The organism is Streptomyces sp. NPDC005925, from assembly GCF_040638805.1.
In the GTDB taxonomy this organism is placed as follows: Bacteria; Actinomycetota; Actinomycetes; order Streptomycetales; family Streptomycetaceae; genus Streptomyces.
This window is the reverse complement of sequence record NZ_JBEXVL010000002.1, coordinates 230687-287022: the sequence shown is the minus strand read 5'-3', so window position 1 is coordinate 287022 and position 56336 is coordinate 230687. Positions and strand designations below refer to the sequence as shown.

Annotated in this window: 54 protein-coding genes, 1 tRNA gene and 1 riboswitch (2 of these 56 running past the window's edge); of the genes, 31 read left to right on the top strand and 24 right to left on the bottom strand. The window is 73.0% G+C overall.

Going from position 1 to position 56336, the window contains the following annotated elements:
- Nucleotides 1–788, bottom strand: partial view of a glycosyltransferase family 4 protein gene (locus tag ABZ354_RS04010; protein ID WP_358652664.1) — the 5' portion only. The gene continues 688 nt to the left of window position 1, outside the view; the window shows 788 of its 1476 coding nt (coding positions 1–788); its start codon is at nt 786–788; its stop codon lies beyond the left edge, outside the window.
- 265 nt (nt 789–1053) lie between these two features.
- On the opposite strand from ABZ354_RS04010, the gene ABZ354_RS04005 reads away from it, so the two are divergent.
- The 8 genes from ABZ354_RS04005 (at nt 1054) to ABZ354_RS03970 (ending at nt 9831) form a co-directional block, all read left to right on the top strand.
- Nucleotides 1054–1758 (top strand): TetR family transcriptional regulator, encoded by a 705-nt coding sequence (locus ABZ354_RS04005; protein ID WP_358652662.1) that lies wholly within the window; start codon nt 1054–1056, stop codon nt 1756–1758.
- A gap of 78 nt (nt 1759–1836) precedes the next feature.
- A riboswitch (cobalamin riboswitch) is annotated at nt 1837–1963 on the top strand.
- Nucleotides 1964–2077: 114 nt separating this feature from the next.
- Nucleotides 2078–3289 carry a prenyltransferase/squalene oxidase repeat-containing protein gene (locus ABZ354_RS04000; protein WP_358652660.1) on the top strand — a complete coding sequence of 404 codons (1212 nt, stop codon included), beginning with the start codon at nt 2078–2080 and terminating at the stop codon, nt 3287–3289.
- Entirely contained in the window at nt 3286–3954 is a 669-nt protein-coding gene (locus tag ABZ354_RS03995) for an SCO2322 family protein (protein ID WP_358652658.1), read from the top strand. Before ABZ354_RS04000 ends, ABZ354_RS03995 begins: the two co-directional genes overlap by 4 nt.
- A complete protein-coding gene (locus ABZ354_RS03990) occupies nt 3947–5110 on the top strand; it encodes an energy-coupling factor transporter transmembrane component T (protein WP_358652656.1) in 1164 nt (387 codons plus the stop codon). The genes ABZ354_RS03995 and ABZ354_RS03990 overlap by 8 nt, the downstream gene beginning before the upstream one ends.
- Nucleotides 5107–6876, top strand: a complete 1770-nt coding sequence (locus tag ABZ354_RS03985) for an ATP-binding cassette domain-containing protein (protein ID WP_358652654.1) — start codon at nt 5107–5109, stop codon at nt 6874–6876. The genes ABZ354_RS03990 and ABZ354_RS03985 overlap by 4 nt, the downstream gene beginning before the upstream one ends.
- The gene (locus ABZ354_RS03980; protein ID WP_358652652.1) at nt 6873–7715 is read left to right on the top strand and encodes an ECF transporter S component; all 843 of its coding nucleotides are present in this window, start codon (nt 6873–6875) and stop codon (nt 7713–7715) included. Before ABZ354_RS03985 ends, ABZ354_RS03980 begins: the two co-directional genes overlap by 4 nt.
- Before the next feature lie 113 nt (nt 7716–7828).
- Nucleotides 7829–9031 (top strand): DUF2330 domain-containing protein, encoded by a 1203-nt coding sequence (locus ABZ354_RS03975; RefSeq protein ID WP_358652650.1) that lies wholly within the window; start codon nt 7829–7831, stop codon nt 9029–9031.
- A gap of 128 nt (nt 9032–9159) precedes the next feature.
- Entirely contained in the window at nt 9160–9831 is a 672-nt protein-coding gene (locus ABZ354_RS03970; protein WP_358652648.1) for an O-methyltransferase, read from the top strand.
- A 257-nt stretch (nt 9832–10088) separates the two neighbouring features.
- Here ABZ354_RS03970 and ABZ354_RS03965 read toward each other — a convergent pair whose 3' ends face one another.
- The 3 genes from ABZ354_RS03965 to ABZ354_RS03955 all read right to left on the bottom strand — a co-directional run bounded on the left by ABZ354_RS03965 (nt 10089) and on the right by ABZ354_RS03955 (nt 12006).
- Nucleotides 10089–10481 carry a hypothetical protein gene (locus ABZ354_RS03965; RefSeq protein WP_358652646.1) on the bottom strand — a complete coding sequence of 131 codons (393 nt, stop codon included), beginning with the start codon at nt 10479–10481 and terminating at the stop codon, nt 10089–10091.
- Nucleotides 10482–10828: 347 nt separating this feature from the next.
- The gene (locus tag ABZ354_RS03960; RefSeq protein ID WP_358652644.1) at nt 10829–11266 is read right to left on the bottom strand and encodes a hypothetical protein; all 438 of its coding nucleotides are present in this window, start codon (nt 11264–11266) and stop codon (nt 10829–10831) included.
- Between the two features lie 5 nt (nt 11267–11271).
- Complete coding sequence (locus ABZ354_RS03955) at nt 11272–12006, bottom strand: hypothetical protein (RefSeq protein WP_358652642.1); 735 nt, start codon at nt 12004–12006, stop codon at nt 11272–11274.
- Nucleotides 12007–12171: 165 nt separating this feature from the next.
- On the opposite strand from ABZ354_RS03955, the gene ABZ354_RS03950 reads away from it, so the two are divergent.
- On the top strand, nt 12172–12666 hold the full coding sequence (locus tag ABZ354_RS03950) for a GNAT family N-acetyltransferase (RefSeq protein ID WP_358652640.1): 495 nt from the start codon (nt 12172–12174) through the stop codon (nt 12664–12666).
- A gap of 60 nt (nt 12667–12726) precedes the next feature.
- Here ABZ354_RS03950 and ABZ354_RS03945 read toward each other — a convergent pair whose 3' ends face one another.
- The gene (locus ABZ354_RS03945) at nt 12727–14850 is read right to left on the bottom strand and encodes an MDR family MFS transporter (protein ID WP_358652638.1); all 2124 of its coding nucleotides are present in this window, start codon (nt 14848–14850) and stop codon (nt 12727–12729) included.
- 170 nt (nt 14851–15020) lie between these two features.
- Here ABZ354_RS03945 and ABZ354_RS03940 point away from each other — a divergent pair, with 170 nt between their 5' ends.
- Entirely contained in the window at nt 15021–16061 is a 1041-nt protein-coding gene (locus ABZ354_RS03940) for a peptidoglycan-binding protein (protein ID WP_358652636.1), read from the top strand.
- 24 nt (nt 16062–16085) lie between these two features.
- On the opposite strand, the gene ABZ354_RS03935 is transcribed toward ABZ354_RS03940, so the two are convergent.
- The gene (locus tag ABZ354_RS03935; protein ID WP_358652634.1) at nt 16086–16787 is read right to left on the bottom strand and encodes an HAD family hydrolase; all 702 of its coding nucleotides are present in this window, start codon (nt 16785–16787) and stop codon (nt 16086–16088) included.
- A 216-nt stretch (nt 16788–17003) separates the two neighbouring features.
- On the bottom strand, nt 17004–17585 hold the full coding sequence (locus tag ABZ354_RS03930) for a TMEM165/GDT1 family protein (RefSeq protein WP_358652632.1): 582 nt from the start codon (nt 17583–17585) through the stop codon (nt 17004–17006).
- A gap of 422 nt (nt 17586–18007) precedes the next feature.
- Here ABZ354_RS03930 and ABZ354_RS03925 point away from each other — a divergent pair, with 422 nt between their 5' ends.
- The 3 genes from ABZ354_RS03925 to ABZ354_RS03915 all read left to right on the top strand — a co-directional run bounded on the left by ABZ354_RS03925 (nt 18008) and on the right by ABZ354_RS03915 (nt 21135).
- On the top strand, nt 18008–18652 hold the full coding sequence (locus ABZ354_RS03925; protein WP_358652630.1) for an HNH endonuclease family protein: 645 nt from the start codon (nt 18008–18010) through the stop codon (nt 18650–18652).
- 98 nt (nt 18653–18750) lie between these two features.
- Complete coding sequence (locus tag ABZ354_RS03920) at nt 18751–20403, top strand: alkaline phosphatase D family protein (RefSeq protein WP_358652628.1); 1653 nt, start codon at nt 18751–18753, stop codon at nt 20401–20403.
- A 279-nt stretch (nt 20404–20682) separates the two neighbouring features.
- A complete protein-coding gene (locus ABZ354_RS03915) occupies nt 20683–21135 on the top strand; it encodes a DoxX family protein (protein WP_358652626.1) in 453 nt (150 codons plus the stop codon).
- An 87-nt stretch (nt 21136–21222) separates the two neighbouring features.
- Here ABZ354_RS03915 and ABZ354_RS03910 read toward each other — a convergent pair whose 3' ends face one another.
- Nucleotides 21223–21858 carry a superoxide dismutase family protein gene (locus ABZ354_RS03910; RefSeq protein ID WP_358652624.1) on the bottom strand — a complete coding sequence of 212 codons (636 nt, stop codon included), beginning with the start codon at nt 21856–21858 and terminating at the stop codon, nt 21223–21225.
- Nucleotides 21859–22126: 268 nt separating this feature from the next.
- On the opposite strand from ABZ354_RS03910, the gene ABZ354_RS03905 reads away from it, so the two are divergent.
- Nucleotides 22127–22738 carry a VTT domain-containing protein gene (locus ABZ354_RS03905; protein WP_358652622.1) on the top strand — a complete coding sequence of 204 codons (612 nt, stop codon included), beginning with the start codon at nt 22127–22129 and terminating at the stop codon, nt 22736–22738.
- 96 nt (nt 22739–22834) lie between these two features.
- On the opposite strand, the gene ABZ354_RS03900 is transcribed toward ABZ354_RS03905, so the two are convergent.
- Complete coding sequence (locus tag ABZ354_RS03900; protein WP_358652620.1) at nt 22835–23065, bottom strand: DUF2277 domain-containing protein; 231 nt, start codon at nt 23063–23065, stop codon at nt 22835–22837.
- A 109-nt stretch (nt 23066–23174) separates the two neighbouring features.
- Here ABZ354_RS03900 and ABZ354_RS03895 point away from each other — a divergent pair, with 109 nt between their 5' ends.
- Complete coding sequence (locus ABZ354_RS03895) at nt 23175–24077, top strand: 2-dehydropantoate 2-reductase (RefSeq protein ID WP_358652618.1); 903 nt, start codon at nt 23175–23177, stop codon at nt 24075–24077.
- 17 nt (nt 24078–24094) lie between these two features.
- Here ABZ354_RS03895 and ABZ354_RS03890 read toward each other — a convergent pair whose 3' ends face one another.
- Entirely contained in the window at nt 24095–24673 is a 579-nt protein-coding gene (locus tag ABZ354_RS03890; protein WP_358652616.1) for a GNAT family N-acetyltransferase, read from the bottom strand.
- 134 nt (nt 24674–24807) lie between these two features.
- Between ABZ354_RS03890 and ABZ354_RS03885 the strand changes: the two genes are divergently transcribed.
- Entirely contained in the window at nt 24808–25161 is a 354-nt protein-coding gene (locus tag ABZ354_RS03885; RefSeq protein WP_358652614.1) for a hypothetical protein, read from the top strand.
- Nucleotides 25162–25294: 133 nt separating this feature from the next.
- Here ABZ354_RS03885 and ABZ354_RS03880 read toward each other — a convergent pair.
- Nucleotides 25295–25366: transfer RNA gene (locus tag ABZ354_RS03880), tRNA-Val, on the bottom strand.
- A 249-nt stretch (nt 25367–25615) separates the two neighbouring features.
- Between ABZ354_RS03880 and ABZ354_RS03875 the strand changes: the two genes are divergently transcribed.
- The 3 genes from ABZ354_RS03875 (at nt 25616) to ABZ354_RS03865 (ending at nt 28275) form a co-directional block, all read left to right on the top strand.
- Nucleotides 25616–26461, top strand: a complete 846-nt coding sequence (locus tag ABZ354_RS03875) for a DUF4097 family beta strand repeat-containing protein (RefSeq protein ID WP_358652613.1) — start codon at nt 25616–25618, stop codon at nt 26459–26461.
- 79 nt (nt 26462–26540) lie between these two features.
- Nucleotides 26541–27998, top strand: coding sequence for a hypothetical protein (locus ABZ354_RS03870; protein ID WP_358652611.1), 1458 nt, complete (start codon nt 26541–26543; stop codon nt 27996–27998).
- Nucleotides 27999–28056: 58 nt separating this feature from the next.
- Nucleotides 28057–28275, top strand: a complete 219-nt coding sequence (locus ABZ354_RS03865) for a zinc ribbon domain-containing protein (RefSeq protein WP_358652609.1) — start codon at nt 28057–28059, stop codon at nt 28273–28275.
- Between the two features lie 62 nt (nt 28276–28337).
- On the opposite strand, the gene ABZ354_RS03860 is transcribed toward ABZ354_RS03865, so the two are convergent.
- The 3 genes from ABZ354_RS03860 to ABZ354_RS03850 form a co-directional block, all read right to left on the bottom strand.
- Nucleotides 28338–29150, bottom strand: coding sequence for an HAD family hydrolase (locus ABZ354_RS03860; RefSeq protein WP_358652607.1), 813 nt, complete (start codon nt 29148–29150; stop codon nt 28338–28340).
- Nucleotides 29150–31567 (bottom strand): phosphoribosyltransferase, encoded by a 2418-nt coding sequence (locus tag ABZ354_RS03855; RefSeq protein ID WP_358653139.1) that lies wholly within the window; start codon nt 31565–31567, stop codon nt 29150–29152. The genes ABZ354_RS03860 and ABZ354_RS03855 overlap by 1 nt, the downstream gene beginning before the upstream one ends.
- A gap of 382 nt (nt 31568–31949) precedes the next feature.
- Nucleotides 31950–33122: an HpcH/HpaI aldolase/citrate lyase family protein gene (locus tag ABZ354_RS03850; protein ID WP_358652605.1), complete on the bottom strand. Its 1173-nt coding sequence runs from the start codon at nt 33120–33122 to the stop codon at nt 31950–31952.
- Between the two features lie 220 nt (nt 33123–33342).
- Between ABZ354_RS03850 and ABZ354_RS03845 the strand changes: the two genes are divergently transcribed.
- Entirely contained in the window at nt 33343–34239 is an 897-nt protein-coding gene (locus ABZ354_RS03845; RefSeq protein WP_358652603.1) for a TerD family protein, read from the top strand.
- A gap of 75 nt (nt 34240–34314) precedes the next feature.
- On the opposite strand, the gene ABZ354_RS03840 is transcribed toward ABZ354_RS03845, so the two are convergent.
- From ABZ354_RS03840 to ABZ354_RS03815, 6 genes are all read right to left on the bottom strand, one after another.
- The gene (locus tag ABZ354_RS03840; RefSeq protein WP_358652601.1) at nt 34315–35052 is read right to left on the bottom strand and encodes a Tellurium resistance; all 738 of its coding nucleotides are present in this window, start codon (nt 35050–35052) and stop codon (nt 34315–34317) included.
- Nucleotides 35053–35157: 105 nt separating this feature from the next.
- Nucleotides 35158–36303, bottom strand: a complete 1146-nt coding sequence (locus ABZ354_RS03835) for a DUF475 domain-containing protein (RefSeq protein WP_358652599.1) — start codon at nt 36301–36303, stop codon at nt 35158–35160.
- Between the two features lie 58 nt (nt 36304–36361).
- Nucleotides 36362–36937 carry a TerD family protein gene (locus ABZ354_RS03830; protein WP_358652597.1) on the bottom strand — a complete coding sequence of 192 codons (576 nt, stop codon included), beginning with the start codon at nt 36935–36937 and terminating at the stop codon, nt 36362–36364.
- Between the two features lie 120 nt (nt 36938–37057).
- Complete coding sequence (locus ABZ354_RS03825; RefSeq protein WP_358652595.1) at nt 37058–37633, bottom strand: calcium homeostasis/redox stress adaptation protein; 576 nt, start codon at nt 37631–37633, stop codon at nt 37058–37060.
- 111 nt (nt 37634–37744) lie between these two features.
- Nucleotides 37745–38203 (bottom strand): peroxiredoxin, encoded by a 459-nt coding sequence (locus ABZ354_RS03820; RefSeq protein ID WP_358652593.1) that lies wholly within the window; start codon nt 38201–38203, stop codon nt 37745–37747.
- A 159-nt stretch (nt 38204–38362) separates the two neighbouring features.
- Entirely contained in the window at nt 38363–38800 is a 438-nt protein-coding gene (locus ABZ354_RS03815; RefSeq protein WP_279549089.1) for a DUF3052 domain-containing protein, read from the bottom strand.
- Nucleotides 38801–39218: 418 nt separating this feature from the next.
- Between ABZ354_RS03815 and aceE the strand changes: the two genes are divergently transcribed.
- Nucleotides 39219–41966 carry a pyruvate dehydrogenase (acetyl-transferring), homodimeric type gene (aceE, locus tag ABZ354_RS03810; protein WP_358652591.1) on the top strand — a complete coding sequence of 916 codons (2748 nt, stop codon included), beginning with the start codon at nt 39219–39221 and terminating at the stop codon, nt 41964–41966.
- Nucleotides 41967–42508: 542 nt separating this feature from the next.
- On the opposite strand, the gene ABZ354_RS03805 is transcribed toward aceE, so the two are convergent.
- Nucleotides 42509–44128 carry a DHA2 family efflux MFS transporter permease subunit gene (locus ABZ354_RS03805; RefSeq protein ID WP_358652589.1) on the bottom strand — a complete coding sequence of 540 codons (1620 nt, stop codon included), beginning with the start codon at nt 44126–44128 and terminating at the stop codon, nt 42509–42511.
- Between the two features lie 200 nt (nt 44129–44328).
- Here ABZ354_RS03805 and ABZ354_RS03800 point away from each other — a divergent pair, with 200 nt between their 5' ends.
- The 3 genes from ABZ354_RS03800 to ABZ354_RS03790 all read left to right on the top strand — a co-directional run bounded on the left by ABZ354_RS03800 (nt 44329) and on the right by ABZ354_RS03790 (nt 47208).
- The gene (locus ABZ354_RS03800) at nt 44329–45018 is read left to right on the top strand and encodes a TetR family transcriptional regulator (protein WP_358652587.1); all 690 of its coding nucleotides are present in this window, start codon (nt 44329–44331) and stop codon (nt 45016–45018) included.
- Nucleotides 45019–45072: 54 nt separating this feature from the next.
- Entirely contained in the window at nt 45073–46290 is a 1218-nt protein-coding gene (locus ABZ354_RS03795; RefSeq protein WP_358652585.1) for an alpha/beta hydrolase, read from the top strand.
- A gap of 66 nt (nt 46291–46356) precedes the next feature.
- Nucleotides 46357–47208 carry a DUF4429 domain-containing protein gene (locus tag ABZ354_RS03790; RefSeq protein WP_358652584.1) on the top strand — a complete coding sequence of 284 codons (852 nt, stop codon included), beginning with the start codon at nt 46357–46359 and terminating at the stop codon, nt 47206–47208.
- Between the two features lie 13 nt (nt 47209–47221).
- On the opposite strand, the gene ABZ354_RS03785 is transcribed toward ABZ354_RS03790, so the two are convergent.
- Nucleotides 47222–47671 (bottom strand): MerR family transcriptional regulator, encoded by a 450-nt coding sequence (locus ABZ354_RS03785; protein WP_358652582.1) that lies wholly within the window; start codon nt 47669–47671, stop codon nt 47222–47224.
- Nucleotides 47672–47959: 288 nt separating this feature from the next.
- On the opposite strand from ABZ354_RS03785, the gene ABZ354_RS03780 reads away from it, so the two are divergent.
- Complete coding sequence (locus ABZ354_RS03780; RefSeq protein ID WP_358652580.1) at nt 47960–48778, top strand: serine hydrolase domain-containing protein; 819 nt, start codon at nt 47960–47962, stop codon at nt 48776–48778.
- Here the strand turns inward: ABZ354_RS03780 and ABZ354_RS03775 are convergent.
- Complete coding sequence (locus ABZ354_RS03775) at nt 48775–49425, bottom strand: pirin family protein (RefSeq protein ID WP_358653137.1); 651 nt, start codon at nt 49423–49425, stop codon at nt 48775–48777. The genes ABZ354_RS03780 and ABZ354_RS03775 overlap by 4 nt on opposite strands.
- 62 nt (nt 49426–49487) lie before the next feature.
- Between ABZ354_RS03775 and fasR the strand changes: the two genes are divergently transcribed.
- The 5 genes from fasR (at nt 49488) to ABZ354_RS03750 (ending at nt 54502) form a co-directional block, all read left to right on the top strand.
- Complete coding sequence (gene fasR, locus ABZ354_RS03770) at nt 49488–50693, top strand: fatty acid biosynthesis transcriptional regulator FasR (protein WP_358652578.1); 1206 nt, start codon at nt 49488–49490, stop codon at nt 50691–50693.
- A gap of 89 nt (nt 50694–50782) precedes the next feature.
- Nucleotides 50783–51721, top strand: a complete 939-nt coding sequence (locus ABZ354_RS03765; protein WP_358652576.1) for an ACP S-malonyltransferase — start codon at nt 50783–50785, stop codon at nt 51719–51721.
- A 21-nt stretch (nt 51722–51742) separates the two neighbouring features.
- Entirely contained in the window at nt 51743–52774 is a 1032-nt protein-coding gene (locus ABZ354_RS03760) for a ketoacyl-ACP synthase III (RefSeq protein WP_358652574.1), read from the top strand.
- Between the two features lie 104 nt (nt 52775–52878).
- Entirely contained in the window at nt 52879–53127 is a 249-nt protein-coding gene (locus ABZ354_RS03755) for an acyl carrier protein (RefSeq protein WP_181659766.1), read from the top strand.
- Between the two features lie 103 nt (nt 53128–53230).
- Nucleotides 53231–54502, top strand: a complete 1272-nt coding sequence (locus tag ABZ354_RS03750) for a beta-ketoacyl-[acyl-carrier-protein] synthase family protein (protein WP_358652572.1) — start codon at nt 53231–53233, stop codon at nt 54500–54502.
- A gap of 333 nt (nt 54503–54835) precedes the next feature.
- Here the strand turns inward: ABZ354_RS03750 and ABZ354_RS03745 are convergent, their stop codons facing one another.
- Nucleotides 54836–55330 (bottom strand): DUF3145 domain-containing protein, encoded by a 495-nt coding sequence (locus ABZ354_RS03745; protein WP_358652570.1) that lies wholly within the window; start codon nt 55328–55330, stop codon nt 54836–54838.
- 301 nt (nt 55331–55631) lie between these two features.
- Here ABZ354_RS03745 and ABZ354_RS03740 point away from each other — a divergent pair, with 301 nt between their 5' ends.
- Nucleotides 55632–56336: the 5' portion of an SGNH/GDSL hydrolase family protein gene (locus ABZ354_RS03740; RefSeq protein WP_358652568.1), read on the top strand. It continues 195 nt past the right edge of the window; the window shows 705 of its 900 coding nt (coding positions 1–705); its start codon is at nt 55632–55634; the stop codon falls past the right edge of the window.

Genomic DNA, 56336 nt, shown 5'->3' with positions numbered 1-56336 from the left:
AGGTCGGTGTCGGCGCCGATGTGGACGACGTGGATGCGGTCGTCGCGCACGCCGAGGTGGTCCACTATCTCCTGGCGGGAGGTGCCGGACACGGTGAGCACCGACGGCAGGCGGCGCGCGACGCGCTTCTGCATGCGGGTGAACGCGTACCAGCGGCGCAGGGAGGCCCGGCGCCGCCGGTTCTCGGCGGCGTCCAGCTCCAGCTGCCGGTCGACGGTGATGGGGTGGTGGATGGTGGTGACCAGGGGTGCGCCGAGGTCGCCGAGCAGGCCGTAGCCGAGGGTCTGGTTGTCGTGGACGACGTCGAAGTCGCCGCGCCGGGCGCGCAGATGGCGGCGGGCGCGCAGCGAGAAGGTGAGCGGCTCGGGGAAGCCGCCGGTCCACATGGTGGCCACTTCGAGCGCGTCGATCCAGTCGCGGTACTCCTCCCGCCCGGGGGTGCGGAAGGGGTCGGGCTGGCGGTAGAGGTCGAGGCTGGGCAGCTCGGTGAGGACCACCGGGCCGTCCCTGTTCTCACCGGGTGCGCCGGCCGGGCCGAACGGGTCACCGCTCCGGCCGAGCACGTCGCCGTTGTCGTCGAGGACGTCGAGGACGGGGTACGGCTGGGCGCCGATGACCTCGACGCGGTGTCCGAGCCGGGCGAGTTCGCGGGAGAGGTGCCGGACGTAGACGCCCTGGCCGCCGCAGAACGGGTTTCCCTTGTACGTGAGGAGCGCGATGCGGAGCGGTCGCCTGCCGTCGGCAGCGAGGCCCTCCGGGGGCGCCGCCTCCCTGGCCTCAGCGGTCACTCTGGGCCCCCTTCTGACTGCACGGTCCGGCGAGATTACGACGGGACGCTAATCTAGAACAAGTTTCAGACTTGATCGTCCAGGAGGGTCCGAATCTACCGGCAGGTAAGGGTGCTGCGGGCAGCGCATCGGGTGATTCGCGCCACGGCGCGCGTCCCTGGCATGCTGTGCGGCCACTCGCCCTCACCGACTGTCACGTAACGCAGGCACCGCACGTCACGCGTGCAACGCCACGGGAACGCACGGGAACGGACGGAACGGCACCATGGCTGCGGGATCCACAGCGGAGGCGGGCGCGGCACGACCGGCCGCCGCCCCGCTCACCGAACGGCAGGAGGCACGCCGCCGCCGCATCCTGCGCGCGACCGCGCAACTCGCCGCGCGCGGCGGGTTCGACGCGGTGCAGATGCGGGAGGTCGCGGAGTCCTCGCAGGTCGCCCTCGGCACCCTGTACCGCTACTTCCCGTCCAAGGTCCATCTGCTGGTCGCCACCATGCAGGACCAGCTGGCCCGGCTGCACGGCACGCTCCGCAAGCACCCGCCGGCCGGCGAGACGGCGGCCGAGCGGGTCGCCGAGACCCTCATGCGGGCCTTCCACTCGCTCCAGCGCCGGCCGCTGCTGGCCGAGGCGATGGTCCGCGCCCTGTCGTTCGCGGACCGCAGCGTGAGCACGGAGGTGGAACAGGTCTCCCGCCGCACCACGGCGATCATCCTGGAGGCGACGGGCCACCCGGCCCCGACGGCCGGTCAGCTCTCCGCGATCCGCGTCATCGAGCACACCTGGCACTCGACCCTCATCACCTGGCTGTCGGGCCGGGCCTCCATAGCGGAGGTGCGGACCGACATCGAGACGGCATGCCGCCTCATCGACCTGGCGGCCACCACCGGCCCGCCGGAAACCCACGGCGCCACGGAAACCCACGGCCGTCCGGCGGCCTCCGGCCTCCCGGCTGCGACGCACGACCGGTAGGGCTGCCGGGCCCCGCCCCCGGCTCCGGGGCCGGGACGGAGGCAAGGAGTCGCCCACCTCACCCCGGGCCCCGGCCTACGGGCGGGTAGAGTGGCGAGTCGTCATCACACCCGTACGGGGGAAAGCCGGTGCAATTCCGGCGCTGACCCGCAACCGTGAACCACCCAGGTGGTGAGCCGGATCTCCCCGCACGGTACGTGAACGGCTCACGCGCCCGGCACTCCGCCGGAGCACGGCACCGTCGAGGTATACGGAGCCGAGCCGCCCGGGGGTGCCCCGTGCTGCCCGGCTCCCCCGCAGGGAGAGGCCCCCGCCGATCATGAACGTCCGCCGCAGCGCCGCGGTCCTGGCCGCCACCGCCGTGATCGGTGCCGCCGCACCGGCCGCAGCCGATTCGTCCCCGTCCCCTTCGCCGTCCACGGCCCTGCCGTCCGGCCTGTACGGCACCGCCGACCCGACGTACGACGGTGTCTGGCGGCAGTCCCTCGCACTGCTCGCCCAGCACACGGTGGGTGTGCGGCCCGCGCCGAAGGCCGTCGACTGGCTGGTGCGGCAGCAGTGCGCGAACGGCGCCTTCGCCCCGTTCCGCGCCGACGCGGCCAAGGCCTGCGACGCCAAGACGATGGTCGACACCAACAGCACGGCCGCGGCCGTCCAGGCCCTCACCGCGCTCGGCGGCCACGACCCGGCCGCCGGCAAGGCCGTCGGCTGGCTGAAGTCCATACAGAACACGGACGGCGGCTGGGGTTACGTCCCCGGCGGCGCCAGCGACACGAACTCCACGTCCGTCGTCGTCGGCGCGCTGACCGCGGCCGGCGAGAAGCCGGCGGACGTCGTGCAGGGCGGCAAGTCCCCGTACGACGCGCTCCTCGGGCTCGTCCTGCCCTGCGAGGGCAAGGACGGGGGCGCGTTCGCCTTCCAGCCCGACAAGAAGGGCAGGCTCGCCGCCAACGCCGACGCCACCGCCGCGGGTGTCCTCGGCGCGCTCGGCAAAGGCCTGGTCGTCGAGGCCGGCAAGAAGACCGACGCCAAGGCGTCCTGCACCGGCTCCGGCCGGGCCACCCCGGAGCGTGCCGCCGCGGGCGGCGTGTCCTACCTCGTCAAGTCGCTCGCCGCGAAAGGCCACTTGACGGTCGCCGGGGCGGGCGGGCCGGACGTCGGCAACACCGCCGACGCCGTCGTCGCCCTCGCCGCGCACGGCGACACCGGCCGGGCGGCCACGTCCCTGGACTGGCTGCGGAAGAACTCCGCCGACTGGGCCGCGCAGAACGGCCCCGCCGCCTACGCCCAGCTGATCTTCGCCGCCCACGCCACGGGCACGGACCCGCGCGACTTCGGCGGCCGGGACCTGGTGAAGCAGCTCAACGCGACGGGTCCCGCCCCGCAGTCCGGGAAGGCCGGCAAGGAGCAGAAGGCCGACGAGAAGGACGACTCGCCGTTCGGTGTGTGGTGGTACGTGGGGGTGTGCGCGGTCGTCGGCATCGGCTTCGGCTTCCTGCTGAGCGGGCGCAACCGGAAGCAGCAGCCGTGACCGGCGGCCGCCGTCTGCCGGCCGTGTTCCTGGCCGCGTTCGTCCTGTGCGCGGGCACGGGCGCGGGCCAGGCGCAGGCCGCCGGTTACCGCTACTGGTCCTTCTGGGACCGCGACGGTGACCAGTGGGCGTACGCCACGCAGGGCCCGGCGACCGCCCGGCCCGCCGACGGCGATGTCCAGGGCTTCCGCTTCGCCGTGAGCGAGAACTCAGGCGCCGCCGCCCGGCCGCGCGGCGAGGCCGGCTTCGCGACGATCTGCGCGTCGACACCGGAGCGGGACGGCAGGAAACGGGTCGCGCTGGTCATCGACTTCGGCACCGGCGCGGACGCGCCCTCCTCGCAGACGCCGCCGCGCCCCCGCACGGCCTGTGCGAGCCTCTCCCGCGACGCGACGACGGCCGACGCCCTGGCGGCCGTGGCCAAACCCCTGCGCTACGACACGAACGCCCTGCTGTGCGCGATCGACGGGTACCCGGCGACGGGATGCGGCGAGCAGGTGGCGGGCGAGCGGGACAAGGGCGGCGAGGGGGCGGAGGACAGCGGCGAGCAGGCGCAGCCGGGCTCGGACGGCGGCCCGTCGCTGGGGCTGGCGGCGGGCGGTACGGCCGTGGCGCTGCTCGCGGCGGCGGCCGTCCTGCAGGCGCGACGCCGCAGGCATGACTGACCCGCGCGGCGGAAGGGCGGCGGCGGGGCCGGCGAGCGGACCCCCGCCCCCTCACCGGCACCGTGCGCGCCACGCCCCACTGCACCCCGGTGCCTGGTGGCTGTGGGCGGCGTCCCTCGGTGTCGCGGCCACCCGCACCACCAACCCGCTCCTGCTCGCGCTCCTCACGGCCGTGTCGGCGTACGTCGTCGCGGCCCGCCGCCCCGACACGCCCTGGTCCCGCTCCTACGGCGCGTTCGTCAAGCTCGCCCTCGCCGTCCTGGTGGTACGCCTCGCCTTCACGGTCGTCCTCGGCTCCCCCGTCCCCGGCACCCGCGTCCTCCTCAGCCTCCCCGAAGTCCCCCTTCCCGGCTGGGCGCAGGGCATCCGGCTCGGCGGCGACGTCGCCCTCGAACCCCTCGTGTTCGCCCTGTACGACGGGCTGAAGCTGGCCACGCTCCTGGTGTGCGTCGGCGCCGCGAACGCCCTCGCCAACCCCTCCCGCCTCCTGAAGTCCCTGCCGGGCGCCCTGTACGAGACGGGCGTCGCCGTGGTCGTCGCCCTCACCTTCGCCCCGAACCTCATCGCCGACGTGCAGCGCCTGCGGGCCGCCCGCCGGCTGCGCGGACGCCCCGACAGGGGTCTGAAGGGCCTGCTCCAGGTCGCCCTGCCGGTCCTGGAGGGCGCGCTGGAACGTTCAGTCGCGCTCGCCGCCGCGATGGACTCCCGCGGCTACGGCCGTACCGCCCGGGTCCCGGCCGGCGTACGGCGTACGACCGCCGCGCTCACCCTGGGCGGTCTGCTCGGCGTGTGCGCGGGCACGTACGGGACGCTGACCGCCGAGGGCGGCACCTACGGGATGCCGGTGCTGCTCGCCGGGGTGGCGACCGCGCTGGCCGGGCTGTGGCTCGGCGGGCGCCGCTCGCTGCGCACCCGGTACCGGCCGGACCGCTGGGACGCCCGCGCCTGGCTGGTCGCCGCGTCCGGTGCCGCGGTGGCCGCCGCGCTCGCGCTCGCCGCCGTACGCGACCCGGCCGCCCTGCACCCCGGGGTCGTCCCGCTCACCGCCCCCACCCTCCCGCTCCGGCCCGCCGCGGCCGTGCTGCTGGGCCTGCTGCCCGCCGTCGTCGCACCGGCCCCCGCCCCCTCCCCCCAACCGCCCAGGGAGCAGTCGTGATCCGCTTCGAGGATGTCTCCGTGACGTACGACGGCACGGCCGAACCGTCCGTCACCGGCATCGACTTCGAGGTGCCGGAAGGCGAACTCGTGCTGCTCGCCGGGCCGTCCGGCGTCGGCAAGTCGACCGTGCTCGGCGCGGTCAACGGCCTCGTCCCGCACTTCACCGGAGGCACCCTGCGCGGCCGGGTCACCGTCGCCGGCCGGGACACCCGCACGCACCTGCCGAGGGAACTCGCCGACCTCGTCGGCACGGTCGGCCAGGACCCGCTCGCCCACTTCGTGACCGACACGGTCGAGGAGGAACTGGCGTACGGCATGGAGTCCCTGGGGCTCGCCCCGGACGTGATGCGGCGCCGGGTCGAGGAGACGCTGGACCTGCTGGGGCTGGCTGATCTGCGCGACCGGTCGATCGCCACGCTCTCCGGCGGCCAGCGGCAGCGCGTCGCGATCGGCTCCGTCCTCACGCCGCACCCGTCCGTGCTGGTCCTGGACGAGCCGACGTCCGCGCTCGACCCGGCCGCCGCCGAGGAGGTCCTCGCCGTCCTGCTGCGCCTGGTGCACGACCTCGGTACGACCGTGCTGCTGGCCGAGCACCGCCTGGAACGAGTCGTGCAGTACGCCGACCGGGTCGTCCTGCTGCCCGGGCCGGGCGCGGCGCCGGTGGTGGGCGACCCGGCCGAGGTGATGGCCGTGTCGCCGGTGTATCCGCCGGTGGTGGGGCTGGGGCGGGTGGCGGGCTGGTCGCCGCTGCCGCTGACGGTACGGGACGCGCGGCGCCGGGCGGCGGGGCTGCGGGAGCGGCTGGGCGCCCGTGAGGAGACCGCCCGGAGCGGCGCGGCCCCGCCGGCCGGGACGGTGCCCGAGGTGCGGCCGGCCGGCCCCGTCCCCCGCGCCGCCCGGCGACTGCTGCGCCGTCGCGCCGCCGTGGACCCGGTCCGGGCCGCCCCGGCCGCCTCGTGGGTGGCGGAGGTTCGCGCGCTCGCCGTCCGCCGTGGCCGCGTCCGGGCGCTGCGGCACGTCGACCTCACCGTCTCCCCGGGCGAGACGGTCGCCCTGATGGGCCGCAACGGCGCCGGGAAGTCCACGCTGCTCGGCGCGCTGGTCGGACTCGTCGAACCGGCCGCCGGTTCGGTCCGCGTCGGGGGCGCCGTACCGCACCGGACGACCCCGCGCGACCTCGTGCGCCGCGTCGGCCTCGTACCGCAGGAACCGCGCGATCTGCTGTACGCCGACACGGTCGCCGCGGAGTGCCGGGCCGCCGACCGGGACGCGGACGCGGAACCGGGCACCTGCCGGGCGCTGCTGGCCGAGCTCCTGCCCGGCGTCGGCGACGGCACGCACCCGCGTGACCTGTCCGAGGGGCAGCGCCTCACGCTCGCGCTGGCCGTCGTCCTCACGGCGCGTCCGCCCCTGCTGCTGCTGGACGAGCCGACCCGCGGCCTGGACTACGCCGCCAAGACCCGACTGGTCGGGCTGCTGCGCACGCTGGCCGCCGAGGGACACGCCATCGTCCTGGCCACCCACGACGTGGAACTGACCGCCGAACTCGCCCACCGGGTCGTGCTGCTGGCCGACGGCGAGGTCATCGCCGACGGCCCGACGGCGGAAGTCGTCGTGTCGTCTCCGTCCTTCGCGCCCCAGGTGGCGAAGATACTGGCCCCGCAGCACTGGCTGACGGTCACGCAGGTACGGGACGCGCTGGGGCAGCGGCCGGGGGCGGCGGGGCCGACGGGCCCGGTGGAGTCGGCCGGGGCGGCGTCGTGAGGGGGGCCGTGCGGCAGCGGCCGGTGCGGCGGGTGCGTGCTGTCCGGCTCGGGCCCCGTTCGGTGGCCGCTCTGGTGCTCGTCGGCGCGGTCGGCGTGGCGGCGGTCGGCTGGCCCTTCCTCGCGCCGCCGACCTCGCAGGTCGCGGCGCACGCCCAGGACGCCCCGTGGCTGTTCGCGGGGCTGCTGGTGCTGCTGGTCGCGGTGGCGGCGGCGACGATCTCCGAGTCGGGGCTCGGCCCGAAGGCGGTGTCCATGCTGGGCGTGCTCGCGGCGACCGGCGCGGCGCTGCGGCCGATCGGCGCGGGCACGGCCGGCATCGAGCCGATGTTCTTCCTGATGGTGCTCAGCGGCCGGGTCCTCGGACCGGGCTTCGGGTTCGTGCTGGGCTCGGTGACGATGTTCGCGTCGGCGCTGCTCACGGGCGGGGTGGGGCCCTGGATGCCGTTCCAGATGCTGGCGATGGGCTGGTTCACGATGGGCGCCGGCCTGCTGCCGGGCGCGCACCGGCTGCGCGGCCGTACGGAACTGGCCCTGCTCGCCGGGTACGGGTTCTTGGCCGCCTTCGCCTACGGCACGGTGATGAACATGGCGGGCTGGCCCTTCCTCGGCGCCCTGTCCTCGAACATCGCCTTCGACCCGGAGGCGGCGGTCTCCGCGAACCTCGCCCGTTTCCTGGCCTACTGCCTGGCCACCTCGGCCGGCTGGGACCTGGGGCGCGCCGTCGTCACGGTCGTCCTGACACTGACCCTGGGCCGACCGGTCCTGCGTGCCCTGCGCCGCGCGACCCGCCGGGCGGCTTTCGAGGCGACGGTGGCGTTCGAAGGCCGGGAGGACTAGGACGGTGCCCTCGGCGGGACGGGCCGCCTGCCGGGGGCACCCCGCCGGGAACCGTTCCCGCCGGTCACACCGTCTGTTGCCCTGGCAGCGAATCGGCGGAGGGACTCCACGTCATGCCCGGCACCAGGCCCACCATCCGGCGGACGACCCGGCACGCGAACGGACACCCGGGAATCGGGCCCGGGCGGCACGGGCGCGCACCGAAGGGACACGCACCCGGCGGCCCCGCACCCCGGGCCCGCGTCCTCACCGTCGTCCTCGCCCTGCTCACCCTCCAGCTCGCCTCCCTCGTCGCCCCGGCCTACGCCTGCGGCTGCGGCGGCATGGTGACGACCGGACAGCAGCACGTGGCCGTGAACCGCGAGACCTCCGTCGTCCGCTGGGACGGCCGCGAGGAGCAGATCGTGATGAGCCTGACCGTCGGCGGCGACGCCGAGCAGGCCGCCTGGATCATGCCCGTCCCGCACCGCGCCGAGGTCCGCCTCGGCGACCCCGAGCTGTTCGGAACCCTGTCCGACGTCACCGCCCCCGTGTACCGCGACCGCTTCCACTTCTGGCCCGACGACCCCTGGCCGTTCGACAGCGGGACCGACACCGCCGGAGCCGCCCCCGGCGCCGCCGCCCCGGGAGACGTGGGCGTCGTGGACCGGCAGCGCCTCGGCCCCTTCGACGTCGCCCGGCTCACCGCCGACGACCCCGACGCCCTCGAAACCTGGCTCCACGACAACGGCTTCGCCCTCCCCGCCCGCCTGCGCAGCGCCCTGAAGCCGTACGTCGAGCAGGGCTGGGAGTACGTCGCCGTCCGCCTCGCGCCCGGCAGCGGCGGGGCCGCCCTGTCCGGCACCCTCGACCCCCTCCACCTGACGTTCGCCTCCGGCGAGCCCGTCTACCCGATGCGTCTGTCCCGGCTGGCCGCCACCCCCCAGTCGCTGCGCCTGTACGTCCTCTCCGCGCACCGCATGCGGCCCGAGACCACCATCGGCGGCGAGCCGCCGCGTGTCGCCTTCGCCGGGAACGTGGCCTCCAGGTCGTCGGACCTCGGCGGGCTGGCCGACGGCACGCCGTATCTCACCGCCATCGACCAGGAGTTCCCCCGGCCCGCCAGGATCTCCGGCGACCACACGCTGCGCCGCGCCGCGAACGACGCCCCCTACCAGGACGTGATCTACCAGGACCGGCTGATGAAGATCGGCGGGCTGCCCGTGTTCCTGCTGGCGACCGGGGCCGGGTTCGCCGTGGTCGTCGTGGGTGTCGTCCTCGGCCTGCTGCGGTGGCGCCGTCGGCGGGGCCTGCGCCGTGCGGCGGAAAGCCGCTGACACGGGAACGGTGAAAGGGAGGCCACACGGGTACAGGGTGGCCGTGACATTCGTCGGTCCGACCAGTCGGGCCGTCCGAAGACGACGCCGACGGCACCACCGGGTTCACGAAAGGCATGGGCGTGCGCATGAGCGAGCCACAGCTCTGGAACGACGTAGACGACTACTTCACCCGCCATCTCTCCTCGGACGACGACGTGCTCGCCGCCGCGCTGCGCGACAGTGAGGCGGCCGGACTGCCGCCGATCAGCGTCACCGCGACGCAGGGCAAGCTGCTCCACCTCCTCGCCCAGGTGCAGGGCGCCCGCAGGATTCTGGAGATCGGCACCCTCGGGGGCTACAGCACGATCTGGCTGGCCCGCGCCCTGCCCGCCGACGGCCGGCTGATCACCCTGGAGTACAGCCCGCGGCACGCCGAGGTCGCCGAGCGCAACATCGCCCGCGCCGGCCTGGACTCCGTCGTGGAGGTGCGGGTCGGTCCGGCTCTCGAGTCGCTGCCGAAGCTCGCCGACGAGGACCCGCCGCCGTTCGACCTCGTCTTCATCGACGCCGACAAGGCCAACAACCCGCACTACGTGGAGTGGGCCCTCCGCCTGACCGGGGCGGGCGGTCTGATCGTCCTCGACAACGTGGTGCGCGGCGGCCGGATCGCCGACCTCTCCGACACCGGGCCGGACGTCCTGGGCACGCGTGCCGCCGTCGAACTCATCGCCCGCCACCCGCGGTTGAGCGGTACGGCCGTCCAGACGGTCGGCAGCAAGGGCTACGACGGCTTCGCACTGGCACGCGTACGGGACTGAGGCCCTCCACGGGGTTCCCCGCACCCGGGCGCGACTCCGGTCCGGGTCCGGTCCGGGTCCGGTCCGGGTCTGGTCCCCGTAGCGGTCGGGCTCCGGTAGCGGTCGGGCTCCGGTAGCGACTCGGGTACCGCCGGCTCGCGGTGCCGGCTCGCATCCCGGCCCCCGCTCCGGTGGCGACTCGGATTCCGGCCCCCGGTTCCGTACCGGCTCCGCTCCCGCCCCCGGTTCCGGTGGCGGCCCGGATTCCGGCCGGGGCCTCACACCTCGTGGTAGAAGCCCACGTTGACGGTGCGCGGGGCGGCGCGGTCCTGGATCACGATCTCGCCGCTGCCTTCCCCGGGCAGCGGCACCGTCCCGCCGTAGGCCACGGGGTGGACCTGGCCGGCGACCGTCAGCCGGACCTCGGAGGACGGCTCGGGCTGCGAGCCGCGCAACCACGTCAGCTGCCAGCCGCCGTCCGCCCCGCACCGGAACTCCAGGTGCACGCGCGAGACGAACAGCCAGTCGTCCGGCGTCGTCAGCCGGCACAGGGACTTGTCGCGGCCCACCCGCAGCACCGCGCCCGGCTCGCTCGGCGCGTCGGCCATGAGCATGCCGGCCGTGGCGCCCTCGTCCGCCGCGGACACGGCGGCCATGGTGAGTTCGAGCACGAGCGCTCCTCCTGGGACTCCCCGGTACGGCCACCCGTCGCGAACGGCCGTACGCGCGCGCCGGATTGGCGCACCGCCGCCGCATGATAGATCGGCCGGGGTCACGGCGTCCGGCACAACGGCCTCACGACCTCATGGCCTCACGTCCTCATGGCCTCACGACCTCCCGGGCTCAGGCCTCAGGGCCTCACGTCCTCACGGCGCTACGACCGGTGGGCGAGCCGCCGCCCGGCCCTCCGCCACTGCCGCAGGTCCTGTGGCGCCGTGGACGTTCTGCGGCAGGGGCGGGGAGCCGGGCGGGCCGGGCGGATCAACCGGACGGCGGACGCGCGCGGGTCGTGCGGTGGTCACGTGCGCAGCAGCCGCTCCGCCAGTTCGCGGTAGTCCTTGAGCGCCAGGCGGAGTTGCTCCGTGTCGCCGCCCGCCGTGTCGCCGCCCGCCGTGTCGCCGCCCGCCCTGTCGGGACCGGCCGCGGCGCCGTCGGGCTGCCAGGAGGACCGCAGGCTGCGGCGCCGGTGCGTCATCGCCTCCGTGAGGCAGGCGACGAGGTCCTCCAGCACATGATCGGCTTCTTTCACCGCGCCCCGCGGCCCGTCCACGAAACCTGCCACCGCCTGCTGCATCCGCCGCGCCAGCCGGTCGCACTCGTCCCGCGGCAGCAGCCGGTTTCCGGTGCCGGCCGGCGTGGCGGTGGGGGCGGCGGTGTCCGTGGTGCTCGTGCGGCCGTTCTCCGCCGTGGGCTCGGGCACCCACGTGCCGCTCTCACGGCCCGTCGTGTACGTCATCGCGTTCAGCCCTCCTTCGTCCGTCGGCCGTGCAGGGCCGACGACAGCGGACGGTGACCCTGCCCTCGGGTGTGTGCGCGGGTGTGTGCGCGGGTGTGCCGGCCGCCCTCGGCTTCGGCGCGGTGGCGGTGGTGGTCGGCCGGGGACGCGGACACCAGGGCGTCGAAGAGCGCCCGCGCCTCGACCATGGCCTCCCGCATCTCCTCGGTGTCGAGGCCGGTTTCGGGATCCTTGCCGGGGACGCTCTCCCACCCGGCGCCGTCCCGCGTGTTCCCGCCCAGCGTGCCGTTGCCGTGCGCCCGTGCCGCACGGTGGACGCGCCGGTAGCCGTCGACGTGGGCGGCGTGGTGCACGGACAGCGCGGCGACCTGCTCCTCGTACTGGCCGCCGTTGGGGTAGCCGCGGGCGCCCGCCAGGTCCGCGAGCAGCCGGTCCGCCTCTGCGGCGGCCTCGCGCGGGGAGTCGACGAAGCGCTCCTGCGCGGCTGCCCAGCGTGCCTCGTACCGCTCGCGCTCGGCCGGTTCCAGGGGCCGTTCCCTCAGGTGGCCGTGGCGTTGGACGCGCTCGGCGAGTTCACGCTCGGCGGCCTTGGTGTCCCCGTCGTGCCGGGCCACGGCGCGTTCGTACTCGGACCCGAAGCGCCGCCTCAGGTCCGGTCCGCGCCGGGCGCGCAGTGTCAGGACGGCCGCGAGGACGACGACCGCCACGATTACCAGAGCAATGATCAGACCAGTGGACATGCATGCCTTCCGGATTCTCGACCGGGCCGGCTCTCCTTGCCTCGCCGGTTCACCGGACGGGTAGCCCGGCGATCCGCCGCCAAACGGCACACGTCGGCGGCACAGGGCGCCGGGACGCAACCGCCCCGGGAGACCGTCCCGTTCGGCGTGTCGCAGAATGCGGGCATGACCTGGACCTTCTCCCCCGAACCGTACGACTCTCCCGTCGCCGCCGCGCTGTGGCGCGCGTACTACACCGAGGTCAGCGACCGCTGGTACCTGCTGCACGAGGGGCGCCGAACCGAACCCGGCGAGCTGGAGCGGGAGATCGCGCGGCACACCGGCGCCGATCTCGCGCCGCCCGTCGGGCAGTTGCTGCTCGCCCGGTACGGGGGCGAGCCGGCCGGCAGCGCGGGCGTACGGCTGCTGGAGGGCGGCGGGGTCGCCGAGCTGACCCGGGTGTTCCTGTACCCGGCGGTGCGCGGGCGGGGCGGGGCGGCGCTCCTCGTAGGGGCTGCCGAGGACGCGGCACGCGCACTCGGGGCCGGGCGGATGATCCTCGACACCCGGAGCGACCTCGTCGAGGCCCGTGCCCTGTACACGCGGCTCGGCTACGCGGAGACCGAACGCCACAACACCGACCCGTACGCCGAGCACTGGTTCGCCAGGACGCTCGGCTGACGCGGCCCACCCGGCACGCAGCCGACGGCCGTCCCGGTCGCGCGGTCTGCTCCCGGTGTCTCAACCGGCGTGCGCCGCGGGCGTCGTGGTCCGGTCGTCGTGCGGCCGTTCCCGTTCCGAGCCGCACAACTCGCTGTTCAGCTCGGTCACGAGCCGGACCAGGTCGCGCGGGCGGTCCGGGCCCCACCAGTCGCCGAGCAGTTCGGCCAGGGACTCCTCGCGGGCCCGTGACAGGTCGTCGGCGATCCGGCGGCCCTGCCCGGTGAGCCGCATGCCGAGGCCCTCGCGCACGGCCAGGCGCCGTTCCTCGACCTGCCGGGCGCCCGCCAGGATGACGTTCAGCGGCACAACGGTGTGTTCGGCCAGCAGGGCCGGCTCCACCACCCCGTACCGGCGGATGCGCAACAGCAGCCAGCCCGCGGCGGGCAGCAGGTCGTACCCGGCGCGTTCGATGATCTTCCGGTAGACCTCGCGCCGCCCCTCGCGCGTGCCGAGCGCGGACAGCGCGCGGCACACCTCGTCGTACGAGGACCGCTCCACGGGGTTGCTGGCGAGGGTCTCGGTGGCGTCGGGCGCGGTGACCGAGACGCGCAGCCGGTCCTCGTGCAGGAACCAGGCGAGAACGAAGCCGAGCAGGGCGACCGGTGCCGCGTAGAGGAAGACGTCGGTGATGGACGACGCGTAGGCGTGCAGGGCGGCCGGGCGGAGGGCGGGCGGCAGGGCGCCGATGCCGCGCGGGTCGGCCTTCAGCGCATCCGCCGTGACGCCGGGCGGGAGCGGGGCACCGGCGAAGGCGTCGGTGAGTTTGCCGCCGAGGCGCCCGGCGAAGACCGTGCCGAAGACGGCGACGCCGAACGCCGCGCCGATGGACCGGAAGAAGGTCGCGCCGGAGGTGGCGACGCCGAGATCCTCGTAGGAGACGGCGTTCTGCACGATCAGGACGAGGACCTGTATGACGAGGCCGAGGCCCACGCCGAAGACGAAGAAGTAGGCGCTCATCTCGAGGGTGGAGCTGTTTTCGTCGAGCTGGTGCAGCAGGAGCAGGCCGAGCGCGGTGACGGCGGTGCCCGCGACGGGGAACACCTTCCAGCGGCCGGTGCGGCTGACGATCTGGCCGGACCCGGTGGACGCCAGCAGCAGGCCGAACACCATCGGCAGCATGTGCACACCGGACATGGTCGGCGTGATGCCGTGCACGACCTGGAGGAACGTCGGCAGGTACGTCATCGCCCCGAACATCGCGAAGCCCACGACGAAGCTGATCACGGCGGCCAGCGCGAAGGTGCGGATCCGGAACAGCTTCAGCGGCAGTACGGGTTCGGCGGCCCGGCGTTCCACGGCCACGAACGCCACCACGAGCACGGCACCGAGCACCGCGAGCCCGATGATCGGCGGCGAGCCCCAGCTCCAGGTGGTGCCGCCGAGGGAGGCGAGGAGCACCAGGCAGGTGGCGACGGACGCGATGAGGAAGGTGCCGAGGTAGTCGATGACGTGCGGGGTGGTCCGGCGCGGGATGTGCAGGACGGCGGCGATGACGGCCAGCGCGACGATGCCGACGGGCAGGTTGACGTAGAACACCCAGCGCCAGCTCAGGTGCTGGGTGAACAGCCCGCCCAGCAGCGGCCCCAGCACGCTCGTCGCGCCGAAGACGGCACCGAACAGTCCCTGGTAGCGGCCACGTTCGCGGGGCGGCACCAGGTCGCCGACGATCGCCATCGACAGCACCATCAGCCCGCCGCCGCCCAGGCCCTGCACGGCGCGGAACGCGATCAGCTCGGGCATGTTCTGCGCCGTGCCGCACAGCACCGACCCGGCCAGGAAGATCACGACGGCGGTCTGGAACAGCCGTTTGCGCCCGTACTGGTCGCCGAGCTTGCCCCACAGCGGCGTCGCGGCGGTGGCGGCGAGCAGGTACGCGGTGACCACCCACGACAGGTGCTCCATGCCGCCCAGTTCGCTGACGATGGTGGGCAGCGCGGTCGACACGATGGTCTGGTCGAGGGCGGCGAGCAGCATGCCGAGGAGCAGGGCGCCGATGGAGACGAGCACGTTCCCGGGCACGTGCTCACCGGCCGGCCCGGGGGGCACCGCCGAGGACGACGACGGCCGCGGGCGCCGCTGCTGCGGGTCTCGCGCCCGCCCCGCCGTCCGCTGCCCGGCCGTGCCGTGCGCATCCCCGGTCATGAAGGCCTCCCGAGGCTCTCGGTGACCCTTCCATCCTGAGCGGTGTGCCCGGTTATGGCCTGTCGAGTCCCACTGGAACCCGTACTTCCGCGGACTCTCGCACACACTGTGGAGAAGATCTGGATAATCTCTGGAGTTCGCGAGGGGACGCGGCGGGAGGGGACGATCACATGGCGGAGCCGAAGAGGCATCCGTGCCCGGAGTGCGGGACGCCGCGCGAGCCGGACAACACCCCGGCGTGCACCTGCGCGCGGCGCGCCGCCGACGCCCTGCGCGACACCCGTACGGCCCAGGCGGCAGCGGCGGAGGACTTCGACCCGCTGCGGATCAGGCCGTACGTCGAACTGGACAGCGCGCCCACCTCCCGGCCCGCCCCCGTGGCACCGCCCGGTGGGCTGCCGGCGACGGGCGGACACCTCCCACCCGCCGGAGCGGCGAGGAAGCCGGGCGCCTCGAGCGTGACGTCGCCGCCCCTCGCACCCCCGGCCGGCCCGCCGGGCGACACCGGCCCACGCCTGTGCGAAGCGACACCCACGACGAGGGCCCACCCGGACGGAGACGCCGGCGAAGGCGGGGACGACCCGCGCCCGCGCCGCCGGCGCCGCGTCCTGTTGCTCGCCGCCGCCGGAAGCGTCGTGGCCGTGGCCACGGCCGCCGGGTACGCGAGCGGGATGTTCTCGTACGACCCGCCGACCCGGAACTCCGCCCTGCCCCCCGAGCTGCGGGCGAGCGTCCCGGACGCCCCGGCCGACGCGGCGACGGCGGGCACCGGCGGCGCCACCCCGTCCCCGGGCCCGGCGTCGCCCGGCCCGTCGGGCGACACGAGCACGTCACCGTCACCGGGCCCCACGGCGCCGAGCGCGTCCCCGGCCCCGGCGGAGCGGTCGGCGCGGCCGTCGACGGCACCACCCGCCACGGCACCGGGCACGGGCGCCCCGCCCTCCGGCCCCGCAGGCGGACCGAACGACGCGACCGCGACCGGCATCGTCCTGCGCCGGGGCGACCGGGGCGCGGAGGTCACCGAACTCCAGCTGCGCCTGGGGCAGCTCTACCTGTACTCCGGCAGGGCGGACGGCCGTTTCTCCGACCGTGTCGAGTACGGCCTGCGCGCCTTCCAGTGGTCACGCGGCGTGGGCACGGACGCGGACGAGCTCGGCGTCTACGGTCCCGACACCCGCCGAAGCCTGGAAGCGGAGACCCGGGAGCCGTGAGCGACGGGCGAACGGCCGGTCCGCTCACCCCACCCGCAGCCGGATCCGCCCCTCCCCCGCCTCGACGGTGATCTCCGTCAGATCCGGCACCACGACGTCCGGGCGGTGGGACGCGGCACGCGGCCCGACGCCCACGACACGCATCCCGGCGGCGCGGGCCGCCTCGATACCGGCGCCGGAGTCCTCGAACGCGACGCAGTCGGCGGGGTCCACGCCCAGTGCGGCGGCGCCCTTGAGGAAGCCTTCGGGGTCGGGCTTGCCGGCGCCGACGGACTCGGCGGTGATCCGCACCTCGGGCAGCGCGAGCCCGGCGGCGGCCATCCGGGCCGTGGACAGGGCGACGTCGGCGGAGGTCACGAGGGCATGCGGCACCCCGGCCAGGGCGGCGAGGAACTCCGGGGCGCCGGGGACGGCGACGACGCCCTCCGTGTCGGCGGTCTCCTCGGCGAGCAGGCGGGCGTTGTCGGCGTGGTTGTGCTCCATGGGCCGGTCGGGCAGCAGCAGCGCCATGGAGGCGTAACCCTGCCGCCCGTGCACGACCTTCATGACCGCGTCGCCGTCCAGGCCGTGCCGCCCGGCCCAGCGCCGCCAGACCCGCTCGACGCAGGCGTCGGAGTCGACCAGTGTGCCGTCCATGTCGAGCAGGAGGGCCCGGGCGGTCAGTACGGCGACGCCGTCGGGGTCGCGGGCGTCGGCGGGATCGGTGGCGCGGGGGGTGGCCGGCATCGGCAGACTCCAGAGCACGGGGACGAGGGCAGACCTCGAGGTCCGTTCCGGGGAGGGCGACGGCCCCGGCGGAGGGACTCGCGGAAACCAAAACGGCCCCGCCCGCCGGTCAGGGAAAACGGGCGGGAGCCACTTTGTTTCTCCACGGTACAAAACGCGGCCGGATACCGCCACCCGTCCTGGTCGCCCTTCACGCTCCTTCACTCACCGTGCGGCTCAATGAGTCACGGCCTCCCACAGGCTCCACAGGCCGAGGGCGAGCATCAGCACGGCCGCGATCTGCGTGATCAGCTTCAGCGGCACCCGCGTCATCAGGGCCTTTCCGCCAATGATGCCGAGACCCGCGACGGTCCAGAGGGCCAGCACCGCGCCGAGGCCGACGGAGAGCGGGTCGTCGTAGCGGGCGGCGAGATTCGCGGTCATGATCTGCGTAAGGTCACCGAACTCGGCGACCAGGATGAGCATGAAGCCCGCCCCGGCCACCTTCCAGAAGGACTGGTTCTCCGGCTTGCGGATGTCTTCCTCGTCCTCGTCCTTCTTCAGCAGCAGGACCGCCGCCCCGGCCAGGAACAGCACGCCCGTGAGCGCGTGCACGATCTGCTGCGGCAGCAGCGTGAGCACACTGCCCGCCGCGACGGCGAGCGCGACGTGCAGCGCGAAGGCGGCGGCGACGCCGGCGAAGACGTACGAGGCGCGATAGCGGGTGCCCAGGACGAGGCCGGCGAGGGCGGTCTTGTCCGGCAGTTCGGCGAGGAAGACGACGCCGAAGACGAGCGCCGTCACGGAGAAGCTGATCAAGGGTTCCTCAATCGGTCGGGGCTGCCCCGCCGAGAGCGCTGAGCCTTTCACCACGAGACCGCGAGACCAAGGCACCTCGGCACGGCAGCACACAGGGATCGCCCGGACCGGAAGCCCGGGCGTCGTGCACTGCTTGCCGAAGGTCTCGCCGGCCGGCCCCGTGATCGGGACCCGCCTCCGGGCGCCGGCTCAGCGGACTGAGCAGTATGTCGACGGGTCCGGCGCAGGGCTACTCCCCTTCTGCGCTCCCATGCTACGCGACCGGCGCGCTGCCGCCCGATCTCAATTGCATGCCGCACGCCCATAGACGCGACATGTACGCGTCATTAGCTTCTTACCTGAAGCACATCTCACGGCAAGACGGCGTCGCGAGCATTGCCCCGTTCGCGCCCCCCAACGCCCGCACCCTCAAGGGAGTTCGCATGGCCAAGTTCTACGCGCGTCGACGCTTCGGCATCACGCTGGCGCTCGCCGGGCTCGTCGCCTCCATCGGGCTGTTCAACGCCCCTACCGCCTCCGCGGCCCTGCCCACCCCGGTCAGCGGCGCCACCGCCCGCAGCTACCTCGCCACGCTCCCCGTGCGCACCGAGAACCGCACCGGCTACAGCCGTGACCTGTTCCCGCACTGGATCACCATCAGCGGCTCCTGCGACACGCGCGAGACCGTCCTCAAGCGCGACGGTTCGGGCGTCACCACCGACTCCTCCTGCTCCGCCACCAGCGGCAGCTGGTACTCCGCCTACGACGGCGCCACCTGGCACGCCGCCTCCGACCTCGACATCGACCACATGGTCCCGCTCGCCGAGGCCTGGGACTCCGGCGCGAGCTCCTGGACGACCTCGCGCCGCCAGTCCTTCGCCAACGACCTGACCCGCCCGCAGCTCATCGCGGTCACCGACAACGTCAACCAGTCCAAGGGCGACCAGGACCCGGCCACCTGGATGCCGTCGGTCAGCGCCTACCGCTGCACCTACGTCCGCGCCTGGGTCCAGGTGAAGTATTACTACGGCCTCTCCGTCGACTCGGCCGAGAAGTCCGCGCTGACGAACTACCTCTCCGGCTGCTGACCGCCGCCGGCCCGGCCCGGCCCGTTTCACAGCCACAGGGCCTCCCCTTCCGGCCCCGTCGCCCCGTACCGTACGGGGCGACGGAGGATGGTGATCACGTGGCCGGACTACGGCTCGGACCGCTGCTGAGGCACGCGGGCGGCTCGTCGGCGACCGTGTGGGTCGAGGCGAGCCGGCCGTGCGCCGCCGAGGTGCGCTGCGCCGACGGCGCGCGGGGCGGCGCCCGGACCTTCCAGGTCGCGGGTCACCACTACGCCATGATCCCGGTGTCCGGCCTCACCCCCGGCACGGCGACGGCGTACGAGGTGTTCCTCGACGACGAGCGCGTGTGGCCGCTGCCCGGCTCGCCGTTCCCGCCGTCCGTGATCCGCACGCCGGACGAGGACGACGACGCCGAGGTCCGGGTGGCCTTCGGCTCCTGCCGCTGGGCCGCGCCGCCGGCCGGCGGGCACGACCCGGTCGGCCCGGACGCCCTGGACACGCTCGCTGCCCGCCTGGCCGCCGACCCGGAGGCCGAGCGGCCCGACGTGCTGCTGCTGATCGGTGACCAGGTGTACGCCGACGAGGTCTCCGACGCGACCCGCCAGTGGCTCGCCTCCCGCCGCGACCTCTCCGAGCCGCCGGGCGACCAGGTCGCGGACTACGAGGAGTACACCCGGCTCTACTACGAGTCCTGGCTCGACCCCGAGGTGCGCTGGCTGCTGTCCACCGTGCCCAGCCTGATGATCTTCGACGATCACGACGTCATAGACGACTGGAACACCTCCGCCGCCTGGCTCGCCGACATGCGGGCCACACCCTGGTGGCAGGAACGGCTGCTCAGCGGCCTGATGTCGTACTGGGTGCACCAGCACCTCGGCAACCTCACCGCCGCCGAACTCGCCGCCGACCCCCTCTACGCCGATGTCCTCGCCACCCCCGACGGCACGGACGCGCTGCGCGCCTTCGCCGCCGGGGCCGACGCCGAACCGTCGTCGGTGCGCTGGAGCTACCGGCGCGACATCGGGCGGGTGCGCGTGCTGATGGTGGACACCCGCGCGGCGCGCGTGCTGGACGAGGAGCACCGGGCGATGCTCAACCCGGACGAGGCGGCCTGGCTGCGCCAACAGGCCCTGGACGACCGGGAGTCGTACGACCACCTGCTGCTCGGCACCTCCCTGCCCTGGCTGCTGCCGCACCTCGTGCACGACGTGGAGAACTGGAACGCCGCCGTCTGCGGTGGTGCGAAGGGTGAGCGGTGGGCACGGACCGGTGAGCGGGTGCGGCGCGCGGCGGACCTGGAGCACTGGGCGGCGTTCCCGGCGTCCTTCGAGGCGCTGGCGGACATGATCGCGGAGGCGGGCAGCGGGCCCGGCGCCCCGGCGACGGTGTGCGTGCTGTCCGGGGACGTGCACCACGCGTACGTGGCCGAGCCGTCCTGGCCCGGCCGGGCGCCCGACGCCCGGGTGCTGCAGCTGACCTGTTCGCCCGTGCACAACTCCGTTCCGCTGTCGATACGGATGGGTTTCCGGTTCGGCTGGAGCGCCCCCGCACGGGCGCTGGGCCGGCTGTTCGCGCGGCACGCGCGCGTGCCGCGCCCCTCTGTCAGTTGGCGCAAGAGCGGCGGGCCGTGGTTCGGCAACCAGTTCATGACGCTCACGCTGCGCGGCCGTTCGGCACGGCTGCGGCTGGAGCAGGCCCGCACGGACGGCACGGGCGGCGCCGCCGAGTCCCGGCTGACGACGGTCACGGAGTCCGACCTCACGGCGTGAGGTGACTTCGTCATTCCCACGGGTGCGCCCTGGTGGCGGTGTGCCGTCTTCCCCCGCATACACATTCGGACACACTTTCGAAAGCCGGTGTCGTGGCCCGGCCTCCCCTGCGTACGGCTACTCCTGTGGCGCGTTTGCAGCTTGGGGAAAACGTTTGGCCAGATGTTGAACTTGCAAGCTTTTATTAGGTACACCTAACGTGAATGGCAGTGACCCATTCGGTTTCCGTCCCCCGTCGGCTCCCCCCATGGCCGGTGCTTCCGAAGGAGTTCCTCTCCCATGCTCGAACCCCTCAACAGAGCCCAGCCGTATGTCCTCGGCCTGTTCCGCGGCGTCACAGGCCTGCTGTTCGCCTGCCACGGCGCGGCCTCCCTGTTCGGCGTCCTCGGCGGCGCCCAGGGCGGCGGCACCCTCGAGGCCGGCAGCTGGCCGGGCTGGTACGCGGCCGTGATCCAGCTGCTCTGCGGCGGCCTCGTCCTCATCGGCCTCGGCACCCGCGGCGCGGCCCTCCTCGCCTCCGGCTCCATGGCGTACGCGTACTTCGACGTGCACCAGCCCACGGCCCTGTGGCCGCTGCAGAACGGCGGCGAACCCTCGGCGATCTACTGCTGGGCGTTCCTCCTGCTGGTCTTCACCGGTGGTGGCGCGCTCGGCCTCGACCAGCTGCTGTCGCGCCGCCGCGGCTCCGCCGCGTCCGACGACGCCGCGAACCAGACGCCGGCCGTGGCCTGACCCGACGCCGACGGCCGAGACGACCGAGACGACCTTGAACAGCGCGTGGGCGGTGCCCCTCCCGGACGGGAGGGGCACCACCGCGTTTCAGGCCGCCCAGCCGAACGGCACCGTGAAGCACGCGACGCGGACCCCGCTGCCGCCCGGCGCGCCGTGCAGCACCACGGAGGAGGCCTGGCCGCGCCGGAAGCCCCAGTCGTGCCGGGCGCTCGCCGTGCCCCCGCCCCGCCCGTCGGCCGTGAAGTCGAGCCAGACCTCGTTGCGCGGGTTGACGGCGGCCGGATCGCCGGACGGCCGGTGCTGGTAGTGGCCGCCCGCGGCGGCGGGATCGGCACCGCACGGCTCCCGGTGCACATGGGCGCCGTACGCGTGCCCCGGCCTCAGCCCCGTCACCCGCAGTCGCACCGTCGTGGTTCTGGCGCCGCCCGTCCGCATCTCCTGCCGCACCTCGATCCCGGATCCCGCCGGCACGAGGTCGTTGTCGTACGTCACCGCCGCCGAGGGGACGAAGGCGGTGGGCGGCGCGAAGCGGGCGGCCGTCCGCATCGAGTAACCGTCGGCGCCGGACGCGACGGACCCGCGGGCCGCGCCGGTCGCGCCGGGCAGCACGGTCGCGCCGACCCCGCCGGACGGGCCGGCCGCGGCCGCCGTTCCCGCTGCCGCGCCCGTCAGGAGCACCGCCGCCGCGAGAGTTCTCGCGCACAGTCCTGTCATGCCTGTCATGGTCTCCACCGTTCCCGGGCCCGGCCGTCCCGTGTCGTCACGTCGCCCGCCGTCCGTCCGGCCTCTCTGACTGTTGTTACGGGACGGCCGCGCCGGCCGCACTCCGGGTGCGGCGGGCGGGTGAACCCACGGTGCCAACCACGCGAGCCCCCCGTGAACCTCCTGTCACAGTCCCGGCGTACGCTGTATGGCTGTCATGGCCACTCCTGCCGCTCCCCCCGCGTCATCGCGGCACGGTCCGGCCCAGGGGGAATCACGGGGAGTCGCGGTGCTGGAGAGTATGGGGTCACTGACCGGTAGCCCATGGATCTACGCGGTGGTGGCCCTGTCGGTGCTGCTCGACGTGTTCCTGCCGGTGCTGCCCAGCGGCGTCCTGGTGATCACGGCGGCCACGGCGGCGGCAGCGGGCACGGGTGCGGCGACCGGCAAGGTGCCCGCCGACGTGCCCGACATCCTGGTCCTCACGCTGTGCGCGGCGACGGCGTCCGTGCTGGGTGACATGGTGGCCTACCGGGTCGGATGGCAGGGCGGGCCCCGGCTGGACCGCGTCATCGCCCGCTCGCGCCGGCTCACCGGCGCGCAGGAACGTCTCGGCGTGGCGCTCGCCCGGGGCGGCGGCGCGCTGGTCGTTCTGGCCCGTTTCGCCCCGGCGGGGCGGTCGTTGGTGTCCCTGGCCGCCGGCGCCGCGCACCGCCGGGTCCGTGAGTTCCTGCCCTGGTCCGCGCTGGCCGGCCTGGCCTGGGCCGCGTACAGCGTCGCCCTCGGCTATCTCGGGGGCCAGTGGCTGGGCGCGACCTGGCTGGCCACGGCGGTGTCCTTCACGGCACTGTTCGGCGCGGGCGCGGCGGCGGGGTACCTGATGCGGCGCCGACCGGCGTAGGGCACCTGGCCCGTCCGCCGTACGACACCCCGCAGGACCGCCCGGTACGACACGGCGCCGGCCGGCAGGTCCTGGTACCGGCCGGGCCGCCCCGGGTCAGCCGGCCCGTTTCGCCGTCCGGCCCCGTACCTCCAGGCCCGCCAGCAGTTCGGCCGTGGCCTCGGCGACGGCGTCGACGGCGTGGTCGAAGACCTCCTGGTTGTGCGCGGCGGGAGCCCGGAACCCGGACACCTTGCGCACGTACTGGAGGGCGGCGGCCCGGATGTCCTCCTCCGTGGCCTCCTCGGGCAGGACGGGCGGGCGGAGCGTCTTGATGCTGCGGCACATGCCTCCAGTCTCGCTCGCCGACGGGAATACCGTCACGCCCCGGCCGGATTGACCAGAACGTGAGCGCAGCGGCCACCGTCCCGGGGCCGGCGGACGAGAGGACCGGCCCATGACACACGACGAACCCGCGGTGGCCGTACTGGGTCCCGGCGGCGTGGGCGGGCTGCTGGCCGCGCTGCTCGCGCGCGCCGGGCACCGGGTGATCTGCCTGGCGGGCGAGGAGACCGCGCGGACGCTGCGCACGGACGGCATACGCGTCCGCAGCGGGCGGTTCGGCGACTTCACCGCCCGCGTCGAGGCGGACACCGACCTGCGCGAACCCGTCGGCGCCTGCCTGGTCGCGGTGAAGCACACGAGTCTCGCCGCCGCCCTGGACCGCGTACCGGCCGAAGTCCTGGGCGACGGTCTGCTCGTGCCGCTCCTGAACGGCGTCGAGCACCCGGCCGTCCTGCGCGCCCGCTACGGCACCGAACGCGTGGCGCCCGCCGTCATCCGCGTCGAGTCGACCCGTGTCGCGCCGGGCGTCGTGGAGCACGGCAGCCCCTTCGTGGAGATCGACCTGGCGGGCGACCCGGTGCCCCGCGCCCGGCTCGACGCCCTGGCGGCGACCCTCGCCGCGGCGGGCCCGGCCACCCGGGTGCTGGGCGACGAGGCGGCGGCGCTGTGGGCGAAGATGTCGTTCCTCGCCCCGCTCGCGCTGCTGACCACCCGCCACGGCCTGCCCCTCGGCGACATCCGCACCCGGCATCGCGAGGAGCTGACGGCGCTGGTGACGGAGACGGCGGCGATCAGCGGGGCGTGCGGCGGCCCGGCGGACCCGGCCGGGGCACTCGCCCGGTACGACGCCTTCCCGCCCGGCATGAAGTCCTCGATGCAGCGGGACGCCGAGGCGGGCCGCGCCCTCGAACTGGACGCGATCGGCGGCGCGCTGCTCCGCGCGGCCGAACAGCACGGCGTGCCCGCGCCGGTGACGGAGCGGGTGGTGCGGGAGCTGGGGAAGGCCGGGCTCTGACGGCCACCGCCCCGGCGTCAGCCACCCCGTCGCGGCCGGCCGGCCGCGAGATCGTCCGCCGGGCCGGTGGCCAGGTCCATCCGCCAGTCGTTCGACGTGATCGGGTTGCCCTTGGGGTACTCGAACATGACCTGTCCGAGCAGGGTGAACCCGGCCCGGCGGCACACGCCGTTGGACGCGACGTGCTCCACCTTCGGGAAGGCGTGCAGGTACCGGTGTCTCCCGGTGGCGCGGGCGGCGTCGGCGAGCGCCAGCGCCGCCCGTGCGGCCAGCCCTCTGCCCTGGAATCCGGGCCGGATGCCCCACCCCGTCTCCCACACCGTGCCGCCCCGCCACGCGTGCTCCCAGAACCCGATCATCCCGGCCGTCTCGTCGCCGTCCACCGACACGACCCGGAACATCCCGCCCGCCGCCAGGCCGAGATACCGGCGGTGCCGGGCGAGGAGCTGCTCCTCGGTCTCCGGACCGCCCAAGTACTCGGTCATCTCCGGGCTGTTGTGGCGGCGCAGCAGCCACAGGTCCCCCTCCGCGTACGGCACGAGCCGCACCGGCCCGCCACCCGCGCCCCGGACCGTGTTCTCCCTGTGGCCATCCATGCCCCCACGGTAGGACAGGGGTCTGACAACGGACCCCTCCAGGGGGAACGTCGGTTCGAGTGAAGTGGCCCGGAGCCGGCCCGGGGCCCGCCCGGAGCTCGCATCGCAAAATCGAACAGGCGTATCATTGAGTCGTGGCAACGACCTATGACTTTCCGAGCGACCTCCTCGCCGGTCAGGAGGAACTGCACCAGGTCCGGGCCGAGCTGTCGGCCCTGCTGAAGCGACTCCCCTGGTCGGTCGAGCCCGTGAACGGCTTCAGTGACGACAACGGCTGGCGCAAGGTGGAGCGCCCCGCCTCACCCGGCTGGACCGCCGACGAACAGGCCGAGGTGGAGAAGCTCCGCAGGCGCGAGCGGGAACTCGCGGTGTTCGTGAGCACCCACCGCTACTGGACGGAACTGACCGGCCCCGACCGGATGCGCGCCCGCTCCGAACTGAAGCACACGCACGAGGCCCCGCCGGAGAACCCCGCCGACCCGTCGTGACGCCACCGGCCGCCGGCGCCGCCACAGCCGGACGGCGGCACGAGCGCCGCCCGACGCGGGGCCCGCGGCATGAAAACGCCCCGGACCGATCAGACGGTCCGGGGCTTCTGCCCTGCTCACTACGTAATCCCGGTGGGCGCGGACGGTTTCGAACCGCCGACATCCTGCTTGTAAGGCAGGCGCTCTACCCCTGAGCTACGCACCCGGAATCCGAGCCGAAGCCCAGAACGAGTCGACAGCCTACCTTGCCGCGGGCGCTGCGCCGCACCCCTGTCGCGCACCTGCGCGGGCCGCGCTTCCGCTCCCCCCGGGGGCGGCGGGGGTTAACCCCACCCTCGATCCGGGAGCGGCCCGGATCCCCCCGGGCCCGCCAGGTCCGTACGGTCGAAGAGCCCGCCAGGAGCGGGCACCGGGCGCGGAGTCGCCGCACCGGACGTCCCAGGGGGAGACCGTCATGTTCCGTACCGCCCGCCCTGCCCACCACCGGAGCACCGCCGCTCGGGCCGCCGCGGTCGCCGGTGCCGTCGTGGTCCTCGTGGCGGGTGCGAGCGCCTGTGCCTCCCCCGGGGACGACAAGGACCCGGAGCACCGGTCCTTCGCGCTGTCCGGCCGCACCCTCACCGTCGACTCCGACGACTCGGCGCTGGAGATCGTTCCGGTGGAGGGGCGCGAAGCGGGCACGGTGGGCGTCACCCGCTGGTTCGACGGGTCGGTGATGCTCGGCGGCGATCCGAAGGTGACCTGGACGATGAAGGGCGACCGGCTGGTACTGCGGCTGCACTGCTCGGGGATGGTGGCCGACTGCGCGGCCAAGCATCGCATCGAGGTGCCGCGCGGTGTCGCCGTCAAGGTCGAGGACGGCGACGGCAGTGTGCGGGCGAGCGGCTTCCGGGAGGCCCTCGACATCCGCACCGGCGACGGCTCGGTGCGGGTCAGCGGCTCCAGCGGGGCCGTGCGGGTGCGTACGGGGGACGGATCCGTGCGGATCACCGACACCTCGGGACCGGTGCGGCTGCACACCGGCGACGGCTCCGTCCGCGCCGAGGTGTCCTCCCGCACGGTGTCCGCCCGTACGACGGACGGCTCGGTCAGCCTCGAACTCGACGCCGTACCCGACCTGGTGGAGGCCCACACCGGGGACGGCTCGGTGACGATCGCGGTGCCCCGCGAGACGTACCGGGTGACGACCGGGACCGGGGACGGCTCGGTGGACGTGTCCGTGCCGCGCGACGACACGAGCAGGCATGTGGTGACCGCGCACACCGGCGACGGGAAAGTCACGGTCCGCACGGCGAACTGATCGGCCCGTGTGTTCGTCCTTCACCGGTGGGAGAATGGCATGACACCGGGCAGGGCGGACCACAGCACGGGAGAGGGATGTGACGGCGACACCATCGCGGCCGTACTCGCCGTTCGCGCCACGCGCACGCCGCCGCGCCCCGAGGGCACCGGACCCGCTCGTACCCCGCCGCACTCCGCCCGCACGCACGGCGCGGGCGGCCCCCGCCCCCGGGCCTCTGCGTGACGCGCTGTCCCTGATCGTGCTGCCGCTGGCCGCCGCCGTACTCGTGCTGCCCGCCGCGTTCGCCGGCGGCGGCACCCGGCGCTGGTTCGGGGGGCGGGCCGAGGGCCAGCGTGCGGAGGCGCAGGCCGCGAAGGACGCGGCGGCCGAGGCGTTCTACGAGCTCGACACCGCCCAGCGTGACCTGCGGATCTCGATAGAGACGATCACCGCCGTGGACCCCTCCCCGGCGGCCCGCCGCGCCGTCGCCGACTTCGAGGCGCTGGGCCGCCGTATCGACGAGGCCAGCCACCGGTACATCAACGCCGTCGACGCGCACGATCTCGACCGGGACGACCTGGAGGCGTCGGCCGCCGTCCGGGCCCGTACCGAGCTGACCGCGGCCAAGGCCGAACTGGACCGGGCGAAGCGGGAGCTGGACCGTTTCACCGAGGGGCTCGGCCCGCTGCTCGGCAAGGCCGAGACGCAGCTGGCCCGGCTGGCGCCCGCCGTCGAGCGGGCCCGGCAGTCCCTGCTCGCCGCCTCCAACGCCCTGGACGCGGCACGCGGGTCGGGGCTGCGCGCGGACGATCTCGCCGCCCGGCTCGCCGCGCTCGCACCGGAGCTGACCCGGCTGAACCAGGGCGCCGGGCAGCACGGCGTGCCGCAGACCCTGGAGCGGGCCGAGCGCGTCACGCGTGAGGCCGAGGCGGTCCGGGCGGAGGCGGAGCGGCTGCCGGAGCGGGCCGCCGAGACCGGCCACCGGCTGGTGTCGCTGCGCACCCGCGCCGAGGCCCTGACCACCCGCACCGCCCAGGTCGAGCCGGTGCTGAGCGAGTTGCGGCGACGGTTCACGGCGCCCTGCTGGCAGGACCTCCAGCACGTGCCGGACCAGGCGGTGGAGACCGTACGGCAGGCCGAGGGGAAGCTGCGGGAGGCGCAGGCCGCGCGGGACGAGCAGCGCTGGCCGGACGCGACGGCCCTGCTGTCGACGGTACGGGCCCTGCTCAACGTGACCGACGAGGCGGTGTCGGCGGCCGGTGACCGGCTGCGGCGGCTGAACGCCGTACAGAAGGACCCGCAGGAGGAGATCGAGCGGACCCGGTTCGCCGTCCGGGACGCGCAGCGCCTCGCGATGGCCGGGCGCACCACCCCCGACCCGCGCCACGCCCGCCCGCTGGACGAGGCGGTCGCCCGCCTGGACCGGGCGATCGGCACGCTGGAGGGCCGGCACCCCGACTACTGGCACTTCCTGACGGAGACGGAAGCGGTGCGGCAGGCCGTGGCGCACGTGGTGTCCCTGATCCGCGAGGAGCGCGGCGCCGCCGGCCACTGACGGCGGCGGCCATGACGGCACCGGCGACACCGTGTGCGTCGCCCGTTAACCTGTGTGCATGCCTCGCTACGAGTACAGCTGCCGGACCTGCGGCGACACCTTCGAACTGAGCCGTCCCATGGCCGAGTCCGCCGATCCCGCGAACTGCCCCGCGGGCCACGACGACACGGTCAAGCTGCTGTCGACGGTCGCCGTCGGCGGCGCGGCCTCGGGCTCCGCCCCGGCCCCCTCACCCCGGGGCGGCGGCGGTTGCTGCGGCGGGGGCTGCTGCGGCTGACGGCCTCCCCCCGCCTCCCGCCTCCCGCCTCCCGCCTCCCGCCTCCCGCCTCCCGCCAGGACCTACGCGCCGTCCCGTACCGCCCGCAGGAACTCCCGCAGGATCCGCTCGCCCGCGAGTACGCCCCGCTCGGGCAGCGCCGTGATCGCCGGTGCCGTCCAGTCCGCTTCGGCCAGCTCGCCGTGCCCGGGACGCCAGCCCCGGTCGGCGGCCAGCAGCAGGTCGGCGTCGAGGAGGGAGTCACCCGCGGCGAGGGTGAGGCGGGCGCCGGTGCGGAGGGCGACCTCACGCATCGCGGCACTCTTGGTGAGCGGCTTCGGCACGGCGTAGACCTTGCGGCCCTGCAGCGACACCGTCCAGCCGCGGTTCTCCGCCCACACCGCGAGCTCCTTCACCCACTCCTCGGGGAGCAGTTCGCGCTCCACGACGAGGTAGGCGAACAGGTCCTCGGCGACACGGTGCTTGCGCACCCACAGCGGGTCGGCCGTGTTCATCAGGTGCTCGCGCACCTCGGCCAGCGGCGCGCACTCCTCGGCCAGCCGCGCCGTCACGCGCGCGTGCCACTCCGGGTCCGCGACACCGTCCACCAGCAGGTGCCCGCCGTTGGCGCAGATCGCGTACGTCGACGGCGGGCCGGGCAGGTTGATCCGCTGGTACTGCTTGCGGGTCCGGGTCGTCGTCGGCACGAACACCGCCGCGTCTCCGAGGTCCGCGAGCAGCCGCGCCGCCGTCTCCGTCAGGTACGACAGCGGCTTGGCCTCGTGGACCTCCACGCACAGCAGCCGCGGGGCCCGCGCATCGGGCATGGTGAGGTTCAGGGCCGCCGCCGAGTAGATCAGCGTGCGGTCGAGGTCACTCGCGACGAGCACCGGCATCACACCGTCACCGCCCTGCCGTCGGCGCCGGTCGCGCCGCGCGTGAATCTGGGGTGGATCAGCCCGACGCAGGTGTAGGGGAGTCCGGCGACCTCCTCGACGGGCACGCCGCGCTGCTCGGCGAGCAGTCGTACGTGGTCGAGGTCGCTGCCCGCGTCCTGCCGGGCGAGGATCTTCCACGGCACGCGGCGCAGCAGCACCCGGGTGGTCTCGCCGACGCCGGGCTTGACGAGGTTCACGTCGTGGATGCCGTACTCCTCGCTGATGCGCTCGACGGCCGCCCAGCCCTCCCAGGTGGGGGCGCGGTCGGCGGACAGCAGGTCCTTGACCCGCCCGTCGACGGCTTCGGAGACCTCGGGGAAGCGGGCGGAGACGGCGTCGAGGAAGGCCACGGAGACGTCGGAGCCGGCGAGTTCGCGGTAGAACTTCGCGCCGTGGTAGTCGAGCGGGCCGACGAGGTCCGGGCGGAGCACCGTACGGGATATCAGCCCGGAGACGGTGGAGTTGAGGCAGGCGGACGGGACGAGGAAGTCCTCACGGGTGCCGTACGTCCGGACGCAGGAGCCCGGGTCGGCGAGCACGGCGATCTCCGGGTCGAAGCCGGTGATGCCGTCGCTGTCCTCGAACTCCCGCAGGGCGGCGGCGAGTTCGCGGGTGATGGCGCCCTTGCCGGTCCAGCCGTCGACGAACACGATGTCACGCGGGTCGTGGTCGGCGGCCAGCCGGCGCAGCGCGTTGGCGTCGATGCCGCGGCCCCGCACGATGGACACGGCGTAGTGCGGCAGGTCGAGGCCGTGCCGGTACTGCGCCCAGCGGCGCATCAGGATGCCGACGGGGGTGCCGGCGCGGGCCAGGGAGACCAGGACGGGCCGCGGGGAGCGCTCGGCGAGGACCAGTTCGGTGACGGCTCCCGCGGCGGTCGCGATGCGGGCCGCGGAGCTGTCCAGCGCGGCGTGGAAGAGGTCCTGGTACTGCTCGCTGGGCTGGTACTCCACGGGCAGCGACTCGGCGTAGTGCGCGCCGCCGCTCTGAATGGCCTCCTCGCGTTCCTCGGTCGGCGCCTCCAGCGATACGCCCGAGAGGTCCTGGAGCAGCCAGCCCACCTCTTCGGGCGCGTACGAGGAGAAGGCGGGGCCGCGCAGGGGCTCGGGCAGCATGGAGGGCCTTTCGGTGCGGGCGGGCGGCCTCTCGTCCGGCCGCCCGTACGGCCGCGCGGTGGGGATGTACGAGGGCACGACCGCGAGGAGGACACGCGGGGTGTGCGCGGCGAGCCGGGCGAGCAGCCCGTCGGGCGCGTGCAGGGCGGGGGTGTCGGCGACCGAGTCGACCACCGCGGCCACGGCGTCGAAGCCGCCGCCCGCGACGTTGTAGGCGTAGCGCTCGCCGGGGCCGTCGGCCGGGTCGTCGTGCGCCGGGAAGACCAGGCGGGTGCGGATGGCGTAGCCGGGGTCGTCCACGGCGAGGACGGGCGAGCGGGTGGTGGTGGAGTAACGGACGTCGGCGCCGACGATCTGCTCCAGCTCGCGGGCCAGCCTCAGTGGCGCGTACATCAGCTCCTCGAAGCCGAGGACGAGGACGCGGCGGGCGTCGGCGGGCAGGGCCTCGGCGAGGCGGCCCGCCATCGCGGGCAGGGCGGCGTCCAGGCGGGCGCGGTGCGCGGGGGTGAAGCCGTGCCGGCCGCCGTCGGGCAGTCCGCGCGGCCAGCGCAGGTCGAGGCGGGTGATCCGGCCGCCGGGGTGTGCGGTGGGGGCGTCGGCCGGGGTCTCGTGGCGTGCGACGAGCTCGCGGCCCTGGTCCAGCACGTCGTTCGGCAGGGTCACCGTGCCGGAGGCGGCTGCCACCAGGTCGACGCGGGCGCCGATCTCGCGGGCGAAGTCGGTGAGCCGGCCGGAGTCGGCGGGTGAGCGCATGTCCACCAGGGCGACGACGACGTACCGGCGGCGCGGATGGCGGGCGTGCAGGTCGCGGATGGTGTTGAGGACCGTGTTGCCGGTGGAGAACTCGTCGTCCACGAGGATCAGCGGCCCGTCCCCGGCGAGCAGCGCGGGGTCCTCCGGCAGCAGCAGGTGCGAGGTGGCGTGCGAGTGGGACTCCTCGAAGCCGCCGGCCGGGGTGACGCCGTCGACGGGGCGGCGGGTGGAGTGCAGGCAGGGTGCGAGTCCCACGCCGTCGGCGACCGAGTGGCCGAGGCCGGTCGCGGTCTCCGCGTAGCCGAGGACGACCGCGTGGGCCGCCTCGTCGCCCAGCAGCTCGCGCACCCGGCGGCCGAGCCGGAGGCCGTGGCCGTAGACCACGGACGGCGACTGCGGTACGTGTTTGCCGAGGACGTTCGACACGAGCAGGTGGGCCCGTTTCGGGTTGCGGCGCAGTGCGAGTCCCAGCATGCCGGTCAGCGAGTCGTCGCCGGTCAGCCGCACGCCGAGCCGTTCGGCGACCCAGCGCCCGGACCAGGTGCCCCCGGTGCCGTCCGTGCGGCCGTCGTCGGGCGTGCTGCCGGTGCGGTCCGTACCGGCGGTGCGGTCCGTGCTGCCGGTGCCGTCCGTACCGGCGGTGCCGTCGAGTGGCCCGTCCTGCTCCCCGTGTCGCACGCGTTCGTGCACCTCCTTGTTCGCCTCGGAAAAGGCGGTCGCCCCACGAGGTCCGTCCTCATGAGGTGTCGCCGTCATGAAGGTCCGCCTTCGTGACGTTTCGCCGCCCCGGAGGTCAGGACTGTCCTGTGCCCGGGCCGGTTCCGGTGCGGCGGCCCGGCCGTGGGCGTGCCGGTCGACGGCGGGCCGCCGTGGGCGGGCCGGTTTCCGCTCACGTGCCGTCGGCGAGGCCGGCGGCGAGCAGTTCCACGAAGCCGATGTCCGCGTTGGCGACGCCGAACGCCTCGGCGCGCAGCAGGGTCCGCTCGGCCCAGGCGCGGTGCGGCTTCACCTCGTTCATCTTGTTCGTGTACGCCGATTTGAGCACGCCCCCACCGTCCCGTTCGGGCCGCAGGATGTCCTGGGCGTCGCTGAACTCCTCGTGGCTGACGACGGACAGCGCGTGCACCGGAAGCACGTGGGACGGGTGGATGCAGGTCTTGCCGAGCAGGCCGTTGGCGTGGTCCAGGGAGATCTCCCGCAGCAGCCCGTCCATGGCGTGCTCGATCAGCTTCTCGCGCAGCGCGACGGCCTGCACCTGGAGGAAGGGGCTCTGTCTCAGCTGCGGCTTGAACATGCGTTCCTGGACGCGGAAGTACTCCCACACGGGCCCGGTCACGGTGAAGCCGGTGCCGTCGGCCCGCCCCAGCACGTTCACCACGTCGGAGATCACGGACGCGACGACCTGGACGTCGTAGGCCGTCATGTCGGGGGCGCGGCGCAGGCCGTAGGAGGAGCAGAAGTCGGTGACGCCGAGGCGCAGCGCGAGGACCCGGTCGCGGTGCTTGTCCACGGTGCGGCCGATGCCCTCCAGGGTCGCCATGCGGGACTCCCGGTAGAGCAGCTCGGGGGACTCCAGCACCGGCATGGCGTACAGCCGCCGGCCGGCGGCGGGCTCGGCGGCGGCCAGGGCTTCCAGGAAGGCCATGCCGCGTTCCTCGGTGAACTTCGGCAGCACGAATCCGGTCAGCAGCCGGACGGCGGGGCCGAGCCGGCGCACCAGGTCGGGGATCTGGCCGGGCGTGCGGACCCGGACGAACAGCAGCGGCAGATCGGCGTCGGCGCGCCCCGCGAGGTCGGTGAACTGCCGTACGAGGTTCTCCTCGGCCGCCGGCACGTCGGCGTCGTCGATCGAGTCCTCCAGGCACAGCACCATCGACACGACACCGCGAGCGGCCTGCTTGAGGACGTCGTCCGCGAGTCTCGGCCGGGTGGCCGGGCTGTACAGCGTGGCGCCGAGGGCCACGGACAGCAGCCGGGCCGGTGAGTCGGCGGTGAACTCGCAGGGCTCCCGGTGGAAGATACGTTCCCGCACCTCAGGGGCAATGTGCCCAAAATGCCGCATAAAGCTCCCCCGTTTTGGTGTTTCGGCGACCTGATCTGTCCGCAGGTGGCCGGTAATAGTACGTAGAAGTCCCTGTCGACGGTTCCCGACCGACATGAATTCCGGGTAAAGCGAACACATCGATCCGGCCGGTGGCGCGCACCGCGGGTTCCCCGGCGCAGGCACCGGAACCCCCTCCCCCGCGTTGTCGTGCCCAGGACCGACAGGGCAGGATGACCGTATGACGCACGCGATGCTGAAGGGGTCGAACGTCCCGCTGGAAGCCACCACGGTACGTGCCGTGCTGCGCTGGACACCCGGGCAGGGGGTCCCCGACGTCGACGCCTCCGCGCTGCTCCTCGGCCCCGACGACCGCGTGCGCTCCGACGAGGACTTCGTCTTCTACAACCAGCCCCGGCACCCGTCCGGTCAGGTGTGGCGGCTCGGCAAGAAGCGCGTCGGCGAGACCCTCACCGACACGATCCAGACGGACCTCTCCGGCGTCGAACAGGCCGTCGGCCGGATCCTGCTGGTCGCCTCCGCGGACGGCGTCACCTTCGACCGCGTCCAGGCGCTCGGCATCGCGCTGTACGATGCCGCTGCCGCCGACGCGGAGCCCCTCGCGACCTTCGACGTCAAGCCGGAGACCGGCGAGGAGACGGCGCTGATCTGCGGCGAGCTGTACCGGCGCGGGGAGAGCTGGAAGTTCCGCGCGCTCGGCGAGGGTTACAGCAACGGCCTGAAGGGCCTCGCCACGGACTACGGCATCTCGGTGGACGAGTCGGAGCAGGCGGAGGACGCCACGCCGGTCACCGATCAGCCGGAGGCGCCGACGACCACGGTTCCCCGCCCCGAGGTCCCCACGACGCCCGCTCCGCGGCCGGAGGTCTCCCAGCCGCTCCCGCCGGAGCAGCCGACCGCGGCCGTCCCGGCCCAGCCCGCCTACGGCTACCCCCAGCCGGGGCCCCGGCCGCAGCACCAGCCGGCGTACGGCTACCCGCAGCCGTCGAGCGCGGCCCCGTCCTACGGATACCCGCAGCAGGCCCCGACGGCCCAGGGGTACGGCTATCCGAACCCGGCGAGCCCGGATCCCGACTTCCGGCTGCCCCCGCAGGGCCCGCAGTTCATCGGCCGCTGAGCAGGACCCCGCGGCAGCTACGGAGCTGCCGGTCCGGCGGCCCGGGCGGGCCACCGCCGGCCTCCGTGGGGGACGTCAGCGGTCCGCCTTGGACTTGTAGCCCCGGCCCCACTGCAGCCCCCACCCGTACAGCCGGTCCAGCTCGCCCTGGAAGCCGTAGACGAACTTGACCTCGCGGCGCACGATGATCTCGCCCTTGACGTTCTCGATCTGCACCACGGCGCAGGACCGCGCCTGGGGGTGCCGCTCGTCGAGACCGATCTCGATGCGCGGTCCGTTGCTCGGGTACAGCGTCACGACGGCGTGCGTCCGGTCGAACGCCGGCGTCTGGTCGTAGATGTACACGAACACCAGCAGCCGCTTGATCTCCTCGCGGTGGTCGAGGTTGACGTACATCGTCTCGCCGGACCCCGAACCGAACCGGTCGTCGCCGCTGAGCTGGACGTACGGCGCCGCGTTCACGTCACCGAGGTAGCCGCCGAGGGGCTGGACGACCCCCTTGGTGCCGTCCTGCAGTTCGTACAGGCAGCCCAGGTCGAGGTCGACGTTGACCATGCTCGCGCCGTGCCCCATCACCTCCGGCGGCCTCAGCGCCTTGAGGGGGTGGCGCAGCAGGCTCTCGCGCTGCGGGCCGCCGAAGTCGGACGTCCGCATGCGCCAGCTGAGGTTGACGCGCAGATGGCCCGTGGCCGCGTCCTGCTTCGTCAGGGACACCTGGCTGGTCCGTTTGGTCAGCTCTATCGCGTTGCTGGACGCGCTGCCCGCGTCGAAGTCGAACTGGCGCCCGCGCCGGAGTCCGTCGAAGATGCCCAATTCCCGCCCCCACGTATTGGTGGACCGACCGTGACAGCGGGGCGGCCGTCCAGGACTTCTCCTCGACGACCGCCCCGCTGAGAGCGTTCCTCACCCGGGTGGGTGTCACACCCCGGACGACACCTCAGTCCTGTCGCCCGAGCCCGCTTCTCCCCCGGCCTCCTCGAGCGCCTTGTTGCGGCGCACCGAGGACCAGAAGGACCAGCCGATCAGAATCACACCGACCAGACCGGTGATGATCTCATTGATCTGGTACTGGATGGTGACCAGCAGGATCATGGCGAGCGCGCCGATGGCGTAGTGCGCGCCGTGCTCCAGGTAGACGTAGTCGTCCAGGGTGCCCTGGCGGACCAGGTACACGGTGAGCGACCGGACGTACATGGCGCCGATGCCCAGGCCGAGGGCCATCAGGACGATGTCGTTGGTGATGGCGAAGGCGCCGATGACGCCGTCGAAGGAGAACGACGCGTCCAGGACCTCGAGGTAGAGGAACATGAAGAACGCGGCCTTGCCGGCGAGGGTGACCGCGGAGCGCTGCTTGCCCCGCTTGGCGGCCTCTTCCTCCTCCTCGTGCTCGCGCTCCTCCTCTTCTTCGAGCTTGTCCTCGAAGTAGCCGGAGAGACCACCGACGATCATGTACGTGATGAGGCCGGCGATGCCGGACAACAGGACCGTCTCGGCCTTGTCGGCGTGCGCGCCGCCGTGCTGGTGGGCGTTGGCCGCGAAGGTCAGCGCCGAGACGATCAGCACGATCAGGGCGATGCAGACCGACAGCATGTCGACCTTGCCGAGCTTGGCGAGCGGGCGCTCCAGCCAGTTCAGCCACTTGATGTCGCGGTCCTCGAAGATGAAGTCGAGGAAGATCATCAGCAGGAACATGCCACCGAACGCGGCGATCGCCGGGTGCGCGTCGGTGACGAGTTCCTGGTAGCGGTTCTTGTCGGTGAGGGCGAGGTCGACGGCCTCGATGGGCCCCAGCTGGGCGCTGATGGCGACGATGACGACGGGGAAAACCAGTCGCATGCCGAAGACGGCGATCAGAACGCCGACGGTGAGGAAGATCTTCTGCCAGAAGGCGTTCATCTTCTTCAGGATGCCGGCGTTGACCACGGCGTTGTCGAACGACAGCGAGATCTCTAGCACGGAGAGGATCGCCACGATGCCGAACGCGGTCCACCCCCCGTAGAAGACCGCTGCGACCAGTCCGAGCGCGGTGACCGCGAACGACCAGCCGAAGGTTTTCAGAACCACTGGCTACCCAATCCCTTGTGTACGGGGTGTACGGGTCTCCCCCGCGCCGCACCCGGCTTTACGAAACGTTGACTCCGAAGTCTAGAGCGATGCCTCGCAGCCCTGACGCGTACCCCTGTCCCACGGCCCGGAACTTCCACTCGCTCTGGTAGCGATAGACCTCGCCGAAGATCATCGCGGTCTCCGTGGAGGCGTCCTCGCTCAGGTCGTAGCGGGCGAGTTCCTGGCCGTCGGCCTGGTTCACCACGCGGATGAACGCGTTGCTGACCTGGCCGAAGGTCTGGCCGCGCTCGTCTGCCAGGTGGATGGAGACCGGGAAGACGATCTTGTCGCACTGCGCCGGTACCTTGGAGAGGTCGATCAGGATGGACTCGTCGTCACCGTCGCCCTCGCCGGTGAGGTTGTCACCGGTGTGCTCCACCGAGCCGTCCGGGCTCGTGAGCTGGTTGTAGAAGACGAACCAGTCGTCCCCGAGCACCCGGCCGCCGCCGCACACCAGCGCGCTGGCGTCGAGGTCGAAGGGGGCTCCGGTGGTGGAGCGCGCGTCCCAGCCGAGTCCGATCATCACCTGGGTGAGGTTCGGTGCGGCCTTGGACAGGGAGACGTTGCCTCCCTTGGCGAGCGTGACGCCCATGTTGTGGTCCCTCCCCGTGTGATCCTGCTGATGCTGCCGTTCCGGTGTTCCCGGATGTCCTGCGCGTCCGGCGCCGCACGCACACCGTGCGGCGCCGGACGATGCGGGCGGGTGGCCCGCTCAGACGTTCACGCCGAAGTCCTGCGCGATGCCGCGCAGGCCCGAGGCGTAGCCCTGGCCGATGGCGCGGAACTTCCACTCCGCGCCGTGCCGGTACAGCTCGCCGAAGACCATCGCGGTCTCCGTGGAGGCGTCCTCGGACAGGTCGTAGCGGGCGATCTCCGCTTCGCCGGCCTGGTTCACGACGCGGATGAAGGCGTTGCGGACCTGGCCGAAGGACTGCTGGCGGTTCTCGGCGTCGTAGATCGAGACCGGGAAGACGATCTTCTCGATCTCGGCCGGTACGGCGGCGAGGTTGACCTTGATCTGCTCGTCGTCGCCCTCGCCCTCGCCGGTGATGTTGTCACCGGTGTGCTCGACGGACCCGTCGGGGCTCTTGAGGTTGTTGAAGAAGACGAAGTGCTGGTCGTTGGCGACCTTGCCGGTGTTGTTCAGCAGCAGGGCGCTGGCGTCGAGGTCGAAGTCCGTGCCGGTCGTGGTGCGCACGTCCCACCCCAGACCGACGATGACCGCGGTCAGGCCCGGAGCCTCCTTGGTCAGCGAAACGTTGCCGCCCTTGCTGAGGCTGACTCCCACGAGTCCTCCATTGGTGTCCTGGGGCGGGGAGCCCCGTGGTGCTGGATGTCGGATCAACGAGTTGATCCTAGTGACGGGTTCCCGTGCCTCGCAGACCCTCACGGGCCGGAATCACAGGGTGTCGAGCGCCTTCACGTAGTCGTTCAGGTCCCGGGCGTCCGGCAGGCCGTTGACGACGGTCCAGCGCACCACGCCCTCCTTGTCGAGGATGAAGGTTCCGCGCACGGCGCAACCCTTGTCCTCGTCGAAGACGCCGTAGGCGCGCGAGACGTTGCCGTGCGGCCAGAAGTCGGACAGCAGCGGGTACTCCAGGCCCTCCTGCTCGGCGAAGACGCGCAGGGTGTGGATGGAGTCGTTGGAGACGGCGAGCACCTGGGTGTCGCGGTCGGCGAAGTGCGGGAGGTTGTCCCGCAGCTCGCACAGCTCGCCGGTGCACACGCCGGTGAAGGCGAACGGGTAGAAGAGCAGTACGACGTTCTTGTGACCGCGGAAGTCCGAGAGCTTCACGGTCGCGCCGTGGTTGTCCCTGAGCTCGAAGTCGGGGGCCTTGTCGCCGACCTGGATCGCCATCGCGCGGGATGTCCCTTCGGTGGGGCTGTTCGAGTGGTCGGCACCACCCTACGCAGCGGCCGGCGGGGCCGCGGACGGCCCGGGCATCCCTGCCGGGGGACCTCGGACGGGCCGGGCACGCGTGCCCGGCCCGTCCGGTGTGTCATGTGCCGGCGGGGGTCACTTCTTGGACTTGGCCGCCTTGGGCGTGGCCAGGCGGCTGCCGCTCCAGTCCTTTCCCACGCTGACGCTCTTGGACGCCGTCAGCCCTGCCGTCGTCGCGGCTTCCGAGATGTCGCTCGGTTCCACATACCCCGCACGGCCCGTCTTGGGCGTGAGGAGCAGGATCGCGCCGCCTTCTTCGATGTACGTGGTGGCATCCACCAGCGCATCCGTCAGGTCGCCGTCGTCGTCACGGAACCACAGCACAACGGCGTCGGCCACGTCGTCGTAGTCCTCGTCGACCAGGTCGCCCTCGACGACTTCCTCGATGGCCTCGCGGAGTTCCTGGTCCACGTCGTCGTCGTAGCCGATCTCCTGGACCACCTGCCCGGGCTGGAACCCCAGCCTGGCGGCAGGGTTCGTCCGCTCCTCCGCGTGGTCCGCGGTCGCGCTCACGGGTTGCCTCCTGATCATGTCTTGGATTGAGTGTCCCCCCTGCTCCACTGAGCCTGGGGGAATGTCAGCCACGCGCGTGCGCGAAGCATTGGCCGTAGTCCACACGGGCGGGACGGATCGCGCAAGTACCCGGCCTGCGGGACCGCCGAAACGGTGACGATCCTGCCCGTGTCACCGCAACCGCCTGCCCATCATCCCGGGTCTTGGTGACGCACACCACACCTTTCTGCCCCGTTTGTGCATTTGGGAACCGTCCATGGGTACGAGACTCGCACGAGTTCACCAGCCCGAACGGGCCGGGCGTCCCCTTGACTACCTCGCAGTAAAGATGACGTCCGCCCCTCAAGAGGTACACGATGGGGACGGCGCAGGCACACCGGCATCCTTCCCCAGCAGCCCTCGACAGGTAAGGAACAGCGTGGCTTCCGGATCCGATCGCACCCCGATCATCATTGGCGGCCTCCCGAGTCAGGTTCCTGACTTCGATCCCGAGGAGACCCAGGAGTGGCTCGACTCCCTCGACGCCGCCGTCGACGAGCGCGGCCGTGAGCGGGCCCGCTACCTGATGCTGCGGCTCATCGAGCGGGCCCGCGAGAAGCGCGTGGCCGTGCCCGAGATGCGCAGCACGGACTACGTCAACACGATCGCCACCAAGGACGAGCCGTTCTTCCCGGGCAACGAGGAGATCGAGCGCAAGATCCTGAACGCCACCCGCTGGAACGCGGCCGTGATGGTGTCCAGGGCGCAGCGCCCGGGCATCGGCGTCGGCGGGCACATCGCCACGTTCGCGTCCTCCGCGTCGCTGTACGACGTGGGCTTCAACCACTTCTTCCGCGGCAAGGACGAGGGCGACGGCGGCGACCAGGTCTTCTTCCAGGGGCACGCCTCGCCGGGCATCTACGCCCGCGCGTTCCTGCTGGACCGGCTCAGTGAGCAGCACCTCGACGGGTTCCGGCAGGAGAAGTCGAAGGCGCCCCGCATGCTGTCGTCGTACCCGCACCCGCGGTCGATGCCGGACTTCTGGGAGTTCCCCACGGTGTCGATGGGCCTCGGGCCGATCGGCGCCATCTACCAGGCGCGGATGAACCGCTACATGCACGCGCGCGGTATCGCCGACACCTCGAAGTCGCACGTGTGGGCGTTCCTCGGCGACGGCGAGATGGACGAGCCGGAGTCGCTGGGCCAGTTGTCGATCGCGGCCCGGGAGGGCCTGGACAACCTGACCTTCGTCGTCAACTGCAACCTCCAGCGGCTCGACGGGCCGGTGCGCGGCAACGGCAAGATCATCCAGGAGCTGGAGTCGGTCTTCCGGGGCGCCGGCTGGAACGTCATCAAGCTGGTGTGGGACCGCACCTGGGACCCGCTGCTCGCGCAGGACCGCGACGGTGTGCTGGTCAACCGCATGAACACCACCCCGGACGGTCAGTTCCAGACGTACGCCACCGAGTCCGGGGCGTACATCCGCGATCACTTCTTCGGGGACGACCACCGGCTGCGGGCCATGGTCGAGGGCATGACCGACGACCAGATCCTGCACCTGGGGCGCGGCGGCCACGACCACCAGAAGATCTACGCGGCGTACAAGGCGGCCGTGGAGCACAAGGGGCAGCCGACGGTCATCCTCGCGAAGACCGTCAAGGGCTGGACGCTGGGCCCGAACTTCGAGGGGCGCAACGCCACGCACCAGATGAAGAAGCTGACGGTCGACGACCTCAAGCGCTTCCGGGACCGGGTGCACCTGCCGATCCCCGACCGGGAGCTGGAGTCGGGCGTGCCGCCGTACTACCACCCGGGCCGGGACTCCGAGGAGATCCAGTACATGCACGACCGCCGCAAGAGCTGCGGCGGGTACGTGCCGACGCGCGTCGTGCGGTCGAAGCCTCTGGTGCTGCCCGGGGACCAGACGTACGCGACCGTGAAGAAGGGTTCCGGTCAGCAGTCCATCGCGACGACCATGGCGTTCGTGCGGTTGCTGAAGGACCTCATGCGGGACAAGGAGATCGGCAGGCGGTTCGTGCTGATCGCGCCGGACGAGTACCGCACGTTCGGCATGGACTCGTTCTTCCCGAGCGCGAAGATCTACAACCCGCTGGGCCAGCAGTACGAGTCGGTCGACCGTGAGCTGCTGCTCGCCTACAAGGAGGCGCCGAACGGGCAGATGCTGCACGACGGCATCTCGGAGGCGGGCTGCACGGCGTCGCTGATCGCGGCGGGCTCGGCGTACGCCACGCACGGCGAGCCGCTGATCCCGGTGTACGTCTTCTATTCGATGTTCGGTTTCCAGCGCACCGGTGACCAGTTCTGGCAGATGGCCGACCAGCTCGCGCGCGGTTTCGTGCTGGGCGCGACCGCGGGACGTACCACCCTGACCGGTGAGGGTCTGCAGCACGCGGACGGACACTCGCAGCTGCTCGCCTCGACCAACCCGGCCTGTGTGGCGTACGACCCGGCGTTCGGCTTCGAGATCGCGCACATCGTCAGGGACGGCCTGCGCCGCATGTACGGCGGCTCCGAGGAGCATCCGCACGGCGAGGACGTCTTCTACTACCTGACCGTCTACAACGAGCCGATCCAGCACCCCGCCGAACCGGAGAACGTCGACGTCGAGGGCATCCTGAAGGGCGTCCACCGGTTCAGCGAGGGCACGGCGGGCGCGATCCCCGCGCAGATCCTGGCGTCCGGCGTCGCGCTCCCCTGGGCGCTCGAGGCGCAGAAGATCCTCGCCGAGGAGTGGAACGTCAACGCGGACGTCTGGTCGGCGACCTCCTGGAACGAGCTGCGGCGCGACGCCGTGGCCTGCGAGGAGCACAACCTGCTGCACCCGGAGGAGGAGCAGCGGGTGCCGTACGTGACACGGAAGCTGTCCGGGGCCGAGGGCCCGTTCGTGGCGGTGTCCGACTGGATGCGGGCGGTGCCGGACCAGATCGCGCGGTGGGTGCCGGGCACGTACCAGTCGCTGGGCGCCGACGGCTTCGGCTTCGCCGACACGCGGGGTGCGGCCCGGCGCTTCTTCCACATCGACGCGCAGTCGATCGTGGTGGCGGTGCTGTCCGAGCTGGCCCGGGAGGGCAAGGTCGACCGGCAGGCGCTGAAGCAGGCCGTCGACCGCTACCGGCTGCTCGACGTGACGGCCGCGGACCCGGGCGTGGCGGGCGGCGATGCCTAGCCCCGGCGCCGCGGGCGGGAGCGGCGGGCCGAGTGCTCCGCCGCCCTCCGGCGTTTCCGCACGGTGCCGGCGGCCCGGACGGCCTCGCAGTTCCGGCTGACGACGTACGTGACCGGTCCGCTCGTCGGGCCGCCCGGACATGGAGGTGGCCCCCGGTTCCGGCCGGGGGCGCTTGCCTCGCTGACCCTGCCGGGGCCGGCCGCCGCGGGCAGTCGTACCGCAGGGGCGGCACGGTGGGCGCGGGGGCAGGGGGCGAACGGCGGTGCGTGATCCGGCCCGGCCGGTGACCTTGGTCGGCCACTGACCGGGGGCCTCGCGCGTTCCCGTCCTCCCGGGCGGCCATGTGCGGCCGCCCACGGCCGGGGGGTTCGCCGTCGTCAACTTCCGTGCGCCCGTCGGCCGGTGGGTCCCTTCCGGGTCGGGTGGCGAGTACCCCCGTACGGCCGTTCAATCCTCAAGGACGGGATGCGCGCGGCGGCGCGGCGGTCCGGGAACGGGAGAGGGGCGCCGCTCGTGCGGCGCCCCTCCTTTTCCCCGGACCGTCAGATGTGACCGACGCCCGCGCCCGCCTCGGCGTTCTCACCGCTCTTGGTGAGGAACGCCACCAGCACCGCGAAGGCGGCGACGCCGGCGGCCGTCAGGGACGCAAGGCTCATGCCCGAGATGAACGTGTCGTGCGCGACCTCGGTGATCTTCGCGACCATCGGGGCCGGGGTGCCCTCGGCGACCGGCGGCACGCCGACCTGGACGGCCTCGGAGGCCTGGCCCAGCTGCTCCGGGGTGAGCGGCGGCAGGCCCGCGTCCGCCCAGTTGGCGGGCAGGTCGTTGTCGACCTTGGAGGCCATCACGGCGCCCAGCACGGCCGTACCGAGGCTGCCGCCGATCTGCATGCCGGCCTGCTGGAGGCCGCCGGCCACACCGGAGAGCTCCATGGGCGCGTTGCCGACGATGACCTCCGTGGCGCCGACCATGACCGGCGCGAGACCGAGGCCGAGCAGCGCGAACCAGAGCGACATCAGGGCGCTGCCGGTGTCCACCTCCAGCGTGGACATGCCGTACATGGCGATGGCGGTGAGCGCCATGCCCCCGGCCAGCGGGACGCGCGGGCCGAACTTGGTGATCATCACGCCGGCGAGCGGGGAGCCGACGATCATCATGCCGGTGAGCGGCAGCAGGTGCAGACCGGCGTCGACCGCGCCCATGCCGTGCACGTTCTGCAGGTAGAACGTCACGAAGAACAGGCCGCCCATGAAGGCGATGGCCATCAGGACCATCAGGACGACACCGGCGGACAGCGCCACCGAACGGAACAGCCCCAGCGGGATCAGCGGTTCCCCGACCTTGGTCTCCCAGAAGGCGAACAGGGCGAAGCCGACGACCGAGACGGCGAGGAACGTCCACGTCAGGGTGTCGCCCCAGCCCCACGCCGGGGCCTTGATCAGGGCCCACACCAGGCAGAACATCGCGCCGGACAGCAGGGCGATGCCGAGCAGGTCGAAGGAGCGCGGCGCGTTCTCGGCACGGTGGTCGAGCAGGATCATCACGCCGAGCACCGCGGCGAGGACGCCGACGGGGACGTTGATGAAGAACACCGACTGCCAGCTGACGTGCTCGACGAGCACGCCACCGAGGATCGGGCCGCCGGCCGTGGAGGCGCCGATGACCATGCCCCAGATGCCGATGGCCATGTTGAGCTTCTCGGCCGGGAAGGTCGCGCGCAGCAGGCCGAGCGCGGCCGGCATCAGCAGCGCGCCGAAGAGGCCCTGCAGGACGCGGAAGGTGACGACCAGGGCGATGCTGTCGGACAGGCCGATGGCCCCGGAGGCGGCGGCGAAGCCGATGACGCCGACGAGGAAGGTCTGCCGGTGCCCGAACCGGTCGCCGAGCTTGCCCGCGGTGATCAGGGCGACCGCGAGAGCCAGGAAGTAGCCGTTGGTTATCCACTGCACCTCGGCGAACGTGGCGCCGAGGTCACGCTGGATGGCCGGGTTGGCGATGGCGACGATGGTGCCGTCGAGGGCCACCATCATGACCCCGACCGCGACGGTGATGAGGGTGAACCAGGGGTGGCCCCGCAGCCCCTTGGCGGGAGCCGGATCCGACGGCGCGGCCGGCACCTTGTCCCCCGGTCCCGTCGCTTCGATGGCGGTCTGACTAGTCATGTGTTCGACACTAGAGTCAGCCACTGACAATTCACAAACCGATTCACATGTCGGGAACTGACACGACCCTCGCGCATCCCCTGAACGGCGAGAGCCGTCCAGCGAGGTCGTCAGCCGTACGGAGAACCCGCGAGCGCCCCCGGATCCCACCAGCACCACCGGACGCCCGCCCGCCTCCCCTCCGAGAGAAGTGAGCCACATTGAAGACGGCGGACACCGCCCGCACGACGACGCCGCGGCCCGGACTGCGCGAGCTGAAGAAGCAGCGCACCAGGGACGCACTGCTGCGGGCCGCCCTGGAACTGTTCACCACCCGCGGCTTCGAACAGACCACCGTCGACGAGATCGCCGAGGCCGTCGACGTCTCACAGCGCACCTTCTTCCGCTACTTCGCGGGCAAGGAGGACGCCGCGCTCTTCGTGACACGGCTCCTGCACGCCCACTACGTCGAGGCCGTGCGCGAGCGGCCCGCGCACGAGGCCCCCCTGGAGGCGCTGCGCCGGGCCGCGCTGGAGAGCTGGGACACCATCGGCGAGGCGATCGAGCGGGTCGTCCCGCTGGAACTGCACATGCGCGCCTACCGGGCGATCGAGTCGTCGCCCGCGCTGCTCGCGGTCCATCTGCGCAGGTCGATGGAGGTGGAGGAGGAGATCGCCCGCGTCATCGCCGCGCGCGAGGGGGTGGATGTGGACGCGGATCCCCGGCCGCGGCTCGTGGTGGCCATGTTCGGCGCGGTCCTGCGGGTCACCGAACAGCGCTGGTCGGTGGGTGAGGACTTCAGCATCGCCGCGATCCGGGACCTGACCGCCGCCCACCTGGACCAGGTGGGCCCGGCCCTCACCGGCAGCTGGCGCACCGCCGGAACCCCCGAGAGGGGGAGGGAAACGTGATCCCGGCCACATGATTCACGCGAGACCGTCTCGTTCTCCTAGTGTGTCCTCCCAGTGACTTCCTTCGACACCTCCCCGCAACTCAACGCATGGCGTGCGCTGCTCGCGCTGGCCGTCGTGTTCGTGATGCTGGCGACCACCGGCTGGACCGCACTGCGCACCCACCAGCCGCCGACGCCGCTGAAGGCCGCGGTCTCCGCCTGGGAGCAGGGACGGATCGCCGGGCACCCCCTGCCGGACGCGCAGGCCGACCCCGCCCGCCTCGCCCACTTCTTCGGCTCGCTCACCGAGCGGGAGCGCAGCGGCCTCGCCCGCCGCCATCCGCTCGTGGTCGGCAACATGAACGGCGCCCCGGTGAAGCTGCGCTACCGCGCCAACCGCATCGCCCTCGAACAGGCCCGCCAGGTCGAGCGCAAGCGCCTGCACGACACCCGCCTCACGCCCGACGGGCAGGACGCGGCGAGGCGTCGCATGCACCGCCTGGAGACGCTGCTGAGTCCCGGCCGCCACATCCTGGCCTTCAGCCCGGAGGGTTCCGGCCGCGTCGCCGAAGTGTTCGGCAGCCTCAAGAAGGCGCGGCGGGTCTCCGTCGTCGTCCCCGGCGTCGACACCGACCTGCTCACCTTCCAGCGCACCCGCCGTACGTACTCGGCGCCGGCCGGCATGGCCGGGGCCCTGTACGCGGCCGAGCGCGCCGCCGACCCCGGGACGCGTACGGCGGTGATCGCCTGGGCCGACTACACCGCGCCCAGCGGCATCGGCATGGACGCGGCCACCGCGATGCGCGCCGCCGACGGCGCCGTCCGGCTGAACGCGCTGCTGCGCGCGCTGCCCGGCCGCGCGCCCGTCTCGCTGTTCTGCCACAGCTACGGCTCCGTGCTGTGCGGGCTCGCCGCCCACCGGCTGCCGGCCCGGGTGGCGGACATCGCGGTGGCGGGCAGCCCCGGCATGCGCGCCGGGACGGCGGCCCAGCTGCGCACCGACGCCCGCGTGTGGGCGATGCGGAACGCCGACGACTGGGTGCGGGACGTGCCGCACCTGGAGGTCGGCGGGCTCGGCCACGGCGCCGACCCGGTCGCTCCGGGCTTCGGGGCGCGCCTGCTGTCGGCGACGCAGGCGAAGGGACACAGCGGCTACTTCGTGCCCGGCACGGACAGCCTGCGCAACTTCGCCGCGGTCGGCGTTGGCGCATATGACTCGGTCCAGTGCGCAACCGAAGATGGCGACTGCCGTACGGATTTGTCCGGCACCGGCCCTTCCGGACGCGCGTAGAAGTGGAGAAACTGCGGTATGCGCGGGGAGGGGACGGATGAGGGCGTGCCGCATACGATGAGCCGCATGGGTGACGTACTGGCCGGATTTCATGCCGCCTGGGAGTTCGCATCCGACTCCGTGGTCATCCGCTACGAACGAGGGATGCGAACACCGAAGCTGTTCCAGACGCTCGGCGAACGGCGCATCCCGCTGGAGGCGATCACCGCGGTGACGCTGACGCCCGGCAAACGCGGCACGGTCGTGCTGCGCGCCGAGCCCCGCCCCGGCGCCGACCCGCTGATGGAGGCGGCCGCCGGACAGCTCAGGGACAGCTGCGACCCGTACCGGCTGGTGCTGCCCGCCGAGCGGGAGACCCTCGCCGAGTACTACGCCGACGAACTGCGCGCCCGCCTGTCCGGCCCCGGCCCCGCCGAGCGGTACCTGGTGGCCGCGCCGGAAGCGCCGCTGCACTTCAAGGCGTACGACGGAAAGGCGTCCTTCGACGGGACGTCGGTGTCCTTCCGCTGGTCCTGGACCGGCGCGTCGTCGGCGAAGTGGAAGGCCGGCGACCAGACGTTCCCGATCTCCGGCCTCACCGGCGTGGACTGGCGCTCCCCCGAGGCCTTCGAGGGGCACCTGCGGCTGCTGCGCCGTGACGCGACGGGCGGGCAGCCGCCCCAGGCCGACCAGGACCCGGCGGCCGTCGTCTTCGGCCTCGGGTACGGGACCGTGCACGAGTCGCTGCCGTTCGCGGCGGCGGTGCTCGCGGCCGTACGGCGCTGCCGGCCGGCCGACACGGTGTCCGTGCCGGTGCCCCGGCGGGACCCGGCCGACATCGCCGAACGGATCCGGCACCTCGGGGAGCTGCACCAGGCCGGGCTGGTCACGGACGAGGAGTTCTCCAGCAAGAAGCGGGAGCTGCTGGCCGAACTGTAGAAGGCCGCGGACCTCAGGGGGTGCCCCCGGCCGTCCCGTCCTGCGCGTAGAAGCTGATCTTCCGGTCGAGCACGGCCAGCGTGCCCTGGAGTTCGGCGATCCGCGCGAGGACGTCCTCGCGGGTCGACTTCAGCAGCGCGAACCGCTCGCCGTAGGTGTGCTCGCCCTCACGCACCAGTCCCGCGTACCGCACCATGTCCGCGACCGGCATGCCCGTCAGACGCAGCTTGCCGACCAGATCGAGCCAGTCGAGGTCGCGGTTGGTGTAGCGGCGCTGTCCGGTGTGCGAGCGGTCGACGTGCGGCATCAGCCCGATGCGCTCGTACCAGCGCAGGGTGTGCGCCGACAGGCCGGTGAGGGCGGCGACTTCGCTGATCGTGTACCTGTCCCGGCCGTCCGGCCGCCGGTCCTGCTGCCGTGACCCCGCGCAGCTGTCGGTCCTGGTGGTCTCCATCACCGTCATGGCCCCCACGCTAGAACCCTGGAGTGCACTCCAGGCAAGCCAACCCGGGAGAAGGCGGCGAGACGGGCGGGGACGGAGCCGGTCGGCGTACGGGCCACGGGTCTCGTACGCCGGTGCCGGGGCCCGGACGCGGCGGACGTCCTGCGCCCGCGCCGGGTGACGACCGACGAGGTGGCCGGGGCGTCGTCTGCCCAAAGTGGCAGGCGGAACCGACTGCTCCCCGGGCCCTCACGCGCGAGACCGACCCCTCGACGCGGCGGCGCCCGAGAGCGGCATAGGCTCGGCGGCATGTCGCTGAACAGCCTCGCGTTGATCGAGAACTGGCCCGTCCCCACCGCCGCGGCCGGTGTCGTACGGGCCGACGGCACGGTCCTCGGCACCCACGGCCCCACCGGCCGCCGCTTCCCGCTGGCGTCGGTCACCAAGCCCATCGCGGCGTACGCGGCACTCGTCGCCCACGAGGAGGGCGCGGTCGAGCTGGACGAACCCGCAGGGCCCGGCGGCTCCACGGTGCGGCACCTGCTCGCGCACACCTCGGGCCTGGCCTTCGACGAGCACAAGGTGACCGCACCGCCCGGTGAGCGCCGCCTGTACTCCAACGCCGGCTTCGAGCAGCTCGGGGACCACATCGCCAGGGCGACGGACATCCCGTTCGCGGAGTACCTGCGCCAGGCCGTGCTGGACCCGCTGGGCATGACCTCGACGTCGCTGGACGGCTCCCCCGCCAAGGACGGCGTGTCCACGGTGGACGACCTGCTGCGCTTCGCCGCCGAGCTCCAGGCGCCGCGCCTGCTGGACCCCCGCACGGTCGCCGAGGCGACGACGGTGCAGTACCCGGGCACCAGGGGCGTCCTGCCGGGCTACGGCCGCCAGGACCCCAACGACTGGGGCCTCGGCCTCGAGATACGTGACGGCAAGTCCCCGCACTGGACAGGTGCCTCGTCCTCCCCGCGCACCTTCGGCCACTTCGGCCAGTCGGGCACCTTCCTGTGGGTCGACCCGGTGGCCGGGCTGGCCTGCGTGGCCCTCACCGACCGGGCCTTCGGGCCGTGGGCCGTGGAGGCCTGGCCGCCGTTCACGGACGCGGTGCTGGCCGAGACCCGCTAAGCCATCTCCCACACGAGCAGTTCGGCGGCCGTCCTCGCCGTCGCCGTCACGTCCCTCGCGCCGGTGATGCGGGCCGCGTCGCCCGCGGTCAGCTCCTCACCGTCGAGACGCACGGACCCCCGTACGACGTGGACGTACACGTGGGCCGCGTCCGGTACGGCCGTCCGCTCCCCCGGCGTCAGGCGGCGTACGTGCAGCATGGCACCCGCCTCGGGAACGGCGTACGGGGTGGCGTCCGCGATGCCGGGGACGATCTCGTAGCGCGGCTCGCCGCCCGGCTGCCGCGGGGCCAGCCACATCTGGACGAAGACGAGCGGGCCGTCTCCGTCGTTGCGCTCCACGTGCCGCACGCCGCCCCCCGAACTCAGGCGCTGTACGTCTCCCGGGCGGACCCGCGTCTCGTGGCCGGTGGAGTCGCGGTGGGTCAGCTCGCCCTCGGCCACCCAGGTCACGATCTCGGTGTGGCTGTGCGGATGCTCGTCGAACCCGGCGCCGGGTGCCAGACGCTCCTCGTTGCAGGCGATCAGCGCGCCGAAGCGGAGGTTGCCCGGGTCGTAGTGCGGGCCGAAGGAGAAGGCGTGCCGGGAGGTGATGCCGGCCGCCGGGTCGCCTCCCGGGTGGCGCTCGTCGGCGCGGCGTACGTCCATCACGAGGTCCACGGTAGCCCCGGCGGCGCACGGTCCCGTCCGGATAAGGCACCCTTGTCCCCGTGCCCGAACCCGAATCCAGCAAGTCCGCAGCCGCCGTCCGTGCCCCCCACCCGCACGTCGCGACCCTGAAGCGGCTGGAGAAGTCGTCCGGCTCCCTGGCCGCGCAGGCCATCGCGCGGATGGACGAGACGCTGCCCTGGTACCGGGCCATGCCACCGGAGAACCGCTCCTGGATCGGGCTGGTCGCACAGGCCGGTATCGCCGCGTTCACCGAGTGGTTCCGGCACCCGGACGCCCCGCAGGCCATCTCCACCGATGTCTTCGGCACCGCGCCGCGCGAGCTGACCCGGGCGATCACGCTGCGGCAGACCGTGGAGATGGTGCGCACCACCATCGAGGTCATGGAGAGCGCCATCGACGAGGTGGCCGCCCCCGGCGACGAGTCGGTGCTGCGCGAGGCACTGCTCGTGTACGCGCGGGAGATCGCCTTCGCCACCGCCCAGGTCTACGCACAGGCCGCCGAGGCACGCGGTGCCTGGGACGCGCGCCTGGAGTCACTGGTCGTGAACGCGGTGCTCAGCGGCGAGGCCGACGAGGGCGCCGTCAGCCGGGCCGCCGCGCTGGGCTGGAACTCGCCCGACCACGTGTGCGTGGTGCTGGGCACGGCGCCCGACGGCGACTCCGAGCTGACGGTGGAGGCGATCCGGCGGGCCGCCCGGCACGCCAAGCTGCAGGTGCTGACCGGTGTCCTCGGTGCCCGGCTCGTGGTGATCGCGGGCGGCAGCGACAATCCGATGGCCGTGGCGAAGTCGCTGATCGGGCCGTTCGCCGCGGGTCCCGTGGTGGCGGGCCCCGTCGTGCCGGACCTGCAGGCCGCGACCCGTTCCGCTCAGGCCGCCGCCGCCGGACTGAAGGCCTGCTCCGCCTGGCAGGACGCGCCGCGGCCGGTGCTGGCGGACGATCTCCTCCCGGAGCGCGCCATGGCGGGAGACCCCTCGGCCCGCGAGCAGTTGGTGGAGGAGATCTACAGACCGTTGGAGGAGGCCGGGGCGGCCCTGCTGGAGACGCTGAGCGTCTACCTCGAGCAGGCGAGCAGTCTCGAGGGCGCGGCACGGATGCTGTTCGTTCACCCCAACACCGTGCGTTACCGGCTCCGACGTGTGACTGACGTCACCGGTTGGTCGCCGTCGGATGTACGCTCGGCCTTCACGCTCAGGATCGCGCTGATCCTGGGGCGTCTGGCCGACGGAGATCCCCAGTTCTAGGAATTTGTCGAAGCCCCACAAAACCCCTTCGTGTTCTTGGTCCCTGTCGTCACGGGCGGCCGTGCCCGATCCCAAGAGAGAGTGTGAGAGTGCTCGTACTCGTCGCTCCCGGCCAGGGCGCCCAGACGCCCGGCTTCCTGACTCCCTGGCTCGAACTCCCCGGTGCCGCCGACCGCGTCGCCGCGTGGTCGGACGCCATCGGACTCGATCTCGCCCACTACGGCACGAAGGCCGACGCGGACGAGATCCGCGACACCGCCGTGGCGCAGCCGCTGCTGGTCGCCGCCGGGCTGCTGTCCGCCGCGGCACTCGGTGACATCACCCCGGGTGCGGTCGCGGGACACAGCGTCGGCGAGTTCACGGCCGCCGTGTTCGCCGGCGTCCTCGACGACACCGCCGCGCTCGGTCTCGTACGCAAGCGGGGTCTGGCCATGGCCGAGGCCGCCTCGGTCACCGAGACCGGCATGGCGGCGCTGCTCGGCGGCGACCCCGACGTCAGCGTGGCGCACCTGGAGAAGCTGGGTCTGACCCCGGCGAACATCAACGGCGCGGGCCAGATCGTCGCCGCGGGCACGCTGGAGCAGCTCGCCGCGCTGGCCGAGGACAAACCGGAGGGCGTCCGCAAGGTGATCGCGCTGAAGGTGGCGGGGGCGTTCCACACCCACCACATGGCGCCCGCCGTGGAGCGGCTCGCCGTGGCCGCGCGGGACCTCGCGCCCGCCGACCCGACGACCGCGTACGTCTCCAACCGGGACGGCCGCACCGTCACCGGCGGAGCCGAGGTGCTGGAGCGGCTGGTCGGGCAGGTCGCCAATCCGGTCCGCTGGGACCTGTGCATGGAGACGTTCAAGGAGCTCGGCGTCACCGCGCTGATCGAGGTGTGCCCGGGCGGCACCCTCACCGGCCTCGCCAAGCGCGCGCTGCCCGGTGTGAAGCCGCTGGCGCTGAAGACCCCCGACGACCTCGACGCGGCCCGCGAGCTCGCCGCCACCGCGTCCGAGTCCGCTGCCGACGCAGTGGGCGCCTGACGCCCTAAGGAGCCGTACCGCATGGCGAAGATCAAGCCCAGCAAGGGCGCCCCGTACGCGCGCATCCTCGGCGTGGGCGGCTACCGCCCGACCCGCATCGTGCCGAACGAGGTCATCCTGGAGCGGATCGACTCGTCCGACGAGTGGATCCGGTCGCGCTCCGGCATCGAGACGCGGCACTGGGCGAACGACGAGGAGACCGTCGCCGCCATGTCCGTCGAGGCGTCCGGCAAGGCCATCGCCGACGCCGGGATCGCGCCCGAGCAGATCGGCGGCGTGATCGTCTCCACGGTCTCGAACTTCCGGCAGACCCCGGCCGTCGCGACGGAGATCGCCGACAAGCTGGGCACGAACAGGGCCGCCGCCTTCGACATCTCGGCGGGCTGCGCGGGCTTCGGCTACGGCCTCACCCTGGCCAAGGGCATGATCGTCGAGGGGTCCGCCGCATACGTCCTGGTCATCGGCGTGGAGCGGCTCAGTGACCTCACCGACCCGGAGGACCGGGCGACGGCCTTCCTGTTCGGTGACGGCGCGGGCGCGGTGGTCGTCGGCCCCTCCGAGGAGCCGGCGATCGGCCCGACGGTCTGGGGTTCCGAGGGGGACAAGTCCGAGACCATCAAGCAGACCGTGCCGTGGAACGAGTTCGCCGTCGGCGACCTGTCGAAGCTGCCCGTCGACAGCAAGGGCAACATCAAGTTCCCCGCGATCACGCAGGAGGGCCAGGCGGTGTTCCGCTGGGCCGTCTTCGAGATGGCGAAGGTCGCCCAGGAGGCGCTGGAGGTCGCCGGGATCAGCCCCGCCGACCTGGACGTCTTCATCCCCCATCAGGCCAACGAGCGGATCATCGACTCGATGGTGAAAACCCTCAAACTGCCGGAGCACGTCACGGTCGCGCGTGACGTGCGCACCACCGGCAACACGTCGGCCGCGTCGATCCCGCTCGCGATGGAGCGGCTTCTGGCGACCGGCGAGGCGAAGAGCGGCGACACCGCCCTCGTCATCGGATTCGGGGCGGGTCTCGTATACGCCGCGACGGTCGTTACCCTCCCTTAGGCACTCAGTGCCGGATTTAACCGTCCGGTACGGGCACCGCAGACACCTGCCGCCTACGCGGCGGGCGCCACACCCTCTGGAAAACCAACGAAGGAGCGCCTGACATGGCCGCCACTCAGGAAGAGATCGTCGCCGGTCTCGCCGAGATCGTGAACGAGATCGCCGGCATCCCCACCGAGGACGTCCAGCTGGACAAGTCCTTCACCGACGACCTGGACGTCGACTCGCTGTCCATGGTCGAGGTCGTCGTCGCCGCCGAAGAGCGCTTCGACGTGAAGATCCCGGACGACGACGTCAAGAACCTCAAGACGGTCGGCGACGCGACCGAGTACATCCTCAAGCACCAGGCCTGAGTCACTGCCAGGGGGTGCCCGGCACTCCCTGGGGCCGGTGCCCGGCCCCGCCACCCGGCGGTGGCGCCGCTGAATCCTCGTATTCGTTGGAGAGAGAATTCCCGTGAGCCCGACCAATCGCACCGTGGTCGTCACCGGTATCGGCGCAACCACACCGCTGGGTGGCGACGCAGCCTCTACCTGGGAGGGCCTGATCGCCGGACGTTCCGGTGTCAGGCCGCTGGAGCAGGAGTGGGCCGCCGACCAGGCGGTCCGCATCGCGGCCCAGATCGCCGTGGAGCCCACCGAGGTCATCGCGCGGCCGCAGGCCCGCCGCCTGGACCGTTCGGCGCAGTTCGCGCTGATCGCCGCCCAGGAGGCCTGGGCCGACGCCGGTTTCACCGCCAGGGCCGGTGAGGACGGCTCCGTCGACCCCGACCGGCTCGGCGCGGTCATCGCGTCCGGCATCGGCGGTGTGACGACCCTGCTCGACCAGTACGACGTGCTGAAGGAGCGGGGCGTACGCCGCGTCTCCCCGCACACCGTGCCCATGCTGATGCCGAACGGGCCGTCGGCGAACGTCGGTCTGGCCGTGGGCGCCCGCGCGGGCGTGCACACGCCGGTCTCGGCCTGCGCCTCGGGCGCCGAGGCCATCGGGTACGCCGTCGAGATGATCCGTACCGGCCGAGCCGACGTCGTCGTCGCCGGTGGCACGGAGGCGGCGATCCACCCGCTGCCCATCGCCGCGTTCGGCAACATGATGGCGATGTCCAAGAACAACGACGACCCGCAGGGCGCCTCGCGTCCCTACGACGTCGCCCGCGACGGTTTCGTCCTCGGCGAGGGCGCCGGTGTGGTCGTCCTGGAGTCCGCCGAGCACGCCGCCGCGCGCCACGCCCGTGTCTACGCGGAGGCGGTCGGCCAGGGCATCTCGGCCGACGCGCACGACATCGTGCAGCCGGAGCCCGAGGGCCGCGGCATCTCGCACGCCTTGCAGAACCTGCTGGACCGCACCGACCTGGACCCGGCGGAGATCGTGCACGTCAACGCGCACGCCACGTCGACGCCGGCCGGTGACATCGCCGAGCTGAAGGCGCTGCGGAAGGTGTTCGGCGACAACGCCGACCACATGGCGGTGTCCGCGACGAAGTCCATGACGGGGCATCTGCTCGGCGGTGCCGGTGGTGTCGAGACGGTCGCGTCCGTGCTCGCGCTGTACCACCGGGTGGCGCCGCCGACCATCAACGTGGAGAACCTCGACCCGGAGGCCGAGGCCAACGCGGACGTGGTGCGCGGCGAGGCGCGCAAGCTGCCCGTGGACGGGCGGATCGCCGCGCTGAACGACTCGTTCGGCTTCGGCGGGCACAACGTGGTGCTGGCGTTCCGGACGGTGTGACTGCCGTCGGCTGCGGTGTGACTGCCGTCAGCCGTCAGTGGCCCGGTTCCCCTTGCGGGGGCCGGGCCACTCGCCGTCGAACGGCCGTGCGTCGCGGTTGCGGGCCCCTCGGGTGCCGGGCACGCGGTTCCCCGCGCTGCTTGTCGGCCGGCGCGTGCGGGCCGTGGTGGGGCGGTCGGGCAGCTTCCGCGGCCCCTTGCCGGCCCGCGGGTGCGGGCCGTGGTGGGCACAGGCGCGCAGGTCCCCGCAGGCCTCACGTCAACCCGCGGGTGCGGCCGTGGCGGGTGGGTCGCGCAGGTCCCCGTGCCCCTTCGGGGCGCTCACACAAGCCCTCTATACGACCTGGTGGAGCCATCTCACCGGGGCGCCCTCGCCCGCGTACCTGAACGGTTCCAGTTCGTCGTCCCAGGGCTTGCCCAGGAGTTTGCAGAGCTCCGCCTCCAGGTCGCTCTCCCCGCGCTGGGAGCGCTGCAGGGCGGCACGCAGCCGGTCCTCGGGGATGAGGATGTCGCCGTGGATGCCGGTGACGGCGTGGAAGATGCCGAGATCGGGGGTGCAGCTGTAGCGCTCGCCCTCGGCGGTGGCGCAGGGCTCGGCGGTGACCTCGAAGCGCAGCATCTGCCAGCCCCGCAGTGCGGACGCCAGCTTGGAGGCGGTACCCGCCTGGCCCTGCCAGGAGAACTCGGAGCGCCAGGTGCCGGGCGAGGCGGGCTGCCGGATCCAGTCGAGGTTCACGCGCGTGCCGAGGACCCCGGCGACGGCCCACTCGACGTGCGGGCACATAGCGCGCGGCGCGGAGTGCACGTACAGAACTCCACGTGTCGTCACCTGGACCTCCGGGCTGAGCGGGACTTGTCGTCAAGGGGCGGGCAGTGCGCGGCCGCCATGGGCCGAGGCTACCGCGCGGGGGCGCGAGGAGTGTGACGTACGGTCCGTCCCGCCGCACCGAACCAGGCGCATTCACCCAGGGGGACGCCTGGACGGCGCGAAGACGTTGCTCCGGGCGACGCGGGAACCCTTGGGCGTTGTTAATGGGGGGAAGCATCACGTACGCCGTGTGCGCCTGCCGCACCGACGTGTACGCCTGCTTGTCCGTCACGTGTACGCCGACCGAGGGGATCACCGGGCCATGGGGATGCGAACCGGAGCGCGGGCCGTGGCCGCCGTCGTGGCGTTGGCGGTGGCGGGTGTCGCCGGGTGCGGCGTCGGGGACGGCGGCTCGCCCGGCCCGGCCGCGTCCCCCACGCGCGCGAAGCCGTCGCCCACTCGGACGCCGCTGTGGGACCGCAGCCCGTCCTCGGTCGCCGCCGTGGGTGACTCCATCACCACGGGCTTCGACGCCTGTGTGGTCCTGGCGGACTGCAAGGAGGTGTCGTGGGCCACGGGCAGCAGCCCGCGCGTCGACAGCCTGGCCGTGCGCCTGCTGGGCAGGGCGGAGGCAGCCCGGCACAGCTGGAACCACGCCGTGTCCGGAGCCCGTGTGGCGGACCTGCCGGCCCAGATGGCGCGCGCGGCGCGGCACCGGCCGGAGCTGGTGACGGTGCTCGTGGGGGCGAACGACGCCTGTCGGCCGACGGCGTCGTCGATGACGTCGGCCGAGGCGTTCCGCGACGACTTCGAGAAGGCCGTGCGGACGCTGCGCAGGGCGCTGCCGAGGACGCAGTTGTACGTGGCGAGCGTGCCGAACCTGAAGCGGTTGTGGGCGCGGGGCCGTACCAGCGTGCTGGGCCGGCAGGTGTGGAAGCTGGGCATCTGCCCGTCGATGCTGGGCGACGCGGAGGCCCTGGACGCGACGGCGACGGCGCGCCGGAACGCGGTGCAGCGGCGGGTGGTG

Coding starts and splice junctions, on each gene's coding strand:
- ABZ354_RS04005 (WP_358652662.1), top strand. CDS start 1,054: ATGGCTGCGGGATCCACAGCGGAGGCGGGCGCGGCACGACCGGCCGCC.
- ABZ354_RS04000 (WP_358652660.1), top strand. CDS start 2,078: ATGAACGTCCGCCGCAGCGCCGCGGTCCTGGCCGCCACCGCCGTGATC.
- ABZ354_RS03990 (WP_358652656.1), top strand. CDS start 3,947: ATGACTGACCCGCGCGGCGGAAGGGCGGCGGCGGGGCCGGCGAGCGGA.
- ABZ354_RS03975 (WP_358652650.1), top strand. CDS start 7,829: ATGCCCGGCACCAGGCCCACCATCCGGCGGACGACCCGGCACGCGAAC.
- ABZ354_RS03970 (WP_358652648.1), top strand. CDS start 9,160: ATGAGCGAGCCACAGCTCTGGAACGACGTAGACGACTACTTCACCCGC.
- ABZ354_RS03960 (WP_358652644.1), bottom strand. CDS start 11,266: ATGACGTACACGACGGGCCGTGAGAGCGGCACGTGGGTGCCCGAGCCC.
- ABZ354_RS03955 (WP_358652642.1), bottom strand. CDS start 12,006: ATGTCCACTGGTCTGATCATTGCTCTGGTAATCGTGGCGGTCGTCGTC.
- ABZ354_RS03950 (WP_358652640.1), top strand. CDS start 12,172: ATGACCTGGACCTTCTCCCCCGAACCGTACGACTCTCCCGTCGCCGCC.
- ABZ354_RS03945 (WP_358652638.1), bottom strand. CDS start 14,850: ATGACCGGGGATGCGCACGGCACGGCCGGGCAGCGGACGGCGGGGCGG.
- ABZ354_RS03940 (WP_358652636.1), top strand. CDS start 15,021: ATGGCGGAGCCGAAGAGGCATCCGTGCCCGGAGTGCGGGACGCCGCGC.
- ABZ354_RS03935 (WP_358652634.1), bottom strand. CDS start 16,787: ATGCCGGCCACCCCCCGCGCCACCGATCCCGCCGACGCCCGCGACCCC.
- ABZ354_RS03925 (WP_358652630.1), top strand. CDS start 18,008: ATGGCCAAGTTCTACGCGCGTCGACGCTTCGGCATCACGCTGGCGCTC.
- ABZ354_RS03915 (WP_358652626.1), top strand. CDS start 20,683: ATGCTCGAACCCCTCAACAGAGCCCAGCCGTATGTCCTCGGCCTGTTC.
- ABZ354_RS03910 (WP_358652624.1), bottom strand. CDS start 21,858: ATGACAGGCATGACAGGACTGTGCGCGAGAACTCTCGCGGCGGCGGTG.
- ABZ354_RS03900 (WP_358652620.1), bottom strand. CDS start 23,065: ATGTGCCGCAGCATCAAGACGCTCCGCCCGCCCGTCCTGCCCGAGGAG.
- ABZ354_RS03895 (WP_358652618.1), top strand. CDS start 23,175: ATGACACACGACGAACCCGCGGTGGCCGTACTGGGTCCCGGCGGCGTG.
- ABZ354_RS03890 (WP_358652616.1), bottom strand. CDS start 24,673: ATGGATGGCCACAGGGAGAACACGGTCCGGGGCGCGGGTGGCGGGCCG.
- ABZ354_RS03875 (WP_358652613.1), top strand. CDS start 25,616: ATGTTCCGTACCGCCCGCCCTGCCCACCACCGGAGCACCGCCGCTCGG.
- ABZ354_RS03865 (WP_358652609.1), top strand. CDS start 28,057: ATGCCTCGCTACGAGTACAGCTGCCGGACCTGCGGCGACACCTTCGAA.
- ABZ354_RS03860 (WP_358652607.1), bottom strand. CDS start 29,150: ATGCCGGTGCTCGTCGCGAGTGACCTCGACCGCACGCTGATCTACTCG.
- ABZ354_RS03850 (WP_358652605.1), bottom strand. CDS start 33,122: ATGCGGCATTTTGGGCACATTGCCCCTGAGGTGCGGGAACGTATCTTC.
- ABZ354_RS03845 (WP_358652603.1), top strand. CDS start 33,343: ATGACGCACGCGATGCTGAAGGGGTCGAACGTCCCGCTGGAAGCCACC.
- ABZ354_RS03830 (WP_358652597.1), bottom strand. CDS start 36,937: ATGGGCGTCACGCTCGCCAAGGGAGGCAACGTCTCCCTGTCCAAGGCC.
- ABZ354_RS03820 (WP_358652593.1), bottom strand. CDS start 38,203: ATGGCGATCCAGGTCGGCGACAAGGCCCCCGACTTCGAGCTCAGGGAC.
- ABZ354_RS03805 (WP_358652589.1), bottom strand. CDS start 44,128: ATGACTAGTCAGACCGCCATCGAAGCGACGGGACCGGGGGACAAGGTG.
- ABZ354_RS03790 (WP_358652584.1), top strand. CDS start 46,357: ATGGGTGACGTACTGGCCGGATTTCATGCCGCCTGGGAGTTCGCATCC.
- ABZ354_RS03785 (WP_358652582.1), bottom strand. CDS start 47,671: ATGACGGTGATGGAGACCACCAGGACCGACAGCTGCGCGGGGTCACGG.
- ABZ354_RS03780 (WP_358652580.1), top strand. CDS start 47,960: ATGTCGCTGAACAGCCTCGCGTTGATCGAGAACTGGCCCGTCCCCACC.
- ABZ354_RS03775 (WP_358653137.1), bottom strand. CDS start 49,425: ATGGACGTACGCCGCGCCGACGAGCGCCACCCGGGAGGCGACCCGGCG.
- ABZ354_RS03760 (WP_358652574.1), top strand. CDS start 51,743: ATGGCGAAGATCAAGCCCAGCAAGGGCGCCCCGTACGCGCGCATCCTC.
- ABZ354_RS03755 (WP_181659766.1), top strand. CDS start 52,879: ATGGCCGCCACTCAGGAAGAGATCGTCGCCGGTCTCGCCGAGATCGTG.